This is a genomic window from Nocardia sp. NPDC049526, from assembly GCF_044465765.1.
Taxonomy (GTDB): domain Bacteria; phylum Actinomycetota; class Actinomycetes; order Mycobacteriales; family Mycobacteriaceae; genus Nocardia.
Genome location: NZ_JBITMA010000025.1, coordinates 5,805 through 63,475, shown reverse-complemented (window position 1 = coordinate 63,475; position 57,671 = coordinate 5,805). Strand labels below are relative to the sequence as shown.

Here is a 57,671-nt window from a genome sequence, read left to right as displayed (position 1 = left end):
GTGCTTCGGCATCGACTGTGGTCGTTGATACGACATAGGCGACGAGCTGATCCGAACGCACCACTGCCACCGCCTGGGCCACCGAGTCGTGTGCGGTGAGAGCGGTTTCGACCTCGCCGAGTTCGATGCGCAGACCGCGCAGCTTGACCTGGAAGTCGGTGCGGCCGAGGTAGACGATCGCACCGTCGGCCTTGCGGCTGACCAGGTCGCCGGTGCGGTACATCCGGGAACCTGGCGCACCGAACGGATTGGCGACGAAGCGATCCGATGTCAGGTCGGTGCGACCGGCGTAGCCGCGGGCCAATTGCGCACCGGCCAAGTACAACTCGCCCGCGACGCCCGACGGCACCGGATGCAGCCGGGAATCCAGTACGTACGCTTGGGCATTCCAGACCGGCAGGCCGATCGGCACCGCACCCTCGATATCGGCGGCCACCGGACGGTGAGTCGCGTGGACGGCGAATTCGGTCGGTCCGTAGAGGTTGTGGAGCTCGGCCGAGCTGACCTTGCGGATCGCCTGTATCGCATCGGCGGTGCAGGCCTCACCGGCGATCAGCAGGGTGCGCAGGGATGCCAGTGCGGAGCCGTCGACCGCGCTCGCGAAGACGGTCAGCATCGAGGGCACGAACGAGGTCATGGTGACCCGTTCGGCCGCGATGACTTCCGCGAGGTACTGCGGGTCACGATGGCCGTCCGGGGTGGCCACGACGATTCGACCGCCGGTGGACAACGGGCCGAACAGCTCCCACACGGACACGTCGAACGTCGCCGGGGTCTTGAACAGCACGATGTCATCGGCACCGATGCCGTATTCACCCGTGATCCAACGGATCTGGTTCACCACTGCGGAATGCGGGACCGCCACACCCTTCGGGCGACCGGTCGAACCGGAGGTGAAGATGACGTACGCGGGGTTGCTCGGCCGCAGCGGCGCGATCCGCTCGGTGTCGGTGACCGGCTGCCCCGAATAGCCGGATAGGTCCAGCTCGTCGATCGCGATGGTAGGCAGGCCGGTCTCGAAGCCGTCGCGCGAAGTGGTCAGAACGCACACCGGTGCGGCCGACTCGAGCACATAGCCGATCCGCTCTGCGGGCTGCTCGAGGTCGAGCGGCACGTAACCGCCACCGGCCTCCTGCACGGCGTAGGCGGCGACCACGAAATCGACCGAACGCCGCAGACCAAGGGCGACAAGCTTTTCCGGACCGACGCCGGCCTCGATCAACCGCCGTGCCAACTGGTGCACGCGCGCACCGAATTCGGCATAAGTCAGGGTCGTGGAGCGACTCGATGACGGGTGGTGGTCGGGCGACGGGTGGGCCGACAAGGTCGCCGGATCGACGATCGCGACCGCATCCGGCGTCGCCGCCGCCTGCCTGGCGAATTCATCCACAAGCGTCCCGACCGCCCCGAGCTCACGGTTGGTGTCGTTCCACCGCCACAGCACCGCGGCCCGTTCGGTATCGCCGAGCAGATCGATATCGCCGACCGGTGCCTCCGGGCGAGCGACGATCTGCTCGAGCAGCCCAACGAATCGATCTACGAAACCCTGAACGGTGGCGTCGTCGAAAAGGTCCCTGGCGAAGGACAACTCGGCGGCCATACCGGCACCTGGTGCGGCCTCCTGAATGGTCAGCGACAGATCGAATTTCGCGGCATCGATCTCCAGATCGACCGCGCCGATGCGCAATCCGGGCAGTTCGAACGAGGTGTCCGGCAGATTCTGGAACGACAGCATGACCTGGAACAGCGGGTGCCGCGCGGTCGAGCGCACCGGGTTCAACAGGTCGACCAGCCGCTCGAACGGAATGTCGGCGTGTGCGAAGGCCTGCAGATCGGCATCCTTCGTATGTGCCAGCAGCGCACCGAAACTCAGTTCGCCCGGCACCTCACTGCGCAGCACGAGGGTATTGACGAACATGCCGATCACATCGTCGAGTTCGGCCTCACCGCGACCGGCGACCGGGGTACCGATGGCAATGTCATCGGTACCGGACAACCGCGCGAGCAAGACCGCGAGTGCGGTGTGGACAACCATGAACATGGTCGCGTTCTCGGCGCGCGCGAGTTCCTGCAGGCGACGGTGTAATTCGGTGCCGATCGCGAAGACCACCCGACCGCCGCGGAACGACTGCCTCGTCGGACGCGGCCTATCCATGGGCAGATTCAGCTCGTCCGGAATACCTGCGAGCGTATTGCGCCAGTAGTTCGCCTGGGCGGTGATGACGCTGTCCGGCTCGGCTTCCGAACCCAGCACCTCGCGCTGCCAGATGCTGAAATCGGCGTACTGCACCGGAAGCGGCGCCCAGGCCGGTGTCGCACCAGCCGAGCGCGATGCGTAGGCGATCATCAGATCGCGGGTCAGCGGACCCATGGACCAGCCGTCCGCGCTGATGTGATGCGCCACCAGGACGAGCACATGTTCGTCCGGCTCGACCCGGAAGAGCGCGGCCCGCACCGGAACCTCGGCCGTCACATCGAATCCGGCGGAGGCCGTCGCGATGACGTGCATGGGCAGGTCTGCCGCGCCGACGGGCACCGGAGTCAGATCCGGTACTGCCCGCTCGGCAGGCACGATCAATTGCACAGGGCCGTCGTCGGTCTGTGGATAAACGGTGCGCAGCACCTCGTGCCGCTCGATCAGATCCGCGACGGCCAGCTCCAGCGCGACCAGATCCAGCGCACCGGTCAGGCGCACGGCGGCCGGAATATTGTTCACCGCCGAGGACGGATCGAGCTGGTTGAGGAACCACATCCGCTGCTGCGCCATCGAAAGCGGAATCCGTTCCGGGCGCGGACCAGCCGTCAGCGCGCGGCGAACACCGGATCCGGCATGCTGCTCGATCTCGACCGCGAGCCCGCCCACCGTCGATGCCTCGAACAAGGTGCGCACCGGCACCCGGCCGCCGATGGCGGCGCCGAGCCGGGCCACCACCTGGGTGGCGATCAGCGAATTGCCGCCGAGTGCGAAGAAGTCGTCGTCGACGCCGACGCGATCCAAGCGGAGCACATCGCCGAATACGCCCGCCACGATTTCCTCGACCGGTGTTGCCGGGGCCCGGAATTCGCGGCTGGCGAAGGTGGGTTCCGGCAGCGCATTGCGATCCAGCTTCCCGCTGGTATTCAGCGGGAACGAGTCGAGCGCCACAATGGCGGCCGGAACCATATATGCCGGAAGGGTTCCCGCGATCGCGGCCAGCAGTTCGGTCTGATCGATCCGATGCCCCGGGTTCGGCACGGCATACGCGACCAGTTGGTCACCCAGCGTCGACGACAGCACATCGGCAACGGCTTGGCTCACCGAAGCCTCGGCCAGTAGCGCGGTTTCGATCTCGCCGAGTTCGATGCGCTGGCCGCGGAATTTGACCTGGAAGTCCGTCCGGCCGATGTAGTCGAGCACACCTGTCGCGCGCCGGACGACCAGGTCACCGGTGCGGTACATCCGGGTGCCGTCGCCGAATGGGTTGGCCACGAATCGATCCGAGGTGAGATCGGGTCGGCGCACATAGCCGCGGGCCAGCTGGTCACCGGCCAGGTACAGCTCACCGGGCACACCCGCAGGCACCGGATGCAGTCGCGAATCCAGCACGTATACCTGGGTATTCCACTGCGGCAGGCCGATCGGGACGCCGGGACGGTCGTCGCCGCGTGCCTCCCAGTAGGTCACCGAGACCGCAGCCTCGGTCGGACCGTAGAGGTTGTGCACGCGGGCATTCGACACGGCGCGCACGGCGTCGACGGTTTCCGGCGGCAGCGCCTCACCGATCACGAAGATGTCCCGCAGCGTCGGGCAGGAGCCCGCCGGGGTGTGCGCGGCGAAAACGGTGAGCATCGAAGGAACGAAATCCGTAACGGTGACGCCCTGTGCGGCAATGGTTTCCGCGACATAGGCCGGGTCGCGGTGGCCGTCGTGTGTGGCGACCACCAGTTTCGCGCCCGCGCGCAGCGGCAGGAAATATCCCCAGAGCGAGACGTCGAAGGTGGTCGCGGTCTTCTGCAGGTACACATCGCCGACGCCGAGCGGATACTCCGCGAGCATCCACGTGGTCTGGTTGTGGATGGCCGCATGCGAAATCGCCACGCCCTTGGGGCGTCCGGTCGAGCCCGAGGTGAAGATGACGTAGGCGGGGTTCTCTGGATGCACCGGACGCAGTAGTTCATCGGCGCGCACCGGATTTGCGTCGAATACGTCCAGCGCCAACGCATCCAGGTGCAGCACCGGCGTATCACCCGACACCGCAACCGCATCTGCGGTGGTGGTGAGCACCGCCACGGGCTGAGCGGTATCCAGAATGTGCGCGATCCGCTCGGCCGGATGATCCGGATCCAGCGGCACATACGCGCCGCCGGCCGTCAAGATCGCGTACATGCCGACGACCAGCTCCGGCGAACGCCGAATCGCCAGGCCCACCAGGGATTCCGTGCCGACTCCACGGTCGATCAGCAACCGTGCCAGACGGTTGACCCGCTGATCGAATTCGCGATATGTCAGCGTCGCGGAGCGACTCGATGAGGGGTGGTGGTCGGGCGACGGGTGGGCCGGCTCGACGCCCTCGTAGACCACCGCGATCGCATCGGGATGGTCCGCGACCGCTCGGCGATAACTGTCGAGCAGCAGTTCCGGGGCGACCGGATTGGCGGTCTCGTTCCAGTCGACCAGGATTCGTGCCCGCTCCGCCGGTGCCAGCAGGTCGAGTTCGCCGACCGGGATGCGCGGTGCGGCGATGATCCGGTCGAGCAGGCGGGTGAAGCGCTCCGCGAATCCCTCGACGGTCGCCTGATCGAAAAGGTCCTTGGCATAGACGAATTGACCGGCGATACCGGCGGGCACGCCGTTCGCATCGTAGGCGTCGCTCACGATGAGGTTCAGATCGAACTGCGCCACCTGAATGTCGATACCCACTCCGGAGACGGTGAGGCCGGGCAGTTCGAGGCTGGACTGCTCCAGATTCTGGAACGACAGCCCGACCTGGAACAGTGGATGCCGCGCGGTCGAGCGGACCGGGTTGAGCACCTCGACCAGCCGCTCGAACGGGATGTCCGCATGGGCGAATGCCCGGATATCTGCCTCTCGCTGACGCGCGGTCAGCTCGGTGAAGGTCGCACCGGCGTCCACCCGGGTGCGGAACACCAGGGTGTTGACGAACATGCCGATCAGATCGTCGAGCGCGGCCTCACCGCGACCGGACATCGGGGTACCGATGGCAATGTCATCGGTACCCGAGAGCCGCGCCAGCAGTACGGCCAGCGCGGTGTGCACGACCATGAACAGCGTCGCGTTCTCGGCACGGGCCAATTCGATGAGGGCACGGTGGGTTTCGGGATCGATGCGCAGCTCGGCGGTGCCGCCCGCGAAGGACTGCACCGCGGGCCGCGGCCGATCCGACGGTAGATCCAGCTGTTCGGGCAGATCGGCCAGTGCCTCGCGCCAGTAGGCGACCTGCTCGGCCGCCAGCGATTGCGGATCGTCCTCGCTGCCGAGCAGTTCGCGCTGCCAGCTGCTGTAGTCCGCGTACTGCACGGTCAGCGGTGCCCAGCCCGGCGCGGCATCCGCCGAGCGGGCCGCATATGCCAGCATCAGGTCGCGGGTCAGCGGCGCGACCGACGAACCGTCACCCGAGATGTGGTGCACCACCATGGCGAGCACGTATTCGGCCGCGCCGATGGGGCTCGTCGCTCCCGCCGCGCCGGCACCGTCGATATCGAACAGCACGACCCGGACCGGCACCTCGCTGGTGACGTCGATGGTCGTCGAGATCAGCTCGACGACGGCGGATTCGAGTTCGTCCGGCGCGACCTCGCGGATCTCGAGTTTCGGCCCGGCCGCATCCGCGGGCAGGATCAGCTGGACCGGACCCGCATCGGTCTGCGGGTAGATGGTGCGCAGGATCTCGTGCCGCTCCAGCACGTCGGCGACCGCCCGGCGCAGCGCCGCCACATCGAGGGTGCCGGTGAGGCGCACGGCAATCGGGATGTTGTAAGCCGTGGACTCGGTGTCGAACCGGTTCAGGAACCACATCCGCTGCTGTGCCGGCGACAGCGGAATATGTTGCGGCCGTTCACCCGCCACCAATGCCTTGCGGGCACCCATACCGGCGAGCTTTTCGAGCTCAACCGCGAGTTCGGCAACCGTGGATGCCTCGAAGAGCACCCGCACGGGTACCCGGGTGTCCAGTGCCGCACCGAGTCGCGCGACCAATTGCGTTGCCAGCAGCGAATTTCCGCCGAGTGCGAAGAAGTCGTCGTCCAGGCCGAGGTAGCGGCTGTCGTCCGCGCCGGTGCCGATGCGCAGCACCGCGGCGAAGATGCTCGCCACGATCTGTTCGGTATGGGTCTTCGGCGCGCGGAAGGCTGCCTGTTCGAAGACCGGTTCCGGCAGCGCCTTTCGATCCAGCTTGCCGACCGGGGTCAATGGGATCTCGTCGAGCACGACGACCGCGGACGGCACCATATGCGACGGCAATCGCCGCGCCGCGTGTTCGACGAGCACGCTGGGCTCGATGACCCGGCCGGACACCGGCAGCACATACGACACCAGGATCGTGACACCCGCGTCGCTCTGCCTGCCCATGGTGATCGCGAATTCCACATCGGCGTGCCCGCCGAGCACGGCATCGATCTCACCGAGTTCGATGCGGTAGCCGCGGATCTTCACCTGGAAGTCCGAGCGGCCGACGTATTCCAACGCCCACGGTATCGACGGCAGCGCCGCATTGCCCATCCGTACGTGGGGTTCGGCGAACCAGCGGACCACGTCACCGGTGCGGTACATCCGCGCCCCCGGCGCGCCCCACGGATTGGCCACGAAACGCTCCGCGGAAAGCCCCGGACGGTTGTGGTACCCACGCGCCAACGCGCCGCCGGACAGGTACAGCTCCCCCGCAACGCCCGGCGGGACCGGGTGCAGCCGAGCGTCCAGCACCAGCGCCGACATACCGTGTACCGGTGTGCCGATGGTGATCGGCACACCCGCCCGCAGCGTCGCGTACGAAGCGATGACGGTGGCCTCGGTCGGACCGTAGCCGTTGTAGTACCTGCGGCCCGGCTGCCACTTACCGAGCAGCTCCGGTGTCGTGGCATCGCCGCAGACCATGAGCATTTCGAGCTGATCCAGCCCGACCGGATCCACCGAGCTCAGCACCGCCGGGGTGATGATCGAATGCGTGACCCGCTCGCTGCGCAGCAGATCACCCAGTTCCGGACCACCGATCACGGCCGCGGGGACGATCACCACTGTCGCGCCGACCGAAAAAGCGACAAGCCATTCCAGCACCGACACGTCGAAGCTCGGCGAACAGATGTGCAGGAGCCGGTGCTCCGGTTCCAGCCGGTACAGGCCGACCGAATGGTCGACCAGGCCACCGAGTCCGGTGTGGGTCACGGCGACGCCCTTGGGCATACCGGTAGAGCCGGAGGTATAGATCACGTAGGCCACATGGTGCGGCCGCAACGGCGTGATCCGGTCCGCGTCGGTGACCGGCGCGGCCGATCGGTCGGCGCACAAGACATCCGTCTGGGCATCGTCGAGCGCAAGCCATTGCACGTCGTCCGGCAACTCACCCAGATATTCCGAAGCTGTGAGGCCGACAAGCGCACCCGAGTCGGTCAGCATGTGCCGCACCCGATCCACCGGGTAATTCGGGTCGACCGGCACCTGTGCGCCACCGGCCTTCGACACCGCCAACACGGCGGCCACCATCTGATAGGAGCGCGGCAGGGCCAGCGCCACAAGGCTTTCCGGGCCAACGCCGCGATCGATCAGCACCCTGGCCAATCGCGACGAGTACTCGTCGAGTTCGCGATAGCTGATCGACCTGCCCTGATAGCGGATGGCCGTCCGCTCCGCACCGCGGCGCAGCCCGCGCACCAGCAGATCGGGCAGCAGCCCACCGGCCGTCACATGATCCGGATGCACCCGGGTCAGGAACTTCGTCTCGGCTTCGGCCAGCAGCGGCAGATCACCCACCGGCAGCTCCGGCCCGGTGGTGATCGCCTCGAGCAGCCGCACGAACCGATCCGCGAATACCCGAACCGTGGACTCGTCGAACAGGTCACGCGCGAAAGAAAACACCGCGTACATGCCCTCGCACGCGCCCGGCAGCTCGGTGATCGCCAGCGACAGATCGAATTTCGCGGTATCGATATCGAGATCGACAGCACCGACACGTAATTCGGGCAGCTCGAACGAATTGTCCGGCAGATTCTGGAACGACAGCGCCACCTGGAACAGCGGATGCCGCGCCGTGGACCGCTCCGGATTCAGCAGATCGACCAGGCGCTCGAACGGAATGTCGGCGTGGGCGAAGGCCTGCAGATCGGCGTCCTGCACCGCCGAAAGCAATTCCGCGAAGGTCGCGCCGCCACGTACCCGAGTCCGCAGCACCAGCGTATTGACGAACATCCCGATGACATCGTCCAATTCGGCCGCACCACGACCGGCTATCGGCGTGCCCACGGCGATGTCATCGGTGCCCGACAGGCGCGCCAGGAAGACCGCGAGCGCGGTATGCACGACCATGAAGATCGTCGCGTTCTGTTCACGGCCGATCTCCTGCAGCCTGCGATGCACCCGCGGGTCGACCGTGAAACCGACTGTGCCACCCGCGAACGACTGTGTCGTGGGGCGCGGCCGGTCGGCGGGCAGATTCAGCTCGTCGGGCAGACCGGCCAGTGTCGTGCGCCAGAACTCGGCCTGCGCGGTAATGAGGCTTTCCGGATCGTCCTCGGAACCGAGCACCTCCCGCTGCCAAAGGCTGAAATCCGCGTATTGCACCGGTAGCGGCTGCCAGGCGGGCGGTGCACCTGCCGCGCGCGATGCATAGGCGAGCATGAGGTCACGGGTCATCGGTCCCATCGACCAGCCGTCCGCGCTGATGTGGTGGGCCACGAAAACGAGCACGTACTCGTCCTCAGGCGTGACCTGGAACAGTGCACCTCGCAATGGCACCTGATCGGTGACATCGAATCCGGCGGCGATGATCTCGACGACCTTCGCGTGCACCGCATCCGGCGCAACCAGCTGCGGTGTCAGATCCGGAACCGCCTGTGCCGCGGGCACGATCACCTGATGTGCCACGCCGTCGCGGTCGGCCGGATAGACGGTGCGCAGCGTTTCGTGCCGCTCGACCAGATCGGCGACGGCCTGCTGCAACGCGACGATATCGAGCGCACCCGTCAGCCGGACCGCCACCGGCAGATTGTTCACCGCCGATTCGGTATCGAACCGGTTGAGGAACCACATCCGCTGCTGTGCCAGCGACAGCGGAATCTGTTCCGGCCGTGCACCGGCCACCAGCGGCACCTCGCGGCGCCGACCTGCGCCGGGTGCGACCGCGGCGGCCAAGGCGGCGACCGTCGGCGCTTCGAAGACGGCGCGCACCGGGACGCGGCCGCCGATCGCGGCACCGAGCCGGGCCACCACGCGGGTCGCGACCAGCGAATTTCCGCCGAGGTCGAAGAAGTCGTCGTCAGCGCCTACGCGTTCGATGCCGAGCACATCGGCGAATACCTCGGCGACGGAGCGTTCCAGCGGCGTCGACGGCTCCCGGTAGGGCCGTCCGATGAACTCCGGTGCGGGCAGGGCCTTGCGGTCGAGTTTGCCGCTCGCATTGAGCGGCAGAGCTTCCAGACGCACGATCGCGGACGGGACCATATATGACGGCAGCGCCGCGCGTGCGTGGTCGAGCAAGACATCGTCATCGATCTGTGCGCCGGGCGCGGCCACCACATAGGCGACCAACCGATCACCGGCGCTCCCCTTGACCAGCGCCACCGCCGTGCGCTGCACAGCGTCCAGACCGAGCAGCACCGTCTCGATCTCACCGAGTTCGACGCGCTGACCGCGCAATTTGACCTGGAAGTCGCTGCGGCCCAGATATTCCAGGGCGTGGCCGCCATCACGAGGTACCCAGCGCACCACATCGCCGGTGCGATACAGCCGCGCACCGGCGGCATGCGCGACGAACCGTTCGGCCGTCAGCGCCGGTGCGTTCACATAGCCACGCGCCAATTGCACACCGGCGACATACAACTCACCGACCGCGCCGACCGGAACCGGCCGCAACTGGCGGTCGAGCACATGCACCCGAGTGTTGGCGACCGAGGTGCCGATCGGAATCGCCGCGCGCCCATCGGCTTCGGCGGGATAGGCCGTGACGACCGTCGCCTCCGCGGGGCCGTACCAGTTGAACAGATCCGCATTCGGCAGGAAGGTGTCGAAGCGCACGGCGGTCTCCCCCGATAGCGCCTCACCGGCGGCGAATACCCGGCGCAACGACGGGTACGCCGCAGGTGCGCCGTCGAGGAATGCGTCGAGCATCGATGGCACGAAATGCAGTGTGCTGACCGAGTATTCGTCGATCACGCGCGCCAGGTACGCGGGATCGCGATGCCCGTCCGGTTCGGCGATGACCACCGCCGCACCGGTCTGCAAGGTCCAGAACAGCTCCCACGTGGAGATATCGAAGGTGATCGGCGTCTTGTGCAGTACCACATCACCGGGACCGTGCGGATAGGTGCGCTGCGCCCAGCGGAATTGGTTCGCCATCTGCCGATGCGTGATCGCTACGCCCTTGGGCCGACCGGTCGAGCCGGAGGTGTAGATGACATAAGCGGTGTTGTCGGGCAGCGGTGCCGCGACGGTCGGCAGGTCACCGAAGATCGCGGCGTCGGCCGCAGAGCGCCCGAAAAGGTCGGCGTCCACGTAGACCAGTGGTGTGTCGGTCTCGGTTTCGAAGCCGGTCCCGGTCGTGGTCAACACACACACCGGAGCCGCACTGGACAGCACATATTCACTGCGCTCGGCCGGATGATCGGGATCGATCGGCACATACGCCCCACCGGCCCGCAGCACACCGTAGATCGCGACGACCATCTCGATGCTGCGCCGCATCGCCACCGCCACCAGCGATTCCGAACCGACGTCGCGGCCGGCCAGGTCCCCGGCCAGTTCGCGCGAACGCACATCGAGCTCGCGGTAGCTGAGCGTGGTGTCGCCGTAGATTACCGCGGGTGCGTCCGGGGTGCGGGCGACCTGCGCGTCGAACAGCGTCAGCAGTGTCGAATCATCCAGCAGCTCTACCACTTCGGTGGCATTGACGACGTCGAGTACTGCCCGATCGGCATCGGTGATCGCATCGACCTCGGCGATCTTGGCGAACGGATCGGTAAGGAAGCGGCCGATCAGTGTCGAGAAGCGTTGGGCCAGTGCCTGTGCCGCCGTCTCGTCGAAGACATCACGCAGATACTTGAGGGTGAAGTGCATGCGCACATCGGGGACGATCACCACGGTGACCGGATAGTGCGTGCCGTTCACCGCGACCGCGCCCTCGATGCTCATCCCATCGAGCGCGCCCGCCGCCGCCGTCAGCGCCTCCCCGTCGACCGGAAACGATTCGAATACCACCAGGGTGTCGAAAAGCCCCTCCACGCCGACGATTTCCTGAATTTCACTCAGGCCGACGTAGTGGTGATCCAGCAGCGCCGCCTGTTCGGACTGCAACTGCCGCAGCAATCCGGCGAGGGTGTCGTTCGCATCCAGGCGCACCCGGACCGGAATCGCATTGAGGAACAACCCGACCATGGTCTCGATGCCGTCGAGTTGCGGCGGACGCCCGGAAACGGTGGCGCCGAAGACGACATCGTCGCGATCCACAGTCCGGCCGATCAACAAACCCCAGGCCGCCTGGACGACGGTGTTGACGGTGACCCCGGCATCGGCGGCCAACCGGCTCAGCGCCTTGGTGTCCGCCTCGGACAGTTCGAAGCCGACTTCGCCTACGCCCGCGGCGATTACGCGGGCCGGATCGACCGAAGCCAACGGTGTCGGCTCGGTGACACCGGCCAGCACCGCACGCCAGGCCTTGCGCGCGGCACTGTGGTCCTGCGCACCGAGCCAGGCCAGATAGTCGCGGTAGGAGCGGGCCCGCGGCAGCTGGCTCGCATCACCACCGAGCACATAGAGCGTCAGCAGATCCTGGGTCAGCAGCGGCATCGACCAGCCATCGATGAGGATGTGATGGCTGGTGACCAGCAGGTGATAGGTATCGGCCGTCGAACGGATCAGGGTGAACCGCAATAGCGGCGCGGTCCGCATATCGAAATGGTCGGCCAGCTCGGCGGCCATGATCCGCTGCAACTCCGCAGCGGCCTCCGCGCGATCGGTGAGATCGACTGCACGCCAAGGCACTTCGACCTCGTCGAGCACGACCTGCACCGGATTGCCCGCGGCATCCTCGGCGAATGCGACCCGCAGATTCACATGCCGGCCCACCACGGCGACCGCCGCCGCGCGCAGTCGCTCGGCATCGACATCGCCGCCGAGATCGACCATGAACTGGGTCATATACGCATCGACCGACGACTCGGCCAGTTGCGCGTGGAACAGCATGCCCGACTGCAGCGGGGTCAGCGGCCACACCTCGGCCAGCTTCGGGTATTCCCTTGCCAGCCGGTCATTATCGGCCTGTGACAGCTCGACCAGCGGACCCTGTGCGCCGGCCTCGACCGGCGCACCCTGAGTGGCGAGCGGCGCGAGGATCGCGACCGTGCGTGATTCGAAAACGTCGCGCGGCGTGAAGATCACCCCGCGCGCCCTGGCCCGTGACACCACCTGGATCGAGGTGATGCTGTCGCCGCCGAGTGCGAAGAAGTCGTCGTCGAGGCCGATGCGCTCGATACCGAGCACCTCGCCGAGCACCTCGGCGATGATCTGTTCGATTTCGGTCTCCGGCGCCCGGTACTCCTTGGTCTCCAGCACCGGCGCGGGCAGTGCCCGGCGATCCAGCTTGCCGACCGGGGTCAGCGGAATCGTATCGAGCACCGTAATGGTCGTCGGAACCATATGGGCCGGCAGTGCGCGTTCGGCGAACGAGGTCAGCTCGTCGGTATCCACGACGGTGTCGCCCGCCGGGTGCACATAGGACGCGAGAATCGTTGCGCCGGTATCGATTTTGTACCCGATGGTGACGACGAAGTCGACACTGTCGTGCGCGCCGAGCACCGCATCGATCTCACCGAGTTCGATGCGGAAGCCGCGGATCTTGACCTGGAAGTCGTTGCGGCCCATGTATTCGATCTCACCGGCCGCGGTCCAGCGCACCACGTCACCGGTGGCGTAGAGCCGAGAACCGCTGGGTTCGAACGGATTCGCCACGAAACGCGATGCGGTCAGCGCGGGCCGATCGTGATAACCACGCGCCACCTGCGAACCCGCAATGTACAGTTCGCCGACCACGCCACTGGGCACCTGATTCAGCCGATCGTCGAGCACGTATTCGGTAATGGCACGGATCGGACCGCCGATGGTCACCACCGCACCGGGTGTCATCGGCGAGCTGATATTGGTCATGATCGTGGTCTCGGTCGGCCCGTAGCCGTTGAAGAACTCACGAGTCTTGCCATCGGCGATCGGTAATACCCAGCGCCGCACCAGATCCGGCGGACAGGCCTCACCGCCGGCGACGACGACCCGGAAATCGTCGAGCCCCGTCGGATCGACCGAGGCGAGCGCGGCGGGGGTGATGAACGCATGCGTCACCCGTTCCCGGCGCAGCAGCGTCGCCAACTCGTCGCCACCGTAGATATTCGGCGCGACCACAACCATGGTCGCCGCGCCACCGAGTGCGAGCAGCAGCTCGAGCACCGACGCGTCGAAGGACGGCGACGCAAAATGCAATGTGCGCGACTGGTTCGTGACGCGATACCGCTCGCGCTGTTCATCGCAGAAGCTGGACAGTCCCGCCTGCGTGACGACGACACCCTTCGGCTTACCGGTGGAACCGGAGGTGTAGATGACATAGGCCGGATGCTCCGCCCGCACCGCGCGGCCCCGGTCCGCATTGGTGATGGCCTCGCCCGAGTATTCCGCCAGGCGCAGTGCGAAGTCGGGCGCATCGATTACCAGCCATTCGACCCGATCCGGCAGCTCCGCCGCCACCTCGGCGACCGCGAGCCCGAGTACCGCACCGGAATCGGTCACCATGTGCGCGACGCGCTCGGCCGGGTAATCGGGGTCGACCGGTACGAATCCGGCACCGGTCTTGGCGACCGCCCACACCGCGACCACCGACGCCAGCGACCGCGGAATTCCAACGGCGACAAGATCTTCCGGACCGACGCCACGCTCGATGAGCAACCGGGCCAACCGGGTGGACCGACCGTCGAGTTCGGCGTAGCTGAGCTGTCCCAGGGTCGCGCCGGCATCGGCGAAGACGACGGCGATACCGTCCGGATTCGCCTCGGCCGCGGCGCCCATCAGCTGCGGCAGGGTGGTGACCCGCGACTGGCGGGTCCGGACCGGACGGCTACGGGCTGGCCGGGTCACGCGAACGGCCCCCCTCCGATATCGCCCGGCCACGCCCGATCCTGTCCCACCGACCGGTATCCCGGCATAGGAACTTTCCTCCCCTCGCTCATCGTCGCTACCCGGATCTCCCGGGTGGAAGATCAGCTCGGGTCCAGGACGCCCAATAGCGCACCGAGATCGACCACAACCGGGACGGCCCCGAATTCCGGCGCGGGCGCGCCGTCATCCAGCACCACCGCGTGCAGATCCTCCAGCCCCGTCACCTCGACCGGCCCGAGTCCGGCCCGATCGATGAACAGGTGCGTAACCCATTCGTCGGCCAACAGTGCCGAAAGCGTTACGCTATCCAGGTCACCGGCGGTCACCACTACCGACGCGCCGTTCTCACCTGCCGCGACCACTTCCAGCAGCGCCGCCGCCGAATCAGCGCGGCCGTACCGGAACAGCCGGGACTCGAAGGTGAGCTCGGTGCGCGCCCGCAGCCGCTTGGTCGCGACGGAAATATCGTTGTAGGACAACGTAACCGCGGCGACGAAGGCCGGATCCTCACCGCGCAGCGCCTGGGTCCGGTTGGCATAGGTCACCGGGCGCGGCGATTCGGCCGCGATCTCGGCGAGCACATCCGGATCGTCGAGTGCGAGCCAGTCGATGCTGCTGTCGGCGGGCCATGCGCCCGTGGTAATTCCGACTTTGACCTGCAGGCCGGCGGGCAGTGGTCCGTCCAGGGCGGTCACCGGGGTCAATGCGGCACCGGCTTTGAGCACCGCCCAGGTGGCGACCACCGCGTCCACCCCGCGATCCAGCCGGATCGCGACACCGGTGCGCGGACCGCAGCCGCGGCCGATCAGCACCCGAGCCAGCCGCGAGGACCGGGCGTCGAGATCCTGGAATGACACCGCGTCCTCGCCGAAGACCACCGCGGGCCCGTCCGGATCGTCCTCCACCGCGGCGGCCAGCGCCTGGGTCAGCGCCGCACCGCTGGTGACCGGAACGCCGTCGGCGGCGGGCTCCGGCACGCTTTCCGGCGCGGCCAGTGTGCGATCGCGTTCGGCGGCATCGAGGATATCGATATCGCCCACGCTGACCTGCGGGTCAGCGACGACGGCGGTGCAGATCCGAGTCAGCCTGCGGCCGAATGCCTGCACCGTCGGCGCATCGAAAAGGTCTGTGGCGTAATTGAATACCGCGACCAGCTCGCCGGGCGCGCCGTCCGTGCCGTGCCTTGGCTCGACGGTCAGCTGCAGATCGAACTTCGCCGCGACCGCACCGGTATCCAGTGCCGCGACCGTCAGCCCCGGCAGTTCCAGCTTCGGCTGCTCGAGATTGTCGAAGGACAGCACCACCTGGAACAGCGGATTGTGCGAGGTCGCGCGGTTCGCCAGCACCACCTCGACCACCCGCTCGAACGGGATATCGGCATTGCCGAAGGCCGAGAGGTCGGTCTCGCGAACATGTTCGACGAGCGCGTCGAAGGTGGTGCCCGATTCGGTCGTGGTGCGCAGCGCCAAGGTATTGACGAACATGCCGACCAGATCGTCGAGCGCGCGTTCACCGCGGCCCGCGATGGGGGTGCCGATCGTGATATCGGAACTGCCCGACAGCCGCGCCAGCAGCACCGCGAGCACCGCGTGCACGACCATGAACAGCGACGAATTATGTTCCCGGGCAATGCGAATCAGTCCGGCGTGCACCTCGGGCGAGAGCGTGAAGGCCGTCGACGCACCGCGCATGGACGGCACCGGGGGACGCGGCCGATCCAACGGTAGCTCGATCGCGCCCGACAACCCGGCCAGTTGGTCGCGCCAGTAGGCCAATTGCTGTGCGGCGACGGAGTCCTGGTCGTCATCGGTGCCGATGACCTCGCGCTGCCAGATCGCGAAGTCGGCGTACTGCACCTCGAGCGGCGCCCAGGTCGGGACATCGCCCGCACAGCGCGCGGCGTAGGCGAGCATCAGGTCACGGGCCAGCGGAGCCATCGAGGCACCGTCGGCCGAAATGTGGTGCACCACCATGGCGAGCAGATGACGGTCGGGGGTATCACCGCGCAGCAGCACACCGCGCACCGGAACCTCCCTGGTCACATCGAATCCGGTCGACATCAGCTCGGTGATGCGGACGATGGGATCGGTGCTCGACTCGACCGCGAGCCCACCCGGCCAGGCCTCGGCGACCGGCAGGATCTCCTGGTACGGCAGCCCACCCGGACCCGTCGACGGGTAGCGGGTGCGCAGCGCCTCGTGCCGCTCGAGCACATCGGCGACCGCATCGCGCAGCGCCCGCACATCGAGCGCACCGGTCAGGCCGATGCCCAGCGGGATGTTGTAGGCCGCCGAGCGCGTATCGAACTGATTGAGCACCCACATGCGCTGCTGCGCCAGCGACAGCGGCACCCGCTCCGAGCGCACCGCCGCGACCAGCGGGGCACGAGTTCCGGTCGAGGACCCGGGCACAATCCGCCCGGCCAGTGCCGAGACGGTCGATGCCTCGAACAGTTCGCGCACCGAGACATTCGCGTCCAACGCCTCGTTGATCCGACTGACCGCCCTGGTGGCCAGCAGCGAGTTACCGCCGAGGCCGAAGAAATCGTCGTCCAGGCCGACATCGCGCACACCGAGCAATCCGGCGAATACTCCCGCGACGGCCTGCTCGATGGGGGTCTGCGGGGCACGGTAGGTGGCGCTACCGACGAATTCCGGTGCGGGCAGCGCCTTTCGGTCCAACTTGCCGTTCGGGGTCAGTGGCAGTGCGTCGAGTACGACGATCGCGTCCGGAACCATATAGCCGGTCAGGAATTCGGCAACCGCGGCACGCAGCTGCGCACCCTGCACCCGCGAATTCGCCTCGGCCACAACGTATCCGACCAGGCGATCACCCGCGTGCTCGTCGGAGCGCACCAGCACGACCGACTGGCTGACCGCGCTCTGGGCAAGTAGCGCCGATTCGATCTCACCGAGTTCGATGCGGAAGCCGCGCAACTGCACCTGCTGGTCACTGCGCCCGGCGTATTCGAGATTCGCGTGGCCCGCGAAACCGGCCCAGCGACCCAGGTCGCCACTGCGGTACATGCGAGATCCCGGCGCCCCGAACGGATTCGCCACGAACCGGGTCGCGGCCAGCCCGGGCCTACCGAGGTAGCCGCGGGACAACTGCGCACCGCTGACGTAGATTTCGCCCGCCACTCCGACCGGAGCGGGATGCAGCCGGTCGTCGAGCACATAGGTCTCCAGGCCGGGCAATGCGCGACCGATCGCACTGGCCGGATTCTCGGCGAGCTGCTCATCCAGTGCCAGGAACGACACGTGCACCGTGGTCTCGGTGATGCCGTACATATTGACCAGCCACGGCGCATCGAAGGCATGTCGCTCGTACCAGTGCCGCAACTGCCGCAGATCCAGTGCCTCACCGCCGAATACGACATAGCGCAACGCGAATTTGCCCTGGTCTCCGGCATGTGAGGCGCGGTCGGCCTCGGCCAGCTGATAGAACGCCGACGGCGTCTGGTTCAGAACCGTGACCTGTTCGCGAATCAGCAAGTCGCGGAACTGTTCCGGGGAGCGGGAGGTCAGGTAGTCGACAACGACCACGGTGCCGCCATTGGCGAGCGCGCACCACAGTTCCCACACCGAGAAGTCGAAGGCGTAGGAGTGGAACAGCGTCCACACATCGGTCTCGTCGAATTCGAACATCAACTGGGTGTTGGCGAACAGCTCCACCACATTGCGGTGCGCGACGCCGACGCCCTTCGGGACACCCGTCGAGCCCGATGTGTAGATGACGTAGGCCAGGTTGTCCGGACGCAGCCGGGACGTGCGCTCGATATCGGTGATCGGCGATTCGCCGAAGCCCGCGGTCTCATCCAGCAGCACCAACGGAATATCCGTTGCCGGAATTTCGCCCAGCAGATCGAATGTGGTCAGCACGCAGGTCGGCTGTGCGTCGGTGAGCATGAACTCGAGCCGCTGCGCCGGGTAGGTGGTGTCGATCGGCAGATATCCGGCACCGGCGGTGAGCACGCCGAGCAGTGCGATGGGCAGCTGCTCGCAGCGTTCGACGGCAACGGCGACCAGCGCTTCCGGCCCCGCACCGCGCGCCATCAAGGCCCGCGCCACCTGGTTCGCGCGCCGCTGCAGTTCACCGAAACTGATTGCGGTATCGCCGAATCGGACCGCGATCGCATCCGGTCGGCGACGCGCCTGCGCCTGGATGAGATCGACCAGTGTCACATCGGGCACCATCGCCCCAGCCGAATTCCATTCGTGCAGTACCAGATCGCGCTCACCGGGGGCGAGTAGATCGATATCGCCCAGCACCGCATCGGAATCGGCGGCCACTGCGGACAGCACCCGTAGGAAGCGATCGGCGAAGTCCTGCACGGTGGCGGCATCGAAGAGATCGGTGGCGTAGGTGAACGTCGCCGACATGCCACGTGCGGCTGTGTCCGATTCGCGGCGTTCCCGGTGCCCTACGTGGTTACGCTCCGCTACCGCCTCCGGGCCCGTCGCTCGCGCCGCAAGGTTCTCCGCGATCTCGAGCTGCAGATCGAACTTGGCCAGCGCCACCCCGTGATCCACACCCGCGACCGTCAGGCCCGGCAGCTCCAGTTCGGTACGCGCCAAATTCTGGAAGACCAGCATCACCTGGAACAGCGGATGCCGTGCGGCCGAGCGCACCGGATCGAGCAGCTCGACCAGCCGCTCGAACGGCACGTCGGCGTGCCCGAAGGCCTCGATATCGACCTTGCGCACCGTACGCAGCAGATCGTCGAAGGTCATGCCGGGATCGATCTCGGTCCGCAGCACCAGGGTGTTGACGAACATGCCGATCAAATCGTCCAACGCCGCCTCACCGCGACCGGCCACCGGGGTGCCGACCGTGATATCGCGGGTGCCCGACAGCCGGGCGAGCAGTACCGCGAGCGCTGCGTGCACGACCATGAACAGCGTCGAATTGTGCTCGTGCGCAAGGTCATCGAGTCGCGTGTGGATCTCGGCACCGATGTCGAAGGTGACGACGGCGCCGTTGTGCGATGACGTGGCCGGCCGCGGCCGATCCGCGGGCAGATCCAATTGGTCCGGCAGCGCGGCCAATTCGTGGCGCCAGAATTCGATCTGCTGCGCGAGGACCGATTCCGGATCGGCCTCGCTGCCGAGGGTTGCGCGTTGCCAGATGGTGTAGTCGGCGTATTGCACCGCCAGTGGCGGCCATTCGGGCCGCCCGCCGCGCAGGCGATCGGAGTACGCCGCCACCAGATCGCGGGCCAGCGGACCGAGCGAGAAACCGTCTCCCGCGATGTGGTGCACCACGCACGACAGCACGTACTCGGATTCGCCGAGCTGGAACAGCCGCAGGCGCACCGGCGGCGCGACCGTCACATCGAACCCGGCAAGCACCTCGGCCCGGATCAGATCCGAAAGCTCTTGTGCCGCAGCGGCGGTGACCGGAAGCTCCGGCACTGCACGCGTATCGGAAACCGGCAGGACAACCTGGAAGCCCTCACCATCGATATCGGGATAGATGGTGCGCAGCACCTCGTGCCGCTCGGTCAGATCGTGGGCCGCCGCGCGCAGTGCGTCGACATCCAGTCGTCCGGACAGCCGCACCGCCAGCGGAATGTTATTGACCGCGCCGGCCGTATCGAAACGGTTCAGGAACCACATCCGCTGCTGCGCATACGACAGCGGAATCCGATCGGGACGGGTCTGCGCGGTGAGCGCCCGGCCGTCGGCCGAACCCGCGTGCTGCTCAACACGTTCGGCGAGTACGGATACCGTCGAGGCCTCGAAGATCAGCTGCACCGGCACCCGGATACCGAGTGCGAAACCGATGCGCGCGGCGGCCTGGGTGGCCAGCAGCGAATTGCCGCCGAGTGCGAAGAAATCGTCGTCGACACCGACGCGTGCGTCCGTGCTGCCGCCGTGCAGCACCGCCGCGAATACATCGGCGATGATCTCCTCGACCGGTGTCGCCGGGGCACGGAACTGACGTGCGGTGAAGACCGGTTCGGGCAGCGCCGCCCGGTCCAGCTTGCCGACCGGGGTCAGCGGAATCTCGTCCAGCACCGTGATCGCGGCCGGAATCATGTAGTCCGGCAACGATTCTCCGATATGCGCGGCCAGCTGTCCGGTATCGAGAGTGGCGCCGTCACGCGGCAGCACATACGCGACCAGCGCGGTCGTACCCGAAGGCAGCGTCTTGCCGAGTGTGGCCGCGAAATCGACATCCGGATGCGCGGTGAGCGCGTTATCGATCTCCCCGAGTTCGATACGCAAACCGCGGATCTTGACCTGGAAATCGGAACGTCCGAGGTACTCCAGTGCACCGGTTTCGGTGCGCCGCACCAGATCTCCGGTGCGGTAGAGACGCGCACCCGGGTTCTCCACCTCCGTGCCGAACGGGCTGGCCACGAAGCGCTCCGCGGTCAGCGCCGGTCGGCCGAGATAGCCCTGTGCGAGCACCGCACCCGAGACGTAGAGCTCACCGACGACGCCGGCGGGCACCGGCCGCAACCGCGCATCGAGAACGAAAGCGCCGACGCCCGCGACGGCGGAGCCGATGGTGACGGGCTCACCGGACTGAAGGGCCTCGGTGCTGGTGACCATGACGGTCGCCTCGCTCGGCCCGTACGCATTGAAAACCGAGCGGCCGCTATCCGCCCACCGCGCCACCAATTCCGCGGGGAGCCGATCACCACCGGCCACCACGACCTGCAGGTCATCGAGATCAGCGGTATCCAGCGATTCCAGCGCACCCGGGGTGATCAGCAGATGGGTGACCTGCTCGCGGCGCAGCAGATCCGCGAGTTCGGCGCCGCCGAATACCGTCGGCGGCGCGATGACCAGCGTCGCGCCCACCGAGAAGGTGAACAGCGTCTCCATAATCGAGAAGTCGAAACTGGGCGAGCTGAGATGTGAGACGCAGGAATCCACGTCGATCAGATAGTGCTCGCCGATCGCCGCCAACCCGGCCAGACCGGTGTGGGTGACCGCGACGCCCTTCGGCTTACCGGTGGAACCCGAGGTGTAGATGACGTAGGCCGGATGGTTTTCATTGACCGCCCGCACCCGATCGGCATAGGAGACCGGGTGATCGGGCCGGGCGGCGATGCGCTCCGACACCACCGGATCGTCCAATTCGATCCAATAGGCCGAGGTCCCGAGCTTGGCGCGATGCGCGGAGGTGGTCAGACCGTGTGCGGCGCCCGAATCGGTCACGATGTGCTGGATCCGTTCCGCCGGATAGTTCGGATCGACCGGCACATAAGCCGCACCAGACTTCGCGATCGCCCACAGCGCGACGATCGATTCGACCGAGCGGGTAATACCCATCGCCACGTAATCGCCGGCGCCGATCCCGCGATCGATCAACTCGCGCGCGACCCGCGAGGATGCGGCATCCAATTCACGGTAGGTGAGTTCACGCTGATCAGCCGGATTATCGGTCGGATTGAACCGGAGTGCGACAGAGGTGGCCGCGGACTCCACTGCGGCAGTGAGCAGCTGGGCCAACAGCGGGCTGCCCGACCTGCGGCGGCGACTACCTCGGGCGGAACGACGAGCAGTTTCCATTCGGGTGTAATCACCTCTCGGGTCGAGCTAAGACCTGCCCCCGACCCCGTAAAAGGGCACGTGCGCCGGGGGCCAAACCAGTCCGAGTCATCATATAAGCCTTGCAACATGCACTGATACGCCTCCGCCTCAGACGGCGCAGACGTGACAGCTGTGTATCGGTCTCAGACGGTAGATGTTGCGACGCACCCCGCCGCAGTGAACTACGTCACATAGCCGATGCACATCGCCGGCCCGGATTCCCATCCTCACCTCATTCGTCGAGCCACCGCTCGATCTGGTCGAGGTCCGCGGCCGAATAGATGTTCGCGCCGTCTTCGGCGTCGAGCAGCATCCAGTCGTAGGGCACCCCGGAAGCGCGTTCGAGGCGATACCCCGCACGTCCGGCTCGTGCGGTGAGTTGCCGAATCCGCACCGCCGTGGGTTCGGTCGGTACCGGGAGAAGCCGCATGTCGTCGTCCACTAGACGAACCGCCCTCGTGAATTCCTCGGAGGCGGAGCGAATTCCGCCCAGTACTCATGCCGAATCGCATCCCACAGCCGCGACAGCTCCGGAAATCGCTCTCGCATCTGCGCCAGATCCGGGGCCGAAGCCGCAGTGCACGAAAACAATGGCTGCTCGGACCCGTTGCGTACCAACATCATTCGAATCTGGTGGTGGTCTATCCGCCACTCGGCCAACCATCCGTCCACCTCGGTGCGATGCTCGCCCATGCCGCCCGCGCCCTATCCGTGCGGATCGAATGCCAAGGACTCGAGCCTGGCCAGCACCTCACGTAGGGTCCCCGGCGAGTGGCCGCCGGGCAATAGTGCGTCGCCCTCGGACGCTCTCGAGAAATCGATCCCTCTGGCAGCGGCGCGTTCACGCGGGCTCATCGACTGCGGGACCAACCGTCCGGCGAGCACGAGCGTCTGATACGCCGCCGCCTTCCACACGCACCGGTTGATACGGCACGCGCGATGCCGTTGCCACAGCCCGTGCGCCAACGTCACGTCCACGGCATCGCACAGCGGCGGCACGGTCAGGAGTATGGTGCGCGATTGCTCAGCACCCGCAACTTCCCGAGTCCGAATGTCCTCGTAGCCAGGGCGTTTCGCGATGTTGACGCTTCCGTGTTGCTCGACCATGTGGTTATGTTGCTCCCGCCACACGGCATCAGCAGGGCCGAAACGGATTGTCCGATCAAAGTTGGCCATCCCCGCAGAATCTCGACCGGTCAACACGTCGCACGATGCATCCCCGCAGGCAAACGCCGAGAGCGCCTCTGCACCAATACATTCTCGAGCCTCTTCTATCGCATCCCCCGCCAAAGACGCTCGAGAACCCAACCACAGCCAGTCGACCACGCTGGAAGCCGCAGGCCCGCCCACCCGACTGCGGAAGGTAAGCCGGGTACCGCACACAACGCGCCCAGCACCACACCGGCAAAACCACGCAACGCCAAACCACCCAGGACCAGCACACCCCGGAAGTCGGTGCAGAACAACAGGACCCACCGCAGCCCAACCAACCCCCACACCGCCCACGCCCATCGTGCTCGCGTACACGAAACCCAATACGTCGGGCCAACGCACCGTCTCATCCTCGGCGGTCACGCCGTGCCGGTCGACGACGTATGGCCCGAACTCGATACGACGACCTTCGGCGATATCGTGCAACATGGTCGGCATTCGTACCCGGGCCACGTTGTCCTGAATCGTTGAAAACAGCTCGGTGCCATGGTTGATCGAGTCATCGGTGACTTCCAGTTCCGCACCGTCGTCGGGGTGGCGAACCTTGATATCGGGGCCGAGCCGGATCGACCGGTCGAGTCGAGGGCCACACGTCTTGACGTGCCGCCCGACCCCGCCGTCTTCCCAGCGGATCGCGCGGGCGTTCTTGGTCGGATGCAGATGTACGAGCCCGTTGTCGAAGAGGTGGATTCGGGTGCCCGCTGCGGCGATCGCGACATACAGCGCGTACAGGCTGAGAATCGCGAGCAGCAACGCCAGCGGGATGCAGAGCACCCAGCGAATGAGCCCGAGATCCTTCCCGGCGTCCGAACCGAAGAACAGCACGACCGCTACCGCCGCGGCACCGGCAAGCGCCGCCTTCCACAGACTCGCGATGATCTGCACGGCGCCGCCGAGCAGCAGATCGCGCAGTGGACGCAGCGCATGCGGCTGTTCCTCCAGGATCAGCCGGAACATGGTGGGCGTGAGGAACGTCGCGGTCGCGCCGTGATCACCGGCACGGTATCGGCCAGGTTCGGCGCCGAGCCGAGCCTCGGCGGCGACGTCCGCCACCCCGCCTTCGAGTTTCGCGATGGCACGGTTCTGCCGCAGAAGAAACGGCAGTGCCAGCAGGCCGAGTACTGGGAGCATGAAAACGGCGACAATAACAATCCCGGCCACCGACATCTAGGTGCCCTCCCTCGGAATTCCTTGCCGCCCTGGCGGCTTCGCGCGGCCACCTTGGGGGGACAAGTCCGTCGCCGCGCCGAGTTCGGCCGAGGCCATCACCACCCGCATCGCAGCCCAACCAACCCACCGCGACACCCACGCCCTCAGCCCCGCACCGTCATCGACCGCAGCCCAAAAGTCGCGCCCCACACACCCCCGTGCAGGGCCGCGCTCCCCATATATCGGGTGTGCGGCCACCACAAACGAGTGCACACACGAAATATCCGCGCGTCCCCCAAACTCAGTTGGCACTACCGCTTTCCCGCCACCCCTCGGTCAACACCTTTCCGATTTCGGCGAGCCCGTCGGCGTCCCTCATTCGCCAGTGGATAGTCGGCACCGCACCAGCAAAACCACAGACCGCCAAACCATCCCGGTCCACCGCACCCCCACCAACCCCACCCACCCACCCCTCATCCCAGCCACATACAGACCTGGACAAATGATCACGTGGAAACCACGGCGGCAAACCGCGAGAAGCCGCCGCCACCAGTTCCACCTGATCTTGATCACTGCGTGGGCTCGCAGAGGTTCCACCTTGGGCTCGGTGGAGTTGTCGGTGGGGATGGGCATAGTGCGGGGATGGGGGTATTGGATGAGCCGTTTGTGGGGTCGTGGGCGGTGGCGGCGGGGCTCGTCACGCGCTGGGAGTTGCGGCACAACTTTGTACGGGTATTCCCGGATGTCTATATGCGCCGGGGGTGCTCACTCGACGCGCGAGGCCGAGGCCGCGCCGCGGCGCATTGGGCGAAAGGCGACGGTGTTCTGATCGGCTGCTCGGCGGCCGCCATGCACGGCACCCGCTGGCTCGATGCCGACCAACCCGCGGAAATCGCCAGGGGCGGACACTGCCGCCCGCCCTGCGGGATTCGTGCCGTCCGCTCCGTTGTCGAGCCCAGCGAGTGCTGCGAGGTCGACGGGTTCACGGTCACAACACCGGCGCGCACGGCATTCGACCTCGGTCGGCGCCTGCCGCGCGAGCGGGCCGTACCGATTCTGGACGCACTCTGCGCCGCCACCGGACTCGAAGCAGGTGAAGTCGCCATCTTGGCATCGAGACATCCGGGCGCACGCGCCCTCAACCGCTTGCGGACAACGCTCGCCGTCGTAGATCCAGGCGCCGAATCCCCACCCGAGACCCACACACGGTTGCTGCTGATAGACGACGGCTTACCGTACCCCACAACACAATTGGTGATCCGTGATCACTACGGCGCATTCGTCGCGCGCGTCGACCTCGGTTGGCGGAAGTGGCAGGTGGCCGTCGAATACGACGGCGCCCAACACTGGACCGATCCCACCCAGCGCACCAAGGACATCGACCGCATAGCCCGCATCGAGGCCCTCGGCTGGCGCGTAATCCGCCTCAACGCCACCCTCCTCCACCACCGCCCCCACGTAATCCTCGACCGCGTCCGCACCGCCCTCACCACCCAGGGCGCTCGACTGGACAAATGATCACGTGGAAACCATGGCGGCAAACCACGAGAACCCGCCACCACCACTTCCACCTGATCTTGATCCCCCACCCCCCGCCAAAGACACCCGAGAACGCAACCACAGCCAGTCGACCACGCTGGAAGCCGCGAGCCTGCCCACCCGACTGCGGAAGGTAAGCCGGGTACGCCACACAACGCACCCAGCACTGCACCGGCAAAACCACAGACCGCCAGACCTCCTAGACCGCCAGACCCCGGAAGTCGTTGCAGGACAGCAGAACCCACCTCAGCCCCACCAACCCGAACGCAAACCCTTACCCCTTGTCCGAGCCCCGCCCACCCGTTGCCCTGCCCCCACCCACCCACCCTTGCCCCAGCCACATGCCGACCTGGACAAACGATCACGTGGAAACCACGGCGGCAAACCGCGAGAAGCCACCGCCACCACTTCCACCTGATCTTGATCCCCCCATCCCCCAGCAAAGACGCCCGAGAACGCAACCACAGCCAGTCGACTGAGCTGGAAGCCGCGGGCCTGCCCAACCGGCTGCGGAAGGTAAGCCGGGTACGGCACACGACGCGCCCAGCACTGCACCGGCAAAACCACGCAACGCCAACCCATCTGGTCCAGCAACCCCGGGAAGTCGGTGCAGAACAACAGGACCCACCGCAGCCCAACCAACCCGAACGCAACCCCCACCCACCCCTTGTCCCGCTCCCACGCCCCTTCTCCCGGCCACATGCCGAACTGGACAAATAATCGCGTGGAGACTACGGCGGCAAACCGCGAGAAGGGATCGCCACCACTTCCACCTGATCTTGATCCCCCTTCCCGCTCGAGAACGCAACCACTGCCAGTCGACCGAGCTGGAAGCCGCAGGCCTGCCCACCCGACTGCGGAAGGTAAGCCGGGTACGCCACACGACGCGCCCAGCACTGCACCGGCAAAACCACGCGACGCCAAACCTCCTGGACCGCTAGACCACGGAAGTGGGTGCAGAACAACAGGACCCATCGCAGCCCAACCAACCCGAACCCCACGCAGGCCGCACACCCGCTACTCGGTGTGCGGCCACCACAACAGGTGCGCACACCCATTGCGCATGCGCCCCCGAAGATCAATCCGCGCTATGGGTTTCGCGCCAAATCGAGGTCAACACCTTGCCGATTTCCGCGAGCCCAGCGGCGGCCGTCATCCGCCAGTGAGTAGTCGGCACCGCGCGATTGTGCACCGGGCCGTCGACTACCTCGGCCCAGATCGACGCGCCGATCGAACCGGTGGGGTCGTCGAGCGCCGCAGTGAAGTAAATGACGTCGCCGTGGAAGCGAACGGGCTGGTAGGCGTTGCGCAGGACGACCGAATGTACGGCCGTATCCAGCACCCGGGTGAATCGGTCGGAGCCGAAGGAGGCGAACGGCTCCGGCAGGTCGACCAACCGCTCGGCGAGTTGCGCCAAGTCCACATCGGCGGCGAATCCCAGGTCACCGGCCTGTTCGCCGAGTAGGCCGCCGATCAGTTCGGCTACCGGCACGGGTGAGCCCGCACCCTGTGCGCGTTCGTCGGGCGGATCGGCCATATAACTGTCCATCACCGCGAGCGTCGCCACTTGTTGTCCGGCCCGCTGTAGTTGCACCGCGATCTCGTGGGCGAAGACACCGCCCATCGACCAGCCGATCAGGTGATACGGCCCATTCGGCTGGACCGAGCGGATCGCATCGACATAGATCGCGGCCCACTCCTCGATCGTGTCCGGCAGCACCGCCGGTGCGGCGAGTGTCGGCGCTTGGATTCCGTAGATCGGCCGGTCGGAATCGAGGTAGGCGGCCAGACCAGCGAACGACCACGCGATACCGGAGACCGGGTGAATGCAGAACAGCGGTTCGGCGGTACCCGTCGCACGCAGCGGCAGCACCACATCGAAAGCCACCTCGCCCTCGACCTGCCCACCCGCCCGGCGCGCCAGCTCGGCCAGGAAGTCCGACGGGGTCGGCGCGGTGAATACCCGCATCACCGGAATCTTCTCGCCGAGCAGCAAACTCAGCCGCGCGGTCAGCTTCGTGGCGATCAGCGAATTGCCGCCGCGCTCGAAGAAGTTGTCGTCCATACCGAATCGGTCGAGGTCGAGCACCTCCGCGAAGGCGGCGGCGACGGCTTCCTCGATCGGTGTGGCCGGTGCGCGGTACTGCCGTGCCTCGAATGCGGGTTCGGGTAGCGCACGCCGGTCCAACTTGCCGTTCGGCGTCAGCGGCATGACGTCGAGCACCACGATGGCAGCGGGAACCATATAGCCGGTGAGGAATTCGGCCACCTGAACGCGCAGCTCATCGGGATCGATGCCGGCACCGGCCGCAGGCACCACATAGCCGACGAGCTGATCACCGAGACGTTCGGTCGAGCGAACCAGCACCACCGCCTGGCTCACGCCCGGACAGCGGAGCAGCGCGGATTCGATCTCCCCGAGTTCGATTCGGAAGCCGCGCAGCTGAACTTGCTGATCACTGCGCCCGGCGTAGGCAAGACCGGTCCGGCCCCAACGTCCGAGATCGCCGGTGCGGTACATGCGAGATCCCGGTGCTCCGAAGGGATTCGCGACGAAACGCACTGCGGCAAGACCAGGCCTGCCGAGGTATCCCCTGGACAGCTGAGCTCCGGCTACGTAGATCTCCCCCGGTGTACCGACCGGCACCGGGTGCAAGCGCTCGTCGAGCACATAGCCCGCCAAGCCGGGCAGCGCACATCCGATCAGGCTGTCCGGACTGTCCGCGATCTGCTTGTCCAGCGTCAGGAACGATACGTGCACCGTGGTTTCGGTGATGCCGTACATATTGACCAGGCGCGGCGCATCCGCGTCATGGCGCTCGTACCAGCGCCGCAACTGACGCAGATCCAGTGCCTCACCACCGAATACGACATGTCGCAGCGCGAATTCGCCGTCGGTATCGGCTGCGGCCCGGTCGGCCTCGATGAGCTGGTAGAAGGCCGACGGCGTCTGGTTCAGCACCGTGACCTGCTCGCGAATCAGCAACTCACGGAACAGTTCCGGTGCCCGCGAGGTCGCATAGTCGACCACGACGACCGAACCGCCGGTGGCCAGCGCACACCACAGCTCCCACACCGAGAAGTCGAACGCGAAGGAGTGGAACAGCGTCCACACATCGGTCTCGTCGAACCCGAACAGCGGCTGGGTATTCGCGCACAACTCGACCACATTGCGGTGCGCCACCCCGACGCCCTTCGGCACACCCGTCGAACCCGAGGTGTAGATGACATAGGCGAGATGATCCGGGAGCAGCGGCGCGATTCGGTCGGCATCGCTGACGGGACGATCGTCGAATTCCATTGTCTCTTCGAGCAATATCACCGGCAACTCGCCGACCGGCACATCGGCCCGCTGTTCCGCGGTGGTGAGCACACAGACCGGCACCGCATCCGACAGCACGAAGGCCAGCCGCTGCGCCGGATAGGTGATATCGATCGGCAGATACGCCGCCCCCGCGATGAGCACACCGAGCAATGCGACCGGCAACTCTTCGGTGCGCGGAACAGCAACGGCCACCAGCGATTCCGGTCCGGCACCGGCGGCAATGAGCGCCCTGCCCACCCGGTTCGCCCGCCGTCGCAGCTCAGCGAAACTCAATGCGGTATCGCCGAAGCGAACCGCCACCGCCTCAGGCCTGCGCCGCGCCTGATCGGCGATAAGTTCGGGCAGTGTCGCGGCGGGCACCCACGCACCACGCGAATTCCATTCGCGCAGCACCCGGGTGCGTTCATCCGGTCCGAGCAGCTCGATATCGCCGACGGTCACCGCGGTATCGGCGACGACCGCAGTGAGGATGCGAGCGAATCGATCGGCGAAGCCCTGTGCGGTCGCGGCATCGAACAGGTCTGTCGCATAGGCGAATTCGGCCAGCACACCCTGGGTTTCACCGCGTGGGCCGATCCGCTCGTTCAGCGAAAGCCGCAGGTCGACCGTGAGCGGGTCCGTCGCGGCGGTGTTGCCCATCGCGACCTGGAACAGCGGATGTCTGCCGGTCACCTGGACCGGGTCGAGTAGCTCGACGAGCTGCGCGAACGGCACATCGGCGTGCGCGAATGCGGCGGCGTCGACCGGACCGACCTCGGCGAGCAGTTCGTCGAAGGTCGCGCTCGGGTCGTATTCGGTGCGCAGCACCACGGTCGTCTCCGAAGCCGGCGTCCCGATGGCTATGTCGGTCGTACCGGACAGCCGCGCCAGCAGGACCGCGAAGGCCGCATGCGCCACCACGAATACCGAGGTGTTCCTGGTCTCGGCAAGGCGACGCAATCCGTGGTGCAGATGCACGCCGATCTCCAGCCCGACCTGCCCACCGTCATAGGAGGGCACGGTCGAGCGTGGACGATCCATCGGCAGCGTCAACTCATCCGGCAGGCCTGCCAGCCTGGTCCGCCAGTATCGAACCTGGGTGAGTACATCGGGGCCCACACCGTCACGTACGGCTGCCACCGAATCCGCAGTGACGAATTCGCCGAGCACAGTGCGCAACCTCTTGGTCAGCGCCAGCGCCGCCGAATCCGCGACGGCATCGCCCCGGTACAGCACCTCCACCCGCAACTCAGCACCCAGTTCGGCCCGGACGGTAACCGGATAATGGGTGTAGTCGACCGAACTCACACCACTGACCACCAGCCCGTCGACGGCGTCGCCCGCCTGCCGCAGGCCATCGGCGTCGATCGGATACGACTCGTAAGCCACCAGCGTGTCGAACAACTCGCTGCCGCCCGCGATCGCCTGGACATCGGCCAGCCCGAGATAGTGGTGCTCCAGCAACGCCGCCTGCTCGCCTTGCAGCTCGGTGAGCAGCTGCGAAACCGTTGTCTGCGAATCGAATCGGACGCGCACCGGAATCGTGTTCACGAACAGGCCGACCATCGCGTCGACGCCGTCGAGCTGCGGTGGACGTCCCGAAACGGTGACGCCGAAGACGACATCATCGCGGTCGGCAATACCGGCGATGACCACGCCCCACGCCGCCTGCAGCACCGTATTGACGGTGACCTCGGTCGCCGCGGCGAAGGACGTCAGCGCGGCCGTCTCGGTCGCCGACAGTTCGAACGCAGACCTACCGAATCCATTGTCCGGCAACGCAGGTCGCACCAGCGCGGGCGCGAGCAGCGTCGGCGCGACCTTGGTCAGCGCGGTTTCCCACGCGCGCAGTGTGGCTTCGCGGTCCTGCCGCGACAGCCACGCCAGATAGTCGCGGTACGGCCGCAACCCGGGCAGCAGCGCGGCATCGCTCCTGGTCGCGTAGAGGATCAGCAGATCCTTCATCAGCAGCGGCATCGACCACCCGTCGAGCAGGATGTGATGCGCCGTCAGTACGAGGTGGGTGTGCCCGGATACGGTGCGGTACACCGTGAATCGCAGCAGCGGTGCCAGCGCGGAATCGAATCCGGTGCGCTGGTCGGCGGCGAGCAGATCGGGCAGGTCGGCGTCGGCCACCTCGGTGACCACCTGCCACGGCACCCGGACACCGTCGGCGATGAGCTGCACCGGTTTGCCGTTCGCGCCGAAGGTGAAGGCGCTGCGGAGATTCGCGTGCCGGTCCAGCACCGCCTGCGCGGCGCGGCGCAGACGCTCGAGTTCGAATTCGCCCGAGAGTTCGACCGCCACCTGAATGACGTAGGGGTCCACCGACTCCGCCAGCATTTCCATCAGGAACAGCAGGCCGGTCTGCAGCGGCGACAGGGGCAGTACGTCGACCAGGCCCGGGTAATTCGCCCGCCAGGTGTCGAGTTCGTGCTGGGTGGTCGATACGAGCGGCACATCCGATGGTGTGAGACCACCGGCGGCCGGGTCGGCTACGTGCCTGGCTACTGCCGTGAGCGCGGTGAGCCAGTCGTCGGCCAGTTCCTGTACCGCCGCCGCGTCGAGGATTTCACCGGCGTACTTGAACACCACATCCATCCGCGGTCCGGACTCGGTATCGACGACGATCGCATTGATATCGACCACCGCCGACGCGGGCAGTGCCGGATCCTGGCCGTCGTCGAGGTCACCCAGATCGCCGGACGGGAGCCAGGCCGGATCGGTCAACTCCGGTGCACCGCCGGTGGACACCCGGCCCAGATAGTTGAAGCCGATCTGCCCGATATCACCGGCCAGCGCACCAGCCGTACCCGAATTCAGTTGCCGCAGTAAGCCGAAGCCGATGCCCCGATCCGGAACCGCGAGCAATTGCTCCTTCACCGACCGCAGCACCGCAGCGGTCTCGTCGGCGATATCGCTCAGCTCGAGCGCCACCGGGTACACGCTGGTGAACCAGCCGATCGTGCGGGTCAGATCGGCGCCGGGCACGGTCGCTTCCTCGCGGCCGTGGCCCTCGAGTCGAATCCTGGTGACCGTGGCGTCGATCCCGCGTCGCGCCCGCCAGGTCCGCACCGCCATCGCCAGCGCGGCGAGCAGACCGTCGTTGACACCGCCCCGGTACAGCGCGGGCACCGTGGTCAGTACCGCATCGGCGACATCGACCGGCACCTCGACCGTCAACTGCCGCACCGTCGCGTGGGTATCGACGGCGGGATCGAGCGCACGCGCACCGAGCAGCGGATCCGGTGTGGCCAGCACAGTGCGCCAGTAGTCGAGCTCGGCCATCCGCGACGGTGAGCCCGCCACCTCCACCAGACCGTGCGCCCAGCGCCGGAACGATGTTCCGACCGGCGGCAACGCAACGGCCATCCCCGCGGAGCGCTGCGCCCATGCGGTGATGAAGTCCGGGATCAGGATCCGCCACGACACACCATCGATCACATAGTGATGCGCCGCGACGACCAGCAGATCGCGGGCATTCGATCTGCGCAGCCAACCGAACGCGACCATCCGGCCCGCGCCCGGATCCAGTGCCGCCAGCGCGGAAGCCATGGCGGCGTTGCCGATTCGGTTGAGCTCGGCCTCGTCGGGCACATCCACCTCGGACAACAGCGTCGACGCGTCGAGAGTGCCCGGCGCGGCCACCTGCTGCCACCACCGGCCGTCGACCTGCCATACCCGCGCACGCAACATGTCGTGGTGGTCGAGTACGGCGGTGAGCGTTGCGGCCAATCCTGTGCGATCGATGCCCTCCGGCAACGCGAGTACCAGGGTCTGCGCGAATCGGCCGAATGAACCGTTGTCGAGGAAGCCGGCGAGCACCGGCGTGAGCGGAATGTCGCCGACCCCACCACCGGGCAGCTCGGCCAGCACGACCGGTGCGGCATCCGTACCGAGTACCGCGACCCTGGCCAATCCGGCGACGGTCTTCTGTTCGAAGACATCGCGCGGAGTGAAGCCGATTCCGATCGCCTTGGCCCGCGAAACCAACTGGATCGAGACGATGCTGTCGCCGCCGATGGCGAAGAAGGAGTCATCGGCTCCCACCAGCCGCACGCCGAGAACCTGCGCGAACAGTTCGGCGATCCGCGATTCCAGCGGCCCGGACGGCGCCCGCGACACCGTGGCGGTGAACCGCGGCTCGGGCAGCGCGTTGCGGTCGAGCTTGCCATTGGTGGTCAGCGGCACCTCGTCGAGAACGACGATGGCCGACGGCACCATATGCGAAGGCAGTACCCGCGCCGCGAATTCCGTGAGTCGGTCCGAATCAACGAGACGGTCGGCCGCCGGAAGCACGTACGAGACCAGTACCGTTGCGCCAGCGGCTGTTTCGCGACCGAGGGTAACCGCGAATTCGACATCCTCGTGGCCGCCGAGCACCGCATCGATCTCACCCAGTTCGACACGGAAGCCGCGAACCTTCACCTGGAAGTCGCTACGCCCCACATAGTCCAGCTCCCATGCCCCTGCCGAAGTCGCATACCAGCGGACCAGGTCGCCGGTGCGATACATCCGGGCACCCGGCCCGCCCCACGGGTTGGCGACGAAACGTTCCGCGGACAGCCCGGCTCGGTTGCGGTAACCGCGGGCCAGCGCACCGCCCGCAAGGTACAGCTCACCTGTCACCCCGGGCGGTACCGGATTCAGCCGCGCGTCCAGCACCAGTGCGGACATGCCGTGCACTGGCGTGCCGATCGTAATGTGCTGTCCCGCAGTCAATTCCGCATAGGACGAGATGATCGTGGTTTCAGTCGGGCCGTAGCCGTTGTAGTACCTGCGGCCGGGCTGCCACTTGGCCAGCAGTTCCGGGGTGGTGACATCGCCACCAACGGAGAGCATCTCGAGGTCGTCGAGGCCGGTCGGGTCCACCGTGCCGAGGACCGCCGGGGTGATGATCGCGTGCGTCACCCGTTCTGCGCGCAGCAGCTCACCGAGTTCGGGTCCGCCGGGCACCGTGGACGGCACGATCACGAGTGTCGCGCCGACCGAGAAGGCGCACAGCCATTCCAGCACCGACGGATCGAAGCTCGGCGCGCAGATATGCAGAAAACGACGCGTCGGCTCCAGCCGGTACAGCTCGATCGCATGCTCGAGCAGACCACCGAGTCCGGCGTGGGTCACGGTGACGCCCTTGGGCATACCGGTCGAGCCCGAGGTGTAGATGACGTAGGCCGGGTGGTGCAGACGCAGCGGAACGATCCGGTCGGCATCGGTGATCGGCGCGGCGGATCGGTTGGCGCACAATGATTCGGTCGTGGAATCGTCGAGCGCGAGCCACGGCACGTCATCGGGGAGGTATCCGAGGTACTCGGTGGCGGTCAGTCCGACGACCGCGGCCGAGTCGGTCAATAGGTACCGGATCCGTTCCGGCGGATGGTTCGGATCGATCGGCACATGTGCGCCACCGGCCTTCGCGACGGCCAGCACTGCCGCAGCCATCCCGTAGGAGCGCGGCAAAGCCAGCGCGACAAGACTTTCCGGGCCGACACCGCGCTCGATCAGAACCCTGGCCAGCCGCGACGAGTACCGGTCGAGTTCGCGGTAGCTGATCGACCGGCCCGCGTACCGGACCGCAACGCGGTCCGCACCGTGGCGCAGCCCGCGCAGCAGCAGGTCGGGCAGCAGCCCACCCGCCATCACATGATCCGGCTGCACCCGGGTCAGGAATTCGACCTCGGATTCGGCCAGCAGCGGCAGATCACCCACGGGTGTTTCCGTATTCGCGACGATCGCGGTCATCAGTCGCACGAATCGATCCGCGAAGACGCGCACCGTCGCGTCGTCGAAAAGGTCGCGCGCATAGGTGAACGCGGCGAACATGCCCGAACCGGACTCGCGAATCGCCAGTGACAGATCGAATTTCTCGGTGATGAGATCGAAATCCACCGGGGCGACCTGCAACCCGGGCAGCTCGAATGAGTTGTCCGGCAAGTTCTCGAACGAGAGCGCAACCTGGAACAGCGGATGCCGTGCCGTCGACCGTTCCGGTTCGAGCAGATCCACCAAACGCTCGAACGGAATGTCCGCATGTGCGAAGGCCTGTAGGTCCACATCCTTGGCTCGGGCCAGCAGTTCGGCGAAGGTGCTGCCGCCCGATACCTCGGTGCGCAGCACGAGCGTATTGACGAACATGCCGATGACATCGTCGAGTTCAGCCTCGCCACGCCCGGCGACCGGCGTGCCGATGGCGATATCGTCGGTACCCGACAGCCGCGCCAGCAGTACCGCGAGCGCGGCGTGGACCACCATGAACAAGGTCGCATTGTGCTCGCGGGCCAATCGCACCAGCGCGGCGTGCAACTGCGCATCGATCGGGATATCGCACCGGCCGCCGACGAACGACGGGACGGCGGGCCGAATCCGATCCGATGGCAGGTTCAGCTCATCAGGCAGCTCCGCCAGGGCCTGTCGCCAATACGACACCTGTTGTCCGGCAAGCGAATCCGGATCCGATTCCGAGCCGAGTACGGCCCGCTGCCACAGCGCGAAGTCGGCGTACTGCACCGGCAACGGCGTCCAGGTGGGCGCGGATCCGCCGGTGCGTGCGACATAGGCCAGCATCAGGTCACGGGTCAGCGGACCCATGGACCAGCCATCTGCGCTGATGTGATGAGCCACGAGCACCAGCACGTAGTCGCCGTCGCAACGCAGCAATTCGGCACGCACCGGCACTTCGGCGGTGACATCGAATCCGGCGCCGACCAGCTCGACGATTCGATCCCGCAGCTCACCAACAGTGATGTCGACGACCGTCAGATCCGGAACCGACTGTCCCACAGGCAGAATCACCTGATACGCGATACCGTCGCGAGACGGATACACGGTGCGCAGCACCTCGTGCCTGGCCACCACATCTGCGACCGCCAATTGCAGCGCATCGATATCCAGCGCACCGGACAGCCGCACCGCGACCGGCACGTTGTACGCGGCCGAGGCGGTATCGAACTGGTTCAGGAACCACATTCGCTGCTGTGCCAGCGACAATGGCACCCGGTCCGGTCGGGTACTCGCGGCCAATGACGGCCGCCGACCGGAGCCGACGTGATGCTCCACCCGGACCGCCAGTGCCGCGACGGTGGTCGCCTCGAACAACACCCGCACCGGCACCTGCGTATCCAGCGCGGCACCGAGACGGGCCGCCACCCGCGTGGCGATCAGCGAATTGCCGCCGAGTGCGAAGAAGTCGTCATCGATACCGACCCGATCCACTCCGAGAACATCCGCGAACACCCCGGCGACAATCTCCTCGATCGGCGTCGACGGCGCACGGAAGACCTGGGTCTCGAACTCGGGCGCGGGCAATGCCTTCCGATCCAGCTTGCCGTTGACGGTGCGCGGCAGCGCGGCCAGGACCACATAGGCGGCAGGCACCATATAGGACGGCAGCACGCGGGTCAGCGCCGACTTCACCTGTGCCACATCGATATCGACGCCCACCAGATACGCGACTAGCCGATCACCGGTCCGCTCATCGGCATCCGCGATCACCGCCGCCTGCGCGACCTCCGGCAACGCGGCCAACGCCGCCTCGATCTCACCCAACTCGATCCGGAAGCCACGAATCTTCACCTGGAAGTCGGTGCGACCGCGATACTCCAGCTCACCGTGCGCATTCCAGGCAACGAGGTCACCCGTGCGGTACATCCGCGCACCCGGCTCGAACGGATTCGCCACGAACCGCTCCGCGGTCAGATCGACCCGTCCGAAGTAGCCACGCGCCAATTGGGCACCGGCCAGATACAACTCACCCGAAACACCCACCGGCACCGGACGCAACCGCGAATCCAGCACGTAGACACGGCTGTTCCACTCCGGAGCACCGATCGACACCGACACCGCATCCGCATCGGTCACCCGATGGCTGGTGACCGACACCGCCACCTCGGTCGGGCCGTACAGGTTGAACAGTTCCTTCTGCGGATAGGTTTCCCGGAATCGCTGTGCCAGCCCTGCGGGCAACGCCTCACCGATGACCAGTACTCGCCGCAAGGTGAACGGCAGCCGACCGGTCAACAGCGCGTCCAGCATCGACGGCACCACATGCAGAGTGGTCACCGACTCCCGCGCCATCAGATCGTTCAGATAATCCGGATCACGATGCCCGTCCGGGTGGGCCAGCACCAATCGCCCGCCGAATACGGCCGCCGACCAGAACTCCCACACCGACAGATCGAAGGTGGCGGCCGTCTTCAGCAGCACCGCATCGCCAGGTCCGAGCACGAATTCGCTGGTCTTCCACAGCAATTGGTTGACGATCGCGGCATGCGAAACCGCGACCCCCTTCGGCCGCCCCGTCGAACCCGACGTGAAGATCACGTACGCGGTATTCGCCGCGCGCAGCGGCCTTACCCGCTCGCCCTCGGTGATCGGTGTCTCGGCAAGCCAACCGAGGTCGAGCCGGTCCAGTCGCACGACCGGTGCCAGCTCGGTATCGAAACCCGCTGCCGCATTGGTCAATACGCAGACCGGTGCCGCGGCACCCAGAATGTAGTCGGTTCGCGCGGCGGCCTGGTCCGGATCCACCGGCACATAGGCGGCGCCGGACTTGGCCACCGCGTACATCGCGACGACCAGATCCACCGACCGGCGGAAGGCGAGCACCACCCGCGACTCCGGACCCACACCTCGCGAAATCAGATGCCGTGCAAGACGGTTCACCCGTGCATCCAGCTCGGCATAGGTCACCGGTTCGCCATCCGCGCCCATCAGCGCCACCGCGCCCGGTGTGGCGGCCACAGTCGCATCCAGGAGCGACACCAGCGTCGCCGACGCATCCACCGCATAGTCGGTGGCATTGCGACCGGAGACCAGCTCGGCCCATTCCGCAGCGTCGAGCAGCTCCAGCTCGCCGACGACGGTGCGCGGTGCGGCGGCAATCTCGCCGAGCAAGCGCGCGAACCGAGCTACGAAGCTTTGCACCGTCCGCTCGTCGAACAGATCGTGCGCATAGGTGACGGCACCGCTGATACCCGCGGGCCGACCCGTCTCGTCGTAGTGATCGCCGATGATCCAGTGCAGATCGAACTGCGATACCGCGGCATCGAAGTCCACCGCCGCGACGGTCAGTCCGGGCAGCTCCAGACTCGTCGCGGCCAGATTCTGGAACGACAATCCCACCTGGAAGAGCGGATGCCGCGCGGTCGAGCGAACCGGATTCAGCACTTCGACGAGTCGTTCGAACGGCACATCGGCATTGGCGAAGGCCCCGAGATCCGTCTCGCGCTGCCGCGCGAGCAGTTCGGTGAACGGCGCGGATTCATCGACCCGGGTCCGGAACACCAGGGTGTTGACGAACATGCCGATCAGCTCGTCCAGCGCCGCCTCACCGCGACCGGCCATGGGCGTACCGACGGCGATGTCATCGGTACCCGACAGCCGGGCCAGCAGTACCGCCAATGCCGCGTGCACGACCATGAACAGCGTCGCGCCCTCGGCGCGCGCCAATTCGACCAGCGCACGGTGGGTTTCGGCATCGATATGCACCGGAATTTTGCCACCGGCGAAGGACTGCACCGGGGGCCGTGGCCGATCGGTCGGCAGATCCAGCTGATCGGGCAGCTCCGCGAGTGCGTCCCGCCAGTAGGCAATCTGTCCGGCCGCCAGAGACTCCGGATCGTCCTCACCACCCAGCAGCTCGCGCTGCCAGATGCTGTAATCCGCGTACTGCACCGGCAACGGTGTCCAGCCGGGCACCGAACCGGCCGACCGAGCGGCATAGGCGGTCATCAGGTCTCGCGTCAACGGCCCCATCGAGGTGCCGTCACCGGCGATATGGTGCACCACCAGCGCCAATACGAATTCGGCAGGCGCGTCCTCGACCTCGAACAAACCGACCCGTAGCGGCACCTCGGCGGTCACGTCGAATGTCGTCGAGAGCAATTCGCGCACAGCGGATTCGAGCTGCTCGGCCGCAACCGTACGGACCGCCAGCTCGGGCACCGATTGGTCCGTGGGCAAAATCAGCTGCACCGGCCCGGCATCGGTGCTGGGATATATCGTCCGCAGAACCTCATGTCGCGCAACCAGATCCGCGACCGCGGCCTGCAGCGCGGCCACCTCCAGCGCACCGCTCAACCGCACCGCGATCGGGATGTTGTAGGCCGCCGATCCGGTATCGAACCGGTTCAGGAACCACATCCGCTGCTGGGCCAGCGACAGCGGAATCGCCTCCGGACGCGGCCCCGCAACCAATGCTTTGCGATCACCTGCCCCCGCGTGTTCCGCTACCGCGGCGGCCAGTCCAGCCACGGTCGGCGTCTCGAAAAGCAGACGCACCGGAATCCTGGCGTCCAGCGCTGCACCGAGGCGCGCCATCAACTGGGTGCCGATCAGCGAGTTGCCGCCGAGTTCGAAGAAGTCGTCATCAGCACCGACCGGCACATCGAGCGCAAGAACGTCGGCGAACAGTTCAGCGACTACCGGCTCGACCGCACCCGACGGTGCGCGGAAAGTCTTGGTGCGCAACTGCGGAGCGGGCAATGCCCGTCGATCCAACTTGCCGACCGGGGTCAGCGGGATCTCGTCGAGCACCATAATGGCGCTCGGCACCATGTGGGCGGGCAGTTTGCGCGCGGCCAGCTCGGTCAGTTCCGTCGTATCGATGGCAACACCATCGACAGCACGCACATACGACACCAGAATCGTTGCGCCGCTGTCCTGCTCGTGACCGATGGTGACCACGAAATCGATACCGTCGTGCGCGGCGAGTACCGCATCGATCTCACCGAGTTCGATGCGGAACCCACGGATCTTCACCTGGAAATCATTGCGCTCCAGGTATTCCAGCTCCCGCTCGGCCGTCCAGCGCACCAGATCACCGGTGCGATAGAGCCGTGAACCCGGCTCACCGAACGGATCGGCCACGAACCGAGCGGCGGTCAGTCCCGGTCGGTCGTGATAGCCGCGGGCCACCTGCGCACCGGAGATATAGAGTTCGCCGACGACCCGGCCCGGCACCGGCGCGAGCTCCTCGTCCAGCACATATTCGGTGATCCCCCGGATCGGCCCACCGATGGTCACCGGTTCACCCGGCACCAGCGGTGCGCTGATATTGGTCATGATCGTGGTCTCGGTCGGGCCGTATCCATTGAAGAATTCCCGGGTGCGGCCATCGGCGATCGGCAATACCCAGCGCTGCACCAACTCCGGTGGACAGGCCTCACCGCCTGCGACCACCACGCGCAACTCGTCCAGTCCCTCGGCGGGCAGCGAGGCGAGCGCGGCCGGGGTGATGAAGGCGTGCGTCACCCGCTCCCGGCGCAGCAGTGCGGCCAGTTCCGCACCGCCGTACACCGTCGGTGCGGCGACGACCATGGTCGCGCCCCGGCTCAACGCGAGCAGCAACTCCAATACCGACGCGTCGAAGGAGGGCGAGGCGAAATGCAGTGTGCGCGAATCGGCGGTCAGCGTATAGCGTTCGCGCTGCTCATCACAGAAGTTCGACAACCCGGCCTGGGTGACGACCACCCCCTTGGGCGTTCCGGTCGATCCGGAGGTGTAGATGACATAGGCCGGATGCTCGGCACGCAATTGCCGGATCCGATCCGTGTAGGTGATCGGTTCCGCCGAATATGCCGCGATGTCCGCGGTATCGATGGCGAGCCACTCCGGGCCGTCGGGCAGGTCCACCGCCGCGACGGTGAGGCCGAGTGCCGCACCGGAATCCGTCAGCATGTGCGCGATGCGATCGGCGGGATAGTTCGGGTCCACTGGTACGAATCCGGCACCGGCCTTGGCGATCGCCCACACCGCGACAATCGATTCCACCGACCGCGGAATACCGACCGCGACCAAATCCTCCGGGCCGATGCCACGCTCGATCAGCAAGCGCGCCAGGCGGTTCGACCGATCATCGAGTTCGGCATAACTCGACTGCGCCAATGTCGCTGTGGCGTCGGCGAAGACGACCGCGGGTCCGGCCGGATTGGCCTCGACGGCGGTGATGAGCAATTGCGGCAGGGTCTTGATCCGCGGGCGTCGAGTCCGGTTGGGCCGCTCGCGATTCGGCCGCGTCATGCGCCGAACCCCTGTCGCGCACCGCGCGCGAATGCCAACACACCTTCGAACAAGCCGAGCATTTCCGGGACTACTTCCTAGCGTTTGTCGTTACATCTCAACCTCCCCCCAATGCACCGTCATCTACTCAGCTCGACACCACCGGCAGCAGCTCATCCAACGGCACTATCTCGGCCGATTCGGGCACCACGACCTCAGCGGATGTGCCCTGCTCGAGCACCACCGCCCGCAGATCGGCCAGCTGGGCCGTATCGATAACGGCCAGCGCGGCCCGATCGGCGATCAGATGCGTCACCCACTCCTCGGCCAGCGAGGCCCCCAGGTCTTCGGCACCCCGCACCACGATCAGACCGGCACCGGTCGCACCGGCACTCACCACCTCGAGCAGCGTCGCCGCCGAATCGGACCTGCCGTGCTGGAAGGTGCGCGATTCGAAGGTCAGGTCGGTGCGGACACGCAGGCGATCGGCCGCGGTGGCCAGCTCGTCGTAGCTCATCCGCACCCCGGTCGCGGCAATGACGAGGGCCGGATCGGACCCGCTGAGCACCCCGGTCCGATTCGCGTGGTTGACCGGTCGCAGTGATTGCGCGGAGATTTCGGCGCTGGTCGCGGCATCGTCGAGGCGCAGCCATTCGATGCCGGCATCGATCGGACTCGCATCGGTGGTCAACCCGACCCGCACCGATAACTCATCCGGTATCGAAGACTCCTCCGCGGGCAGCAGTACCAGCGCCGCACCCGACTTGAGCACCGCCCACGCGGCCACCGCCCAGTCGGGACCGCGCTCCAGCCGGATCGCCACCCCCGTCCCCGGACCGCAACCACGCCCGATCAGCACCCTGGCCAGCTGAGACGACTTGGCATCGAGCTTCCGGTAGGGCATTTCCTCCTCGCCCCACACCAGTGCGGGCGCGTCCGGATCGTCCTCCACCGCGGCGGTCAGCAGGTGGGTCAGCTCGGTGCCGTCGGTGGCGGTCGTGGCATCGGTCGCGGTACGAACCAGATCCTGCTCGTCGACAATATCGATGCCGCCGATGCGCACGCCCGGATCAGCGACCACCGCGACCAGAATGCGCTCCAGCATGCGCCCGAGCCCACGCACCGTCGATTCCTCGAAAAGGTCTGTGGCGTAGGTGAATACCGCTACCAGCTCATCCGGCGTCCCATCCGCCTGCAGGCGCGGTTCGACGACCACCTGCAGATCGAACTTCGCGACGACATCGCCTGCTTCCAATGCCGCGACGGTGAGTCCCGGCAGCTCCAGACTCGGCTGCTCGAGATTCTGGAAGACGAGCATCACCTGGAACAACGGACGTCCGGGGGCGATCACCTCGACCACCCGCTCGAACGGCAGATCCGCATGCGCGAATGCGGCCAGATCCGTAGCGCGCGTCTGCTCGACCAATTCGTCGAATGCCATGCCGCGCTCGACCGATGTGCGCAGCGTCAGCGTATTGACGAACATGCCGACCAGCTCGTCCAACGCCCGCTGACCGCGCCCGGCGATCGGCGTGCCGATGGCGATATCCGAACCACCGGACAGCCGGGCCAGCAGGACGGCGAGCGCCGCGTGCACCACCATGAACACCGAGGATCGACGCTCACGCGCAATACGGATAAGACCCTCGTGTACCTCGGCAGGCACGGTCCAGCCGACCGACGCGCCGCGGCCCGAAGACGCCACCGGGCGTTGCCGATCCAGCGGCAACACCGGCGCGTTCGACAGTCCGGCGAGCTGCTCGCGCCAGTACGCCAATTGCCCTGCGGCCACCGAGTTTTCATCGTCATCTGTACCGATGACCTTGCGCTGCCAGAGTGCGAAGTCCGCGTACTGCACCGGAAGCGGCGACCAGCCGGGGGCCGCACCGCCCACGCGAGCGAGATACGCGGTCACCAGATCCCGAGCCAATGGGGCGAGCGATGCACCGTCGGCCGAAATGTGGTGCACCACAACAACGAGCACATAGTCGTCGCCGTCGGCCAGTAGTCGAGCCCGCACCGGAACCGCTTCGGTCACATCGAATCTGGCCGACACCAGCTCGACGACCCGACCGAGCACATCGGTGGTGGTCTCGACCTCGAGCCCATCGGGCAGCACCTCGGCGGCAGGCAGAATCTCCTGATACGCCTGCCCACCGGTACCTGCCGTGGGGAACCGGGTGCGCAGCGCCTCGTGCCGCACCAGCACGTCCTCGACGGCCATGCGCAACGCCGCGACATCGAGCTCACCGGTCAGCCGGATCGCGAACGGCAGGTTGTATGCCGGAGATTCCGGATCTATCCGATTGAGCACCCACATCCGTTGCTGGGCAAGGGAAAGCGGCACCAGCTCCGGGCGCTCGGTCCGGGTCAGCGGTACCCGCGCGGCGGCGGCACGGCCCGCACCGGGGACGATTCCGGCGGCGAGTGCGGCGACGGTCGAAGTCTCGAACAGATCGCGCACGGCGACATTCGTATCAAGCGCATCGTTGATTCGCGCGACGACCCGGGTGGCCAGCAGCGAGTTGCCGCCGAGTGCGAAATAGTCGTCATCGAGGCCGGCCCGCTCGATGCCGAGCACCTCGGCGAAGACGGCGGCGACGATCTCCTGCGCCGGAGTGATCGGAGCGCGAAATTCGCGTGCGGTGAAGGTCGGCGCGGGCAGTGCCTTGCGATCCAATTTGCCGCTGGTATTCAGCGGGAATGCATCCAGCACCACAATGGCGGCCGGAATCATATACGCCGGAAGCACTTCGGCCACCGCGGTCCGCAATTCCTGCGGCTCGGCCTGCTGCCCCGGCTGTGGCACCACATATCCGACCAGCTGATCACCCGACTGCGCAACCAGTGCCGCGGCTTGGCTGACCGAAGGCTGGGCGAGTAGCGCGGTCTCGATCTCGCCGAGTTCGATGCGCTGACCACGGAATTTCACCTGGAAGTCGCTGCGTCCCAGGTACTCCAGGCGGCGCGGTTCTGCACGCCACACGACGAGATCACCGGTGCGATACATCCGCGCCCCGGCGGTGAACGGGTCGGCGACGAAACGATCCGCCGTGAGATCCGGTCGGGTGACATACCCGCGCGCCAGCTGCGCCCCAGCCAGGTACAGCTCGCCGACCACCCCGGCGGGCACCGGCCGCAATCGCGAATCCAGCACGTAGACCTGTGAATTCCACTGTGGCAGGCCGATCGGCACGGTGGTCTGCTCGATTGCCGCCGCACGCCATGCGGTAATCGACACCGCCGCCTCGGTCGGTCCGTACAGGTTGTGCACAGCCGCATCCGACACCGCACGCAGCGCGGTCACGGTCTCCGGTGGCAATGCCTCGCCGATCACGAAGATATCGCGCAGTGTCGGGCAGGAGCCGGGCCTCAGATGTGCGGCGAATACCGTCAACATCGACGGCACGAAGTCGGTGACGGTAACCCGTTGCGTGGCAATCGTTTCCGCGAGATAGACCGGATCGCGATGCCCGTCGGGCGTGGCGACTACCAGCTTCGCACCCGCGCGCAACGGCATGAAATACCCCCACAGGGATACGTCGAATGTGGTTGCGGTCTTCTGCAGGTACACATCATCGGGACCGAGCGGGTAGTGCGCGAGCATCCACTCGATCTGGTTGTTGATGGCCGCGTGGGTGACCGCAACACCTTTCGGGCGACCGGTCGAACCCGAGGTGAAGATGACATAGGCGGGGTTGTCCGGCGAAAGCGGCCGCAGCAGTTCTGTCGGCAGCACCGGATCCCCCGAGAATGCCGACAGCTCAACGGTGTCCAGGTACACCACCGGCGTATCGTCCGATACAACAGCATCAGCCGTCGTGGTCAGCACACAGACAGGTGCGGCGGTATCGAGGATATGCGCGATCCGCTCCCTCGGATGATCCGGATCCAACGGCACATACGCACCACCGGCCGTCACGATCGCATACATGCCGACGACCAGGTCGATCGAACGCCGGACCGCCAGTCCCACCAGAGCTTCCGCACCCACGCCCCGCTGGATCAACAGCCGCGCGAGCCGGTTGACCCGCTCGTCGAATTCGCGATATGTCAGCGTCGCGAAGCGACTCGATGAGGGGTGGTGGTCGGGCGACGGGTGGGCCAGCGTCGCGAAGCGACTCGATGAGGGGTGGTGGTCGGGCGACGGGTGGGCGAGTTCGGCCCCCTCGCAGACCACCGCGACCGCATCCGGATGTGCGGCTACGGCACGGCGATATCCGTCGAGCAGCAGTTCCGGGGCCACCGGGTGCGCGGTGTCATTCCAGTCCCGCAGCATCCGCTGCCGCTCGGCGGGCGCGAGCAGCTCTAGCTCCCCGACCACCTGGTGCGGATCCGCGGCCACCGCCGCGAGCACTCGATTCAGGCGCTGCGCGAAACCGGCCACCGTCGCCTCGTCGAAAAGGTCGGTGGCATAGGTGAACGATGCCGCGAGACCGTTCGCCGCACCATGGTCCTCGCGCGGCACGACGGTCAGCTCGAGATCGAACTTCGCCTGCACGACACCCAGATCGATGCCGGAAACGGTGAGGCCGGGCAGCTCCAGTTCGGGCCGCTCCATGTTCTGGAAGGTCAGCATCACCTGGAACAGCGGATGCCGCGCCATCGAACGCACCGGATCGAGCAGCTCGACCAGTCGCTCGAACGGCACATCCGCATGTCCGAAGGCCGCCACATCGGCCCGCCGGAAGTTGCGCAGCAGATCGTCGAACGATAGTTCGGGGTCGACCTCGCCACGCAGCACCAGCGTATTGACGAACATTCCGATCACATTGTCGAGTGCGGCATCCCCACGACCGGCAACAGGGGTTCCGACGGCGATATCGGTGGTCCCGGCCAGCCGGGACAGCAGCACCGCGAGCGCCGCGTGCACCACCATGAACAGCGTCGAGTGATGTTCGCGGGCAATCCGTTCGAGCGCCGTATGCACCTCGGCATCGATCTCGAAGGCGAAGACGGCGCCGCGGCTGGACAGCACCGCCGGACGCGGCCGATCGGTGGGCAGCGCCATTTGCTCGGGCAGTCCGGCCAATTCGGTGCGCCAGAAGGCGATCTGCTGAGCCAGCAGCGATTCCGCGTCGTCTTCCGCGCCGAGCACCGCCCGCTGCCAGATCGCGTAATCGGCGTACTGCACCTCGAGCGGCTGCCACTGCGTGCCCGCACCAACCGACCGAATCGAATAGGCGGACATCAGATCCCGCGCCAGCGGCCCCATGGAGAAACCGTCGGCCGCGATGTGGTGCACCACGCACACCAGCACCTGCTCGGATTCACCGAGCCGCACCAGACGTAGTCGAATCGGCGGCGCGACGGCGACATCGAAGCCGCCGATCGCCGCGGCGATGACCAGCTCGGGCAACTCGGCCGCACTCGCGGACACGATCTCGAGCTCCGGCACCGCACGAGCATCATCGATCGGCAATACGACCTGGATGCCCTCGCCATCGATCTCCGGATACACCGTCCGCAGCACCTCGTGCCGCGCCACCAGATCGCGCGCCGCCGCACGCAGCGCCTCGACGTCGAGCGCCCCGGACAACCGCACCGCCAACGGAATGTTGTTGACGCCGCTGGTCGGATCGAAACGGTTCAGGAACCACATGCGCTGCTGCGCGTAGGAGAGCGGAATCCGATCTGTGCGCGGCTGTGCGGTCAAAGCATGTCCGGCCGCCGCGAGTACTGTCACCCGTTGAGCGAGTTCGGCGACTCCGGGGGCCTCGAATACCAACTGCACCGGCACCCGCGTGCCCAGCGCGGTACCGATGCGCGCGGAGGCCTGTGCGGCCAGCAGCGAGTTGCCGCCGAGTTCGAAGAAGTCGTCATCCACACCGACGTCCACACCGTCGGCGAGCAATAGCGCCGCGTACACCTCGGCGACGACCTGCTCTTCCCGCGTGGACGGCGCACGGAACTCCCGCGCCTCGAAAACCGGATCGGGCAGCGCGTCGCGATCCAGCTTTCCCACCGGTGTCAGCGGCAGTTCGTCGAGCACCAGGATGGCCGTGGGCACCATGTACTTGGGTAGCGAACGCTCCAGTGTCGCAACGAGTTCGGCGGTGTCCACGACGGCATCGGCGCATGGCAGCACGTACGAGACGAGCGCGGTCGCGCCCGAAGGCAATGTCTTGCCGAGCGTGGCCGCGAAATCCACATCCGGATGCGCGGTGAGCGCGTTATCGATCTCCCCGAGTTCGATACGCAGACCGCGGATCTTGACCTGGAAATCGGATCGACCCAGGTATTCCAGTACGCCGGTTTCGTTGCGCCGCACCAGATCTCCGGTCCGGTACAGCCGCGCACCGGGCACACCGGCTTCCGCACCGAACGGGCTGGCCAGGAACCTTTCCGCGGTCAGTCCGGGCCGTCCGAGATAGCCCTGCGCCAGCGCGGGTCCGCCCAGATACAACTCGCCGACAACGCCCGAAGGCACCGGCCGCAAGCGCGAATCGAGCACAAAGGCCCCGACCCCGGCGACGGTGCCGCCGAGGGTGACCGGTGCGCCGGGTTCCATCTGCCCGGTCGTGACCATGACCGTGACCTCGGTGGGGCCATAGGCATTGAAAACGGCCCGCCCGTCCCGCGTCCAGCGCTCGACGAGTTCGGCGCCGAGCCTGTCGCCACCGGCCACCACGGCCCGCAGTTCGTCCAGCCCGGCCGGATCGACCGATTCCAGCGCACCCGGGGTGATCAGCAGATGGGTAACCCGTTCGCGGCGCAGCAGATCCGCGAGTTCGACACCACCGAATACCGTCGGCGGCGCGATCACCAGCGTCGCCCCCGCCGAGAACGTGAAAAGCATCTCCATCAGCGAGAAGTCGAAGCTCGGCGAACTCAGGTGCGTCACCCGCGAATCGCCGGTCAGCGCATACCGCTGACCGATCGCGGCCAGCCCGGCCAACCCAGCGTGCGTCACGACGACGCCCTTCGGCCGCCCGGTGGAACCGGAGGTGTAGATGACATAAGCCGGATGCCGCTCGTCCAGCCGCCGTACCCGATCGGCATAAGAGACCGGCCGCTCCGGCTGCGCGGCGATCTGCGCGGCAACAACGGGATCATCGAGCTCGACCCAATCGACCGATGTGCCGAGCGCCGCGCGATGCGCCGCAGTGGTCAGGCCGAGCGCAGCGCCGGAGTCCGACACCATGTGCGCGATCCGCTCTGCGGGGTAGGCCGGATCCACCGGGACATAGGCCGCACCCGTCTTCGCGATCGCCCATACCGCGAGAACGGACTCGACCGATCGGGCCAGCGCGGTAGCGACAATGTCACCGGGGCCGATGCCGCGTGTTACGAGTTCCCAGGCCAGCCGCGAGGACGCCTCGTCGAATTCGCGATAGGTCAACTCGCGTTGGTCGGCCGGATCACCGGTCGGGTTGAAGCGCACCGCAACCGCATCGGCGGCGGATTCGACGGCAGCGGTCAGCAGTTGACCGAAGAGTGGGGTGCCGGCTCGGCGCCGGCGGTTGGTCCGAACAGATCGACTCGCCCTATCCATTCCCAACCATTCGCCTTTCACATCTAGCACACGGCAGGGTCGAACAACCGCACACGGAATTCCGCCGCCGCATTCGCTCCTGCGCAACGCAATCGGGTATTCGTATTGGCGAGAGCTAACTATCCGCGAATATGGAGTGCGTGGTGCTATCTCCGAATCCGTTGTGACACAAGCCCTCAAACATCCCGGGACACTGATCGTTCAGCATTCGTCCCATGTTGTCCACTCGAGCGTTCACTTGCTCGAGCTATAACCATCCTCGCCTGGTCGCCTGCACACCCGCCTGGAACCGGGTGCTCGCGCCGAGCCGCTCCAGCAGCCGCGCCGTGCGCCGGACCACGGTTCGACGGGACATGCCGAGCCGGCGAGCGATGGTGTCATCGGTCGCACCCAGGCCCATCAGGGTCAGAATCGCCTTATCCCGCTCGTCGAGTTCGTCGGCGGCCGGGTTCACCGAAATCGGCGCCGCGAGCGACCACAGCACATCGAAAGTCTTGACCAGCAACCGCAATCCGGACGATCCGGTAATGCGCAGACCCATCGGATCCGGGCGCCGCTCGTCCGCATGCAGGACCAGGCTCGCCCGCTCGTCATCGCTGATGATCAGCTTGAACGGCGGCTCGGGCAGGGTGCGCGCCTGGGCCCCACTGGCATTGGTGGACAGCGCGTGCCGCAACCTTTCCGCATCCTGGTAAATAGTGTCCTGATATAGCGTCTGGTAGCGGATACCGTCACCGATCCGAGAGCGCTTGAGCAGGAACAGTTGTCGCTCGCGTTCCGGATCGCTGAGATAAGGACCGCGCTCGATCACCTTGACCGTGTTGCGGGCCGAGGTCTGGACCTCCTCGAAATCCGCGAGCATCTCCAGGCGTTCGAAAACCGGCACGATCGCGCCATTGGTGCGCGGTGAGCGGCGCACAGATCGGAACGTCTCGCTCAGCCGCGCGGCCGCGGCATGCATCTGGTTGATCTCGTGCTGCCTGCGCCGCGCCTCGGCCTCGGACAGCGATTCGGGTGCGTGCGCATCCCAGATGGCCTCACCGTCGACGGACAGCTGACTGACCGCGGCCTGCAGGTGGGTCAATACCTCCAGCGATGCGGCGGCGGTCTCCTTTGATACGCCCAGATATTCGGCGACCTCACCCAGGCTGGATCGCGGATGATGCACCAGCACGGCGTAGGTCCGCCCATGCGGTGATCCAGGCTCGAAGATATCGCCCAGCGCAGTCATCGCCTGAGCCTAACGACCGTACGGTCCCCACGGGGCCCCCGTCGGAATATCAAGCCGGGCAACAAAATCAGTGCGCCGACGGGCCCCATTGCAGCGGGACACCCTTGGCTGCCAAGTACGGCATCGGGTCGACCTTGTTGCCGCCCTGATCCCAGATCTCCAGATGCAGATGCGGTCCGGTCGAATTGCCGCGGTTGCCGACGGTGGCGATGACATCGCCCGCGTTCACCCGCTGCCCCGCGTGCACGAACATCTCGTTGACGTGGCCGTAGACCGCAATGGTGCCGTCGTCCTGCTGGACCCGCACCCACAGGCCGAAGCCGGAGGCCGGGCCCGCCTCGATGACGGTGCCGCCGCTCACCGAGTGGATCGGCGCGCCGAGCTGATCGGCGAAGTCGAGGCCGTAGTGGAATTCGCCCCAGCGGGAACCGAATCCGGAGCTGATCTCACCGGCGACCGGGCGCACCGCGGGAGCCGGGGCGAACTGCTGCTGCGCGCCCTTGAGGATCTGTTCGACCTGGGCCAGCGGGCCCGCGATCTCCGGCGGCAGATTGCTGATGCCGAACGGATTGGCGACCGCGTCCGCGATCGGCGCGGCCACCGGAGTGGCTGCGTCCGCCTGCGCGGCTTCGGCTACCGGGGCCGCTGCCTTGATCTCTTCGACAGGTAATTCCGCCGTGCCCTTGAAGGTCATGGGCGCGGCGGCTTCCTCGTCCCCGTCGTGCGCACCCGGCATGAGCGGGGCGGCAATGGCAGGCGCGACCTGGGCTGCGGTGCCGATGAGGGCGCCGGCTGCGACAGCGGCACCGGCCGCGACCTTCACCCGGTCGGTGGTCGACGGCTCGGCGCGATGCCGCGTCGGCCGACCCGCAATGCCGTCGCCGATGAGGCTCATGACGGTTATAGAACTGGGGCCTACCCGATGCTGCGACAAAGCTGGTCCTTGCGCTCGACCTACAGTGACTCAACGGCTTCCGAAGTTTGTAACGTTTCGGCATACGTTGTGACGGGAACTCTACCCCGTCGTGACCATTCTGCAACCTTCTCGGCCAAAGTCCCTGTTTAGGGCCTGGTCAGAGATGCGGGTCGGCATCACGAAGCTGACACTTTCGAGCGACCCGCAAGCAGTCGCCGGCGGCGACCGATGCGGCAGACTGAGACCGTGATCCTCAACGAGTTGAGCGTTCCGATCGTGCTTGCGCCGATGGCGGGCGGGCCGTCCACGCCCGAATTGACGGCGGCGGTCTCCGCGGCAGGCGGGCTCGGCCTGCTGGCCGCCGGATATCTGACCGCGACCGATACCGCAGCACGACTCGCGGCCACCCGCGAGCTGACCACCGCGCCGTTCGGCGTCAACCTCTTCACCCCGGGCCCCGCCGCCGCGCCCGAGGATTTCGCCGACTACCTCGCCGAGTTGGGGCGCACCCATGAGGTCGGCGTGCCGAAGTACGACACAGACGAATGGGACGCCAAGCTCGCGCTGCTCATCGATGCGCCGGTCGCGGTGGTCACCTTCACCTTCGGCTGCCCGAGCGCCGCCGAGGTCGCTCGATTGCACGAGGCCGGTTCGGAAGTATGGGTGACGGTCACCTCGGCCGCCGAGGGCCGCATCGCGGTCGAGGCGGGCGCCGATGTGCTGATCGCCCAGGGCGCGGAGGCGGGTGGGCACCGCGCCACCTTCATCGATCGCGTCGCGGATGACGCCACCGATCCACTCACCTTGCTTGCGCTGCTGCAGATCCTCAACGCGACCGTCGACCGGCCGATCGTGGCCACCGGCGGCATCACCACGGGGGCCGGCATCGCGGCAGCACTCGCGGCCGGCGCGGCGGCGGTGCAACTCGGGACCGTCTTCCTGCGCTCGCCGGAGGCGGGCACCAATCCGGTGCATCGCGCCGCGCTGGGCGCCGACACCCCGACCATGCTGACCCGCGCCTTCACCGGCCGCCGGGCACGCGGCCTGCGCAATCGGTTCATGGACGAACATTCCGCGACAGCACCGGTCGCCTATCCGGAAATCCATTACGCCACAGTGCCGTTGCGGGCCGCCGCACGAGCGGCGGGCAATCCGGACGATGTGAACATGTGGGCTGGCCAGACCCACACGCTGACACCCGAGCTACCGGCCGGTGAACTGGTCCGCACCTTGGCCGCGGATGCGAAAACCGCGCTGACCACAGCACTTTCGGGGCGAATCCAGTCTTGTTGACAACAGTTTCCGTTTAGAATCGAGGGGCATCGCAACAGCCATCCAGGTCAGGAGAGCGCTATGTCCCTCGATGTTCCCACCGCCCTACTCGAACGCGCCGAACGCGGCGAGGTCGACGACGCCGACTTCGTCGAGGTCGTGCGGGTCTCACTCCCATATGCCTGGGAGGTCGTCAGCCGGGTGGCCGGTGAGCTGCATTCCGGCACAACCGAATTCGCCGACAATGTCGTTGCGCCGCCCGATGAGGTGGCCCGTGGACAACTGCTGCGCGCCATGGCCTCCGACGCCATCCGCGGCGGCCTGGAACGCCATTTCAAGGTGAAGCTCGCTTTCCAGAACTGCCACCGGGTAGCCGCCTTCCCGATCGCCGCCGTCGGCGGCGACACCTACACCACCTTCATCGGGACTCGCGCCCAACTGCTGAACCAGAGCCCCGAACTGCGCAACTGCTGATCGGCATCGCAAAACCCCGGCGCGGCACGGATTTTCCGGCCGCGCCGGGGTCGCGCGTAATGTGAGCAGGCATGAGCGGCAACGATCTTCGCGACGAGATCGATCGGCGGCTGCATCCCTGGCTGCCGCAACTCGGCTCGGATCGCGGTGCCTACACCAACCATGTGCTGCGCGTGCTGGAGCTGTGCGATCTGCTCGACAGTGGCTCGGGCAGCTTGCCGAGCACCCGCGAGGAGTTCCGCACCGCCGCGGCCTTTCACGATCTGGGGATCTGGACCGCAGGCACCTTCGACTACCTGGCGCCCTCCGCCGACCTCGCACTGCAATGGCTCGACCAGATCGACCGCGCGGACTTGGCCGACCTGGTCGTCGCGATGATCGACGAGCACCACAAGATCCGCTCCGCGGGTCCGGTCACCGACCCGATCGAGATCTTCCGCCGAGCCGATGCGATCGATGTCGAATACGGCCTGCTCGGACGCTTCGGGATACCGCGCTCCACCTACCGCGAACTGACAAAGCGGTACCCCGACAAAGGCTTCCACCGTCGTTTGGTCCAACTGGCCGCAAAGCGAATCCGGACGCACCCCACGTCACCACTGCCGATGCTGAAGTGGTGACGCGGGGTTTGTCGTTCTAGGACAGCGTGGTGACCGTGAGGTCGCCGTCGGCGTACTGGGCGCGCAGACGCTTCTTGTCGAATTTGCCGACGCTGGTCTTGGGGACCTCCGCGATGAAGGTCCACCGTTCGGGCAGTTGCCATTTGGCGAACTTGTCGGCGAGGAAGTCGCGCAGTTCCTCCGGCTTTGCCTCGGTGCCCTCGGCGAGCACGATCGCGACCAGCGGACGCTCGTCCCACTTCTCGTCCGGCACACCGATGACCGCGGCCTCGGCGACGGCCGGGTGGCCCATGATCGCATTCTCCAGATCGACCGAGGAGATCCACTCGCCGCCGGACTTGATGACGTCCTTGGAGCGGTCGACCAGGGTGAGGTAGCCGTCCGGGCTGATCTTGCCGACATCGCCGGTACGCAGCCAGCCATCGTCGAACTTGTCGGGGTCGATCACCGCGCCGTCCGGGGCATAGTACGACCCGGTGATCCAGGGACCGCGAACTTCCAACTCGCCCAGCGACTCTCCGTCATTGGGGACCACACTGCCGTTATCGCCGACCAGGCGGGCCTGCACACTTGCCGGAAAACGGCCCTGGGTGAAGCGGTACTCCCATTCGTCCTCACCCTCTACCCCGGCGGGCGGATGCGCGACGCTGCCGAGCGGGGAGGTCTCGGTCATACCCCAGGCGTGCAGGATACGGACGCCGTGCTTTTCCTGAAAGGCGCGCATCATCGACGGCGGCACCGCCGAACCGCCGACGACCACCGAACGCAGATGCGAGATGTCCTGCGGCTTCGCGGCCAGTCCGGCGAGTACGCCACCCCAGATGGTCGGGACGGCCGCGGCGAAGGTCGGCTTCTCGGTGGCCATCATCTCCAGCAGCGGACCGGGCTGCAGAAAGCGGTCGGGCATGAGGACATTCGCGCCCGACATCAGCGCCGCATACGGCAGGCCCCAGGCATTGGCATGGAACAGCGGGACGATGGCGAGCACATAGTCGCGGTTGGAGAAGCCCATGCTGGTCGGCTGGCACACCTGCATGGCGTGCAACCAGTTGGAGCGGTGCGAATACACCACACCCTTGGGGTCACCGGTGGTGCCGGAGGTGTAACACATTGCGGCGGCGGATCGTTCGTCGATCACCGGGAAGTCGAAGGTATCCGGCTGCGCGGCGAGCAGTTCGGCGTAGGAGTGCACCTGGACACCCTCGGGAGCCTGCAGCGCGGCGGCATCGCCATTGGCCACGATGACGTGACGGACGGTCTTCAGATTGGGCAGGTACTGGGCGAACATCGGCACCAGCGTGCCGTCGACGATCACCACCTGGTCCTCGGCGTGATCGGCCACGAAGACGAGTTGTTCCGGGAAGAGCCGGATATTGAGCGCGTGCAGCACCGCACCCATCGCGGGTACCGCGATGTAGGCGACCATATGCTCGTTGTTGTTCCACATGAAGGTGCCGACCCGATCGCCGTCACCAATTCCCAAGCCGCGCAAGGCATTTGCCAGGCGTGCCGATTCAGTGCCGAGCTCACGGTAGGTCATGGTGCGTACGCCGGTGCCGGTCCAGGTCGAGACGGTGGAATCGCCCATGAACGTCGATGCGTAGCGCAGCAACGTCGCCAGCGACAACGGCTCGTCCTGCATGGTGCTCAACATCGGTACTCCTTTTTCTACGGTGGCTACGGCAGCCTGCCGACCATGAGCCACATCACACCGGGATGCTACCCAAGAGTAGGACGCACAGAAGCCTCCATAGCCAATCCCATCAGCAGGCAGGTGCCATCAGTTCACCCAGCTGGGCCGCGGTTTCGCGAGGCGAGTCGAATGGCGGTCCCCAGGTGGCCGAGAACCGCCATCCGACTACGCTCGAAGCCCGTCAGACCGCGGAGTGAGCGGGGTAGGCGTGGACGAGGGCGGTGTCGAGTTTGGGCACGGCGTGAGTGAGGGTGTGCTCGGCGCCGTGGGCCAGGCGGTGTGCGTCGGCCAGGGTGATACTCGGGGCGACATCCAGTTCGACATCCGCGTGCAGACGGTGGCCGATCCAGCGCATTCGAAGACTGCGCACGCCGAGCACACCGGGTTCGGCGACCAGCGCCTGTTCGGCGGCGCTCACCAGGGTGGGCTCGACGCCATCCATCAAGCGGCGGAACACATCTCGCGCGGCCGTGCGCAGTACGGCCAGGATCGCGATCGTAATCAGCAATCCGACAATGGGATCGGCGAGCGGGAACCCGAGCGCGACACCGCCCGCACCGATCAGCACCGCCAATGAGGTGAATCCGTCCGTCCGCGCATGCAATCCGTCGGCCACCAGTGCCGCCGAGCCGATCCGCCGCCCGACCCTGATCCGATACAGCGCGACGGTCTCGTTGCCGACAAACCCGATGACCCCCGCTGCCGCAACCCAGCTCAGATGCTGGATCTGCACCGGATCGATCAGCCTGCGCACCGCCTCGTACCCGGCGATGATCGCGGACAACGCGATCATCCCGACCACGAACAACCCGGCCAGATCCTCCGCCCGCCCGAACCCATAGGTATAGCGCCGCGTCGCCGCCCGCCGACCGAGCGCGAATGCGATCCACAGCGGCACCGCGGTCAGCGCATCGGAGAAGTTGTGAATGGTGTCCGCCGCCAACGCGACCGAACCGGAAGCCAGCACGATCAATACCTGGAGCACGGCGGTCAGCCCGAGCACCGCCAGGCTGATCTTCACCGCGCGGATCCCGACGGCGCTGGACTCCAGCGCACCGTCGATGCTGTCGGCGGCGTCATGACTGTGCGGGATGAAGATCTCGCGCAGCGCACCGCGCAATCCCCGCGGATGGTCGTGGTCATGGTGCGCACCGTGCGAGTGGCCATGTCCGTGATCGTGGTCGTGGTCGTGGTCGTGCGAAATACTGTGCCGGCGTTCAGGATTGCTCTCGTGACTCATTCCGCCACCGCCTGATCGCGAGCAGGCAGTTCGCGTACGGAACCTTCGCCGCGGTGATGCGGAGGTACGCCGGGGCTCGCATGTTCGGCGTTGTACACCGCATCCACGACCAACTGGCGGACGTGTTCGTTCTCCAGGCTGTAGAAGATGGTGGTTCCGGAACGGCGGGTCCGAACCAGACGAGCCATGCGCAGCTTGGCCAGGTGTTGCGATACCGAGGGGCCGGGTTTGCCGATCTGACCGGCCAGATCATTCACCGAGAGCTCCCGGTCGACCAGCGCCCACAGGATCTGTACGCGGGTCGAGTCGGCCAGCATACGGAAGACCTCGACGACCAGCCCGACTTGGTCCTCCGCAATCTGCAGCCGCAGCGGCTCACTATCTGCATTCATACGCAGATAATAGAACTATGGTGCGTCAGATGGAACGGCCCCCTTCGGACCGGCCCGACGGCGACACCTTGCACGGCCGCCGACAGACCGGTCCGCTCCAGCTCATCGGTTCAGTCGGTGTGACTCGTCGGCCGTCAGTACCGACGGGCGCCCGCGTAGGGCATCGAGGACATCGGCGACATGATCACGCCGGTCCCGTAGGTCGAAGCGTGGATGACCTCGCCGTCACCGGCATAGAGGGCCGAGTGGCCGCCGTCGTAGAAGGACACCACGTCACCGGGCTCGAGCTCGTCCTTGGCGACCGGGGTGCCCGCGGAAAGCTGCTCATAGCTGGTGCGCGGCACCTTCACGCCTGCCTGCTTATACGACCACTGCACCAGCCCGGAGCAGTCGAAGGCGTCCGGCCCCGTCGCGCCCATGCTGTATCCGGTGCCGACCTTGCCGCGTGCCGCGTCGACCGCGATCGCACCGTGTGTGCGTTCCGGCGCCACCGCGGGCGCGGGTGGCGAGATGGGCGGCTTGATGCCGAGAACACCGCTGAGGTAAGCGATTGCGCCACGGAACATGTCTGCGGGCACCGTAATCCCGGTTCCCGGAATCGTCTCGAGCGCCGGAGGCTCGGCACCAGGGGCTCCGGCGGGCGCCGATCGCCCGGCCTCTGGAGCCGAACGTTCGCCCCACGGAATCAGCAACGGCAGTGTGCGCCCCGCCTGCGGCGCGGACCGTTCCACGCCGGGTATCGCGAGCGGAGCCGACCGCTCCAACCCGAGCACCCCGACGGGTATCGAGATTTGTGCACCCGGAATCGCCAGCGAAATCGAAAGTTCCTTCCCGCGGACCTCGACCGGCGCGATCTCGGGGATAGCGACCGGATGCTCGACCGCGGGAATCAGCGGGAGTTCCGAACGCTCGATACCCAGAGCCCGCAGGGGCACCGCGAGCGCGGAACCCGGAGCAGTCAACGGCGCCGAAAGTTCCTTGCCCTCCACCGCGACAGGCGCAGCACCCGAAGAAGCAACGTAATTCTCAACCGCAGGAATCAACGGAAGCGCCGAACGCTCAATCCCCAGAGCCCGCAAGGACACCGCAAGCGCGGAACCCCGAGCAGTCAACGGCGCCGAAAGCTCCTTGCCCTCCACCGCGACAGGCGCAACACCCGAAGAAGCAACGTAATTCTCAACCGCAGGAATCAACGGAAGCGCCGAACGCTCAATCCCCAGAGCCCGCAAGGACACCGCAAGCGCGGAAC

The 57,671-nt window shown here is 66.6% G+C and carries 15 protein-coding genes and 1 pseudogene (1 of these 16 only partly in view); 4 read left to right on the top strand and 12 right to left on the bottom strand.

All coding sequences use genetic code 11. The features are described 5' to 3' along the window. The 4 genes from ACIBW7_RS41140 to ACIBW7_RS41125 all read right to left on the bottom strand — a co-directional run. On the bottom strand, positions 1 to 14,320 hold the 5' portion of the coding sequence (locus ACIBW7_RS41140) for an amino acid adenylation domain-containing protein (protein WP_397056236.1). It extends 1,217 nt beyond the left edge of the window; only the first 14,320 of its 15,537 coding nucleotides appear in the window; it begins with the start codon at positions 14,318 to 14,320; its stop codon lies beyond the left edge, outside the window. A gap of 122 nt (positions 14,321 to 14,442) precedes the next feature. Beyond that, on the bottom strand, positions 14,443 to 21,867 hold the full coding sequence (locus ACIBW7_RS41135) for an amino acid adenylation domain-containing protein (RefSeq protein WP_397056234.1): 7,425 nt from the start codon (positions 21,865 to 21,867) through the stop codon (positions 14,443 to 14,445). Positions 21,868 to 22,120: 253 nt separating this feature from the next. After that, positions 22,121 to 22,318 (bottom strand): hypothetical protein, encoded by a 198-nt coding sequence (locus ACIBW7_RS41130; RefSeq protein WP_397056232.1) that lies wholly within the window; start codon positions 22,316 to 22,318, stop codon positions 22,121 to 22,123. A 275-nt stretch (positions 22,319 to 22,593) separates the two neighbouring features. After that, positions 22,594 to 23,985 (bottom strand): DUF6585 family protein, encoded by a 1,392-nt coding sequence (locus tag ACIBW7_RS41125; protein ID WP_397056230.1) that lies wholly within the window; start codon positions 23,983 to 23,985, stop codon positions 22,594 to 22,596. Positions 23,986 to 24,891: 906 nt separating this feature from the next. Between ACIBW7_RS41125 and ACIBW7_RS41120 the strand changes: the two genes are divergently transcribed. Continuing rightward, positions 24,892 to 25,767 (top strand): endonuclease domain-containing protein, encoded by an 876-nt coding sequence (locus ACIBW7_RS41120; protein WP_397056228.1) that lies wholly within the window; start codon positions 24,892 to 24,894, stop codon positions 25,765 to 25,767. A 1,099-nt stretch (positions 25,768 to 26,866) separates the two neighbouring features. Here the strand turns inward: ACIBW7_RS41120 and ACIBW7_RS41115 are convergent. The 4 genes and pseudogenes from ACIBW7_RS41115 to ACIBW7_RS41100 form a co-directional block, all read right to left on the bottom strand. Continuing rightward, positions 26,867 to 41,056 (bottom strand): annotated as a pseudogene (locus ACIBW7_RS41115) (amino acid adenylation domain-containing protein); the annotation flags it as partial. A 181-nt stretch (positions 41,057 to 41,237) separates the two neighbouring features. Next, positions 41,238 to 48,584 (bottom strand): amino acid adenylation domain-containing protein, encoded by a 7,347-nt coding sequence (locus ACIBW7_RS41110; RefSeq protein WP_397056226.1) that lies wholly within the window; start codon positions 48,582 to 48,584, stop codon positions 41,238 to 41,240. 247 nt (positions 48,585 to 48,831) lie between these two features. After that, positions 48,832 to 49,815, bottom strand: coding sequence for a DNA-binding response regulator (locus tag ACIBW7_RS41105; RefSeq protein ID WP_397056224.1), 984 nt, complete (start codon positions 49,813 to 49,815; stop codon positions 48,832 to 48,834). A gap of 67 nt (positions 49,816 to 49,882) precedes the next feature. Continuing rightward, a complete protein-coding gene (locus tag ACIBW7_RS41100) occupies positions 49,883 to 50,710 on the bottom strand; it encodes a M23 family metallopeptidase (protein WP_397056222.1) in 828 nt (275 codons plus the stop codon). 249 nt (positions 50,711 to 50,959) lie between these two features. Between ACIBW7_RS41100 and ACIBW7_RS41095 the strand changes: the two genes are divergently transcribed. From ACIBW7_RS41095 to ACIBW7_RS41085, 3 genes are all read left to right on the top strand, one after another. Further along, positions 50,960 to 52,024 (top strand): nitronate monooxygenase, encoded by a 1,065-nt coding sequence (locus ACIBW7_RS41095; protein WP_397056220.1) that lies wholly within the window; start codon positions 50,960 to 50,962, stop codon positions 52,022 to 52,024. A gap of 60 nt (positions 52,025 to 52,084) precedes the next feature. Then, positions 52,085 to 52,477, top strand: coding sequence for an SCO5389 family protein (locus ACIBW7_RS41090; protein ID WP_397056218.1), 393 nt, complete (start codon positions 52,085 to 52,087; stop codon positions 52,475 to 52,477). 71 nt (positions 52,478 to 52,548) lie between these two features. Further along, entirely contained in the window at positions 52,549 to 53,097 is a 549-nt protein-coding gene (locus tag ACIBW7_RS41085; protein WP_357466961.1) for an HD domain-containing protein, read from the top strand. A gap of 16 nt (positions 53,098 to 53,113) precedes the next feature. On the opposite strand, the gene ACIBW7_RS41080 is transcribed toward ACIBW7_RS41085, so the two are convergent. The 4 genes from ACIBW7_RS41080 to ACIBW7_RS41065 all read right to left on the bottom strand — a co-directional run bounded on the left by ACIBW7_RS41080 (position 53,114) and on the right by ACIBW7_RS41065 (position 57,384). Continuing rightward, positions 53,114 to 54,751 carry a long-chain fatty acid--CoA ligase gene (locus tag ACIBW7_RS41080; protein WP_397056215.1) on the bottom strand — a complete coding sequence of 546 codons (1,638 nt, stop codon included), beginning with the start codon at positions 54,749 to 54,751 and terminating at the stop codon, positions 53,114 to 53,116. A 220-nt stretch (positions 54,752 to 54,971) separates the two neighbouring features. Further along, positions 54,972 to 56,030 carry a cation diffusion facilitator family transporter gene (locus ACIBW7_RS41075; RefSeq protein WP_397056211.1) on the bottom strand — a complete coding sequence of 353 codons (1,059 nt, stop codon included), beginning with the start codon at positions 56,028 to 56,030 and terminating at the stop codon, positions 54,972 to 54,974. Further along, positions 56,027 to 56,422 carry an ArsR/SmtB family transcription factor gene (locus ACIBW7_RS41070; protein ID WP_397056209.1) on the bottom strand — a complete coding sequence of 132 codons (396 nt, stop codon included), beginning with the start codon at positions 56,420 to 56,422 and terminating at the stop codon, positions 56,027 to 56,029. The genes ACIBW7_RS41075 and ACIBW7_RS41070 overlap by 4 nt, the downstream gene beginning before the upstream one ends. 134 nt (positions 56,423 to 56,556) lie before the next feature. After that, positions 56,557 to 57,384 (bottom strand): C40 family peptidase, encoded by an 828-nt coding sequence (locus ACIBW7_RS41065; protein ID WP_397056207.1) that lies wholly within the window; start codon positions 57,382 to 57,384, stop codon positions 56,557 to 56,559. Positions 57,385 to 57,671 lie beyond the last annotated feature (287 nt).

What these genes read in the sequence shown, in the direction of transcription:
- ACIBW7_RS41090 (WP_397056218.1), top strand. Translation starts at nt 52,085, where the DNA reads ATGTCCCTCGATGTTCCCACCGCCCTACTCGAACGCGCCGAACGCGGC.
- ACIBW7_RS41130 (WP_397056232.1), bottom strand. Translation starts at nt 22,318, where the DNA reads ATGCGGCTTCTCCCGGTACCGACCGAACCCACGGCGGTGCGGATTCGG.
- ACIBW7_RS41070 (WP_397056209.1), bottom strand. Translation starts at nt 56,422, where the DNA reads ATGAATGCAGATAGTGAGCCGCTGCGGCTGCAGATTGCGGAGGACCAA.
- ACIBW7_RS41120 (WP_397056228.1), top strand. Translation starts at nt 24,892, where the DNA reads ATGGGGGTATTGGATGAGCCGTTTGTGGGGTCGTGGGCGGTGGCGGCG.
- ACIBW7_RS41095 (WP_397056220.1), top strand. Translation starts at nt 50,960, where the DNA reads ATGCGGCAGACTGAGACCGTGATCCTCAACGAGTTGAGCGTTCCGATC.
- ACIBW7_RS41080 (WP_397056215.1), bottom strand. Translation starts at nt 54,751, where the DNA reads ATGTTGAGCACCATGCAGGACGAGCCGTTGTCGCTGGCGACGTTGCTG.
- ACIBW7_RS41085 (WP_357466961.1), top strand. Translation starts at nt 52,549, where the DNA reads ATGAGCGGCAACGATCTTCGCGACGAGATCGATCGGCGGCTGCATCCC.
- ACIBW7_RS41100 (WP_397056222.1), bottom strand. Translation starts at nt 50,710, where the DNA reads ATGAGCCTCATCGGCGACGGCATTGCGGGTCGGCCGACGCGGCATCGC.
- ACIBW7_RS41110 (WP_397056226.1), bottom strand. Translation starts at nt 48,584, where the DNA reads ATGGATAGGGCGAGTCGATCTGTTCGGACCAACCGCCGGCGCCGAGCC.
- ACIBW7_RS41105 (WP_397056224.1), bottom strand. Translation starts at nt 49,815, where the DNA reads ATGACTGCGCTGGGCGATATCTTCGAGCCTGGATCACCGCATGGGCGG.
- ACIBW7_RS41075 (WP_397056211.1), bottom strand. Translation starts at nt 56,030, where the DNA reads ATGAGTCACGAGAGCAATCCTGAACGCCGGCACAGTATTTCGCACGAC.
- ACIBW7_RS41135 (WP_397056234.1), bottom strand. Translation starts at nt 21,867, where the DNA reads ATGGAAACTGCTCGTCGTTCCGCCCGAGGTAGTCGCCGCCGCAGGTCG.